This window comes from Campylobacter concisus (assembly GCF_003048605.1).
GTDB lineage: Bacteria > Campylobacterota > Campylobacteria > Campylobacterales > Campylobacteraceae > Campylobacter_A > Campylobacter_A concisus_BM.
Genome location: NZ_PIRX01000005.1, coordinates 115,344 through 173,014, shown reverse-complemented (window position 1 = coordinate 173,014; position 57,671 = coordinate 115,344). Strand labels below are relative to the sequence as shown.

General features: G+C 36.8%; 55 protein-coding genes (1 of these 55 only partly in view). 28 read left to right on the top strand and 27 right to left on the bottom strand.

Annotated features, from left to right (window positions below):
• The 6 genes from ccoG to CVS86_RS05585 all read left to right on the top strand — a co-directional run.
• A protein-coding gene (gene ccoG / locus CVS86_RS05610; RefSeq protein WP_103597905.1) for a cytochrome c oxidase accessory protein CcoG crosses the window boundary here: on the top strand, positions 1-649 show its 3' portion. 677 nt of this gene lie to the left of the window's left edge; the window shows 649 of its 1,326 coding nt (coding positions 678-1,326); the start codon falls outside the window, past its left edge; the stop codon is at positions 647-649.
• 4 nt (positions 650-653) lie between these two features.
• Positions 654-1,307 carry a TetR/AcrR family transcriptional regulator gene (locus tag CVS86_RS05605; RefSeq protein ID WP_234399234.1) on the top strand — a complete coding sequence of 218 codons (654 nt, stop codon included), beginning with the start codon at positions 654-656 and terminating at the stop codon, positions 1,305-1,307.
• Positions 1,308-1,414: 107 nt separating this feature from the next.
• Positions 1,415-2,575, top strand: a complete 1,161-nt coding sequence (locus CVS86_RS05600; protein ID WP_012001106.1) for an efflux RND transporter periplasmic adaptor subunit — start codon at positions 1,415-1,417, stop codon at positions 2,573-2,575.
• A 10-nt stretch (positions 2,576-2,585) separates the two neighbouring features.
• Positions 2,586-5,711, top strand: a complete 3,126-nt coding sequence (locus CVS86_RS05595; protein ID WP_107791246.1) for an efflux RND transporter permease subunit — start codon at positions 2,586-2,588, stop codon at positions 5,709-5,711.
• On the top strand, positions 5,701-7,083 hold the full coding sequence (locus tag CVS86_RS05590) for an efflux transporter outer membrane subunit (protein ID WP_103608373.1): 1,383 nt from the start codon (positions 5,701-5,703) through the stop codon (positions 7,081-7,083). The genes CVS86_RS05595 and CVS86_RS05590 overlap by 11 nt, the downstream gene beginning before the upstream one ends.
• A 21-nt stretch (positions 7,084-7,104) precedes the next feature.
• Positions 7,105-7,332 carry a hypothetical protein gene (locus tag CVS86_RS05585; protein WP_004318043.1) on the top strand — a complete coding sequence of 76 codons (228 nt, stop codon included), beginning with the start codon at positions 7,105-7,107 and terminating at the stop codon, positions 7,330-7,332.
• A 129-nt stretch (positions 7,333-7,461) separates the two neighbouring features.
• Here the strand turns inward: CVS86_RS05585 and aqpZ are convergent, their stop codons facing one another.
• The 25 genes from aqpZ to CVS86_RS05460 form a co-directional block, all read right to left on the bottom strand.
• Entirely contained in the window at positions 7,462-8,169 is a 708-nt protein-coding gene (gene aqpZ, locus CVS86_RS05580) for an aquaporin Z (protein ID WP_107791245.1), read from the bottom strand.
• A gap of 242 nt (positions 8,170-8,411) precedes the next feature.
• A complete protein-coding gene (locus tag CVS86_RS05575; protein ID WP_199906524.1) occupies positions 8,412-11,261 on the bottom strand; it encodes a type VI secretion system Vgr family protein in 2,850 nt (949 codons plus the stop codon).
• Entirely contained in the window at positions 11,261-11,806 is a 546-nt protein-coding gene (locus CVS86_RS05570; protein ID WP_223227844.1) for a hypothetical protein, read from the bottom strand. The genes CVS86_RS05575 and CVS86_RS05570 overlap by 1 nt, the downstream gene beginning before the upstream one ends.
• The gene (locus tag CVS86_RS05565; RefSeq protein ID WP_103617780.1) at positions 11,803-12,369 is read right to left on the bottom strand and encodes a hypothetical protein; all 567 of its coding nucleotides are present in this window, start codon (positions 12,367-12,369) and stop codon (positions 11,803-11,805) included. Before CVS86_RS05565 ends, CVS86_RS05570 begins: the two co-directional genes overlap by 4 nt.
• Positions 12,366-12,914 carry a hypothetical protein gene (locus CVS86_RS05560; RefSeq protein ID WP_223227843.1) on the bottom strand — a complete coding sequence of 183 codons (549 nt, stop codon included), beginning with the start codon at positions 12,912-12,914 and terminating at the stop codon, positions 12,366-12,368. Before CVS86_RS05560 ends, CVS86_RS05565 begins: the two co-directional genes overlap by 4 nt.
• On the bottom strand, positions 12,911-13,402 hold the full coding sequence (locus tag CVS86_RS05555; protein ID WP_234399233.1) for a hypothetical protein: 492 nt from the start codon (positions 13,400-13,402) through the stop codon (positions 12,911-12,913). Before CVS86_RS05555 ends, CVS86_RS05560 begins: the two co-directional genes overlap by 4 nt.
• A gap of 178 nt (positions 13,403-13,580) precedes the next feature.
• The gene (locus tag CVS86_RS05550) at positions 13,581-14,102 is read right to left on the bottom strand and encodes an Hcp family type VI secretion system effector (RefSeq protein ID WP_012001093.1); all 522 of its coding nucleotides are present in this window, start codon (positions 14,100-14,102) and stop codon (positions 13,581-13,583) included.
• A gap of 64 nt (positions 14,103-14,166) precedes the next feature.
• The gene (locus CVS86_RS05545; protein ID WP_103569546.1) at positions 14,167-15,084 is read right to left on the bottom strand and encodes a hypothetical protein; all 918 of its coding nucleotides are present in this window, start codon (positions 15,082-15,084) and stop codon (positions 14,167-14,169) included.
• 9 nt (positions 15,085-15,093) lie between these two features.
• A complete protein-coding gene (gene tssM / locus CVS86_RS05540; RefSeq protein ID WP_107791242.1) occupies positions 15,094-18,582 on the bottom strand; it encodes a type VI secretion system membrane subunit TssM in 3,489 nt (1,162 codons plus the stop codon).
• Positions 18,583-18,659: 77 nt separating this feature from the next.
• Positions 18,660-19,556 (bottom strand): type VI secretion system baseplate subunit TssG, encoded by an 897-nt coding sequence (locus CVS86_RS05535; RefSeq protein ID WP_103558246.1) that lies wholly within the window; start codon positions 19,554-19,556, stop codon positions 18,660-18,662.
• Positions 19,553-21,271, bottom strand: coding sequence for a type VI secretion system baseplate subunit TssF (tssF, locus tag CVS86_RS05530; RefSeq protein WP_107791241.1), 1,719 nt, complete (start codon positions 21,269-21,271; stop codon positions 19,553-19,555). Before tssF ends, CVS86_RS05535 begins: the two co-directional genes overlap by 4 nt.
• Positions 21,271-21,660 carry a hypothetical protein gene (locus tag CVS86_RS05525; RefSeq protein WP_012001091.1) on the bottom strand — a complete coding sequence of 130 codons (390 nt, stop codon included), beginning with the start codon at positions 21,658-21,660 and terminating at the stop codon, positions 21,271-21,273. The genes tssF and CVS86_RS05525 overlap by 1 nt, the downstream gene beginning before the upstream one ends.
• 8 nt (positions 21,661-21,668) lie before the next feature.
• The gene (gene tssC / locus CVS86_RS05520) at positions 21,669-23,117 is read right to left on the bottom strand and encodes a type VI secretion system contractile sheath large subunit (RefSeq protein ID WP_021086376.1); all 1,449 of its coding nucleotides are present in this window, start codon (positions 23,115-23,117) and stop codon (positions 21,669-21,671) included.
• Between the two features lie 2 nt (positions 23,118-23,119).
• Complete coding sequence (gene tssB / locus CVS86_RS05515; RefSeq protein WP_012001089.1) at positions 23,120-23,605, bottom strand: type VI secretion system contractile sheath small subunit; 486 nt, start codon at positions 23,603-23,605, stop codon at positions 23,120-23,122.
• An 80-nt stretch (positions 23,606-23,685) separates the two neighbouring features.
• Positions 23,686-24,969, bottom strand: coding sequence for a type VI secretion system domain-containing protein (locus CVS86_RS05510; protein WP_107791240.1), 1,284 nt, complete (start codon positions 24,967-24,969; stop codon positions 23,686-23,688).
• Positions 24,970-25,734, bottom strand: a complete 765-nt coding sequence (icmH, locus tag CVS86_RS05505) for a type IVB secretion system protein IcmH/DotU (protein WP_021086306.1) — start codon at positions 25,732-25,734, stop codon at positions 24,970-24,972.
• A 9-nt stretch (positions 25,735-25,743) separates the two neighbouring features.
• Entirely contained in the window at positions 25,744-27,138 is a 1,395-nt protein-coding gene (tssK, locus tag CVS86_RS05500; protein ID WP_021086322.1) for a type VI secretion system baseplate subunit TssK, read from the bottom strand.
• A 1-nt stretch (position 27,139) separates the two neighbouring features.
• Positions 27,140-27,607 carry a type VI secretion system lipoprotein TssJ gene (gene tssJ, locus CVS86_RS05495; protein ID WP_021089458.1) on the bottom strand — a complete coding sequence of 156 codons (468 nt, stop codon included), beginning with the start codon at positions 27,605-27,607 and terminating at the stop codon, positions 27,140-27,142.
• A 115-nt stretch (positions 27,608-27,722) separates the two neighbouring features.
• Positions 27,723-29,072, bottom strand: coding sequence for a thioredoxin reductase (locus tag CVS86_RS05490; protein WP_107791239.1), 1,350 nt, complete (start codon positions 29,070-29,072; stop codon positions 27,723-27,725).
• 3 nt (positions 29,073-29,075) lie between these two features.
• Positions 29,076-32,849, bottom strand: coding sequence for a hypothetical protein (locus CVS86_RS09905; RefSeq protein ID WP_199906523.1), 3,774 nt, complete (start codon positions 32,847-32,849; stop codon positions 29,076-29,078).
• Between the two features lie 24 nt (positions 32,850-32,873).
• Entirely contained in the window at positions 32,874-36,461 is a 3,588-nt protein-coding gene (locus tag CVS86_RS05480; protein WP_107791238.1) for a DUF2974 domain-containing protein, read from the bottom strand.
• Complete coding sequence (locus tag CVS86_RS05475) at positions 36,461-37,090, bottom strand: tRNA 2-selenouridine synthase (protein WP_107791237.1); 630 nt, start codon at positions 37,088-37,090, stop codon at positions 36,461-36,463. Before CVS86_RS05475 ends, CVS86_RS05480 begins: the two co-directional genes overlap by 1 nt.
• 98 nt (positions 37,091-37,188) lie before the next feature.
• Positions 37,189-37,326: a diadenosine tetraphosphate hydrolase gene (locus tag CVS86_RS05470; RefSeq protein WP_107791236.1), complete on the bottom strand. Its 138-nt coding sequence runs from the start codon at positions 37,324-37,326 to the stop codon at positions 37,189-37,191.
• Positions 37,327-37,401: 75 nt separating this feature from the next.
• A complete protein-coding gene (locus CVS86_RS05465; RefSeq protein WP_234399232.1) occupies positions 37,402-37,962 on the bottom strand; it encodes a tRNA 2-selenouridine synthase in 561 nt (186 codons plus the stop codon).
• Between the two features lie 243 nt (positions 37,963-38,205).
• Positions 38,206-38,829 carry a tRNA 2-selenouridine synthase gene (locus CVS86_RS05460; protein WP_107791235.1) on the bottom strand — a complete coding sequence of 208 codons (624 nt, stop codon included), beginning with the start codon at positions 38,827-38,829 and terminating at the stop codon, positions 38,206-38,208.
• Positions 38,830-39,145: 316 nt separating this feature from the next.
• Here CVS86_RS05460 and CVS86_RS05455 point away from each other — a divergent pair, with 316 nt between their 5' ends.
• Both CVS86_RS05455 and CVS86_RS05450 read left to right on the top strand, forming a co-directional pair.
• Positions 39,146-40,336, top strand: a complete 1,191-nt coding sequence (locus CVS86_RS05455) for a NifS family cysteine desulfurase (RefSeq protein WP_107791234.1) — start codon at positions 39,146-39,148, stop codon at positions 40,334-40,336.
• Between the two features lie 16 nt (positions 40,337-40,352).
• Entirely contained in the window at positions 40,353-41,345 is a 993-nt protein-coding gene (locus CVS86_RS05450; RefSeq protein ID WP_004318029.1) for an iron-sulfur cluster assembly scaffold protein NifU, read from the top strand.
• Positions 41,346-41,433: 88 nt separating this feature from the next.
• On the opposite strand, the gene miaA is transcribed toward CVS86_RS05450, so the two are convergent.
• Positions 41,434-42,309 carry a tRNA (adenosine(37)-N6)-dimethylallyltransferase MiaA gene (miaA, locus tag CVS86_RS05445; protein WP_107791233.1) on the bottom strand — a complete coding sequence of 292 codons (876 nt, stop codon included), beginning with the start codon at positions 42,307-42,309 and terminating at the stop codon, positions 41,434-41,436.
• 2 nt (positions 42,310-42,311) lie between these two features.
• Entirely contained in the window at positions 42,312-43,526 is a 1,215-nt protein-coding gene (locus CVS86_RS05440) for an FAD-dependent oxidoreductase (protein WP_107791232.1), read from the bottom strand.
• A gap of 102 nt (positions 43,527-43,628) precedes the next feature.
• Between CVS86_RS05440 and mqnP the strand changes: the two genes are divergently transcribed.
• From mqnP to CVS86_RS05340, 20 genes are all read left to right on the top strand, one after another.
• Positions 43,629-44,489: a menaquinone biosynthesis prenyltransferase MqnP gene (mqnP, locus tag CVS86_RS05435; RefSeq protein WP_413784222.1), complete on the top strand. Its 861-nt coding sequence runs from the start codon at positions 43,629-43,631 to the stop codon at positions 44,487-44,489.
• On the top strand, positions 44,486-45,007 hold the full coding sequence (locus CVS86_RS05430; RefSeq protein ID WP_103594415.1) for a hypothetical protein: 522 nt from the start codon (positions 44,486-44,488) through the stop codon (positions 45,005-45,007). The genes mqnP and CVS86_RS05430 overlap by 4 nt, the downstream gene beginning before the upstream one ends.
• Before the next feature lie 9 nt (positions 45,008-45,016).
• A complete protein-coding gene (locus CVS86_RS05425; protein ID WP_107791230.1) occupies positions 45,017-45,523 on the top strand; it encodes a DUF6115 domain-containing protein in 507 nt (168 codons plus the stop codon).
• Positions 45,524-45,658: 135 nt separating this feature from the next.
• Positions 45,659-46,627: a GTP 3',8-cyclase MoaA gene (gene moaA, locus CVS86_RS05420; protein ID WP_107791229.1), complete on the top strand. Its 969-nt coding sequence runs from the start codon at positions 45,659-45,661 to the stop codon at positions 46,625-46,627.
• Positions 46,627-47,382, top strand: coding sequence for a 7-carboxy-7-deazaguanine synthase QueE (locus CVS86_RS05415; protein WP_107791228.1), 756 nt, complete (start codon positions 46,627-46,629; stop codon positions 47,380-47,382). Before moaA ends, CVS86_RS05415 begins: the two co-directional genes overlap by 1 nt.
• Positions 47,382-47,963: a 6-pyruvoyl trahydropterin synthase family protein gene (locus tag CVS86_RS05410; protein ID WP_107791263.1), complete on the top strand. Its 582-nt coding sequence runs from the start codon at positions 47,382-47,384 to the stop codon at positions 47,961-47,963. Before CVS86_RS05415 ends, CVS86_RS05410 begins: the two co-directional genes overlap by 1 nt.
• On the top strand, positions 47,963-48,166 hold the full coding sequence (locus CVS86_RS05405) for a hypothetical protein (protein WP_103599403.1): 204 nt from the start codon (positions 47,963-47,965) through the stop codon (positions 48,164-48,166). Before CVS86_RS05410 ends, CVS86_RS05405 begins: the two co-directional genes overlap by 1 nt.
• Entirely contained in the window at positions 48,163-48,564 is a 402-nt protein-coding gene (locus CVS86_RS05400; protein WP_107791227.1) for a hypothetical protein, read from the top strand. Before CVS86_RS05405 ends, CVS86_RS05400 begins: the two co-directional genes overlap by 4 nt.
• Positions 48,565-49,221 (top strand): 16S rRNA (uracil(1498)-N(3))-methyltransferase, encoded by a 657-nt coding sequence (locus CVS86_RS05395; RefSeq protein ID WP_103613630.1) that lies wholly within the window; start codon positions 48,565-48,567, stop codon positions 49,219-49,221.
• 81 nt (positions 49,222-49,302) lie between these two features.
• A complete protein-coding gene (gene rpmE / locus CVS86_RS05390; protein WP_009295018.1) occupies positions 49,303-49,503 on the top strand; it encodes a 50S ribosomal protein L31 in 201 nt (66 codons plus the stop codon).
• A gap of 3 nt (positions 49,504-49,506) precedes the next feature.
• Positions 49,507-50,322 (top strand): 16S rRNA (cytidine(1402)-2'-O)-methyltransferase, encoded by an 816-nt coding sequence (rsmI, locus tag CVS86_RS05385; RefSeq protein ID WP_107791226.1) that lies wholly within the window; start codon positions 49,507-49,509, stop codon positions 50,320-50,322.
• 100 nt (positions 50,323-50,422) lie between these two features.
• The gene (gene rlmB / locus CVS86_RS05380; RefSeq protein WP_107791225.1) at positions 50,423-51,103 is read left to right on the top strand and encodes a 23S rRNA (guanosine(2251)-2'-O)-methyltransferase RlmB; all 681 of its coding nucleotides are present in this window, start codon (positions 50,423-50,425) and stop codon (positions 51,101-51,103) included.
• A complete protein-coding gene (locus CVS86_RS05375; protein ID WP_107791224.1) occupies positions 51,096-52,037 on the top strand; it encodes a phosphatidylglycerophosphate synthase in 942 nt (313 codons plus the stop codon). The genes rlmB and CVS86_RS05375 overlap by 8 nt, the downstream gene beginning before the upstream one ends.
• Entirely contained in the window at positions 52,031-52,813 is a 783-nt protein-coding gene (locus CVS86_RS05370) for a hypothetical protein (protein WP_107791223.1), read from the top strand. The genes CVS86_RS05375 and CVS86_RS05370 overlap by 7 nt, the downstream gene beginning before the upstream one ends.
• A gap of 9 nt (positions 52,814-52,822) precedes the next feature.
• The gene (locus tag CVS86_RS05365; protein WP_004318025.1) at positions 52,823-54,031 is read left to right on the top strand and encodes an LL-diaminopimelate aminotransferase; all 1,209 of its coding nucleotides are present in this window, start codon (positions 52,823-52,825) and stop codon (positions 54,029-54,031) included.
• Positions 54,028-55,290 (top strand): homoserine dehydrogenase, encoded by a 1,263-nt coding sequence (locus tag CVS86_RS05360; RefSeq protein WP_107791222.1) that lies wholly within the window; start codon positions 54,028-54,030, stop codon positions 55,288-55,290. The genes CVS86_RS05365 and CVS86_RS05360 overlap by 4 nt, the downstream gene beginning before the upstream one ends.
• Position 55,291: 1 nt before the next feature.
• Positions 55,292-55,633 carry a YraN family protein gene (locus tag CVS86_RS05355; RefSeq protein ID WP_004317970.1) on the top strand — a complete coding sequence of 114 codons (342 nt, stop codon included), beginning with the start codon at positions 55,292-55,294 and terminating at the stop codon, positions 55,631-55,633.
• A gap of 73 nt (positions 55,634-55,706) precedes the next feature.
• Entirely contained in the window at positions 55,707-56,021 is a 315-nt protein-coding gene (gene trxA, locus CVS86_RS05350) for a thioredoxin (RefSeq protein ID WP_021092602.1), read from the top strand.
• Positions 56,021-56,467: a hypothetical protein gene (locus tag CVS86_RS05345; RefSeq protein WP_004318021.1), complete on the top strand. Its 447-nt coding sequence runs from the start codon at positions 56,021-56,023 to the stop codon at positions 56,465-56,467. The genes trxA and CVS86_RS05345 overlap by 1 nt, the downstream gene beginning before the upstream one ends.
• 9 nt (positions 56,468-56,476) lie before the next feature.
• Positions 56,477-57,415 (top strand): NAD(P)/FAD-dependent oxidoreductase, encoded by a 939-nt coding sequence (locus CVS86_RS05340; RefSeq protein ID WP_009295038.1) that lies wholly within the window; start codon positions 56,477-56,479, stop codon positions 57,413-57,415.
• The last annotated feature ends 256 nt before the right edge of the window (positions 57,416-57,671 follow it).

The window sequence follows — 57,671 nt, the reverse complement described above, 5'->3', positions numbered from 1 at the left end:
GGAGAAATTTAAAAAGCCAAAAGAAGATGGCGCGCTTTGCACTGGTTGCGAGGCCTGCGTAAGGATATGCCCAACACATATAGATATAAGAAAAGGTATGCAGCTTGAATGTATAAACTGCCTTGAGTGTAGCGACGCGTGCGCTAAAGTGATGGGACATTTTAACGAAAGCTCGCTCATCGAGTGGAGAAGCATAAATTCTCAAAATGAAAATAAAAAGGTGAAAATTTTTAGATTTAGAACGGTTGCTTATCTTGTCATTTTGTGCGTAGTTTTGGTAGCTGCAGCGCTGATGAGCGGTAAAAAAGAGAGCATGCTTTTAAATATAAATAGGACAAGCGAGCTTTACAAGGTTTTAGATCAAGGTGAGGTTGAAAATTCTTATGTATTTTTAGTGCAAAATACCCAAAGCAAGGATCATAAATTTTACTTTGAGATAGATGATAAAAGCATAGAAATTTCTCGTCCAAATAAGCCGTTTATGCTAAAAGCTGGCGCAAAACAAAAGGTCATCGTCACGCTAAAATCAAAAAATGAAAACACGAGCGAAAAAGATCTTTTAAAACATATAAATATAAGAGCTTACGCCACTGACGAGCCAACTATCAGCGTGCAAAGAGCCAGCACTTTTATCTATCCAAAAAGATGATAAAATGGCGAAAAATTTAGTGGGAAGTAAAATGGCGATCTCAGAAAAAGGCAAAAAACGATACGAACTCATCGTAAAAACGGCGCTTGAGCTATTTTTAAAAAATGGCTACGAAAAAACGAGCCTTAGCGATATCGTGGCGATAAGCGGCGGCTCGCTTGCTAGCATTTACACATTTTTCGAGAACAAAGAGGGGCTTTTTAAGGCGATCATCGAGCAAGAGATAGATGACTTTATAAAAGAGATCGATGAAAAAATAGACCTTAAAATTTCTCATAGTTTAGAGGAGTTTTTAACCAAATTTGCAACCATCATCTTCTCCATCGTCTGCACCAAGAAAAATATCTCACTTGGCAGGATAATGATGAGTGAGGGTTCTAAAAATGGCGGCAAGCTTGGCAGGGCATTTTTAGATCAAATTTTAAATAAGATCGACCTTGTACTTATAAATTTCTTTGAAAGAGATGAGGTAAAAGCCGAGCTTAATCCAAAATTTCCAGTCAAATTTGCCGCAAAGTGCTTTATGAAAAATGTAATTGGTCTTTATTACGTCGACTCGCTTATGATAAACAAAGAGCCAAAACTAAGCAAAAAAGAGCGTGAAGAGCACGTTGCTTTGTGCGTGGAGCTATTTTTAAATGGCATTATTAAGAAGTAGAATTGACTTTTAATTTATTTTTGGTTATATTCATGGCATTTAAAATTTTGTAATGAAAATTACAAAACTAAATTTGGGATTAAAATTTAAAATTAAGAGAGGTTTTTATGTTGAAATTTAAAAGTTTTCTTATGCTTTCAGCTGCCGTTTTTTTGCTTTCTGGCTGCTTTGAAAGTGGCGACAAAAAGGCCGCTGCAGGACGCCAAATGCCAACATCTCATGTTGATATATTTGTTGCACAAAAAGCGGATGTGCCTATTAGCTTTGACTACACAGCCACAGTTACTAGCAACCAAGATGTCATCATCTATCCAAAGGTTGGCGGCACGATCATAAAGCAGTTTTTTAAGCCAGGCGATAAGGTAAAAGCTGGAGAGAAGCTATTTCTCATAGATCCAGAGAAATATCAAGCTAGCTACGACTCACTTGACGCAGCTGTTGGCGTGGCAAATGCAAATTTAAAAAATGCCGAGACTGAGTTTAAAAGAATTTCTGCTCTATATAAGAAAAATGCAGTCTCTCAAAAAGACTACGACGCAGCCGTTGCAGCTTACGATATCGCAAATGCAAATTTAGTAAGCGCAAAAGCAAATTTAAAAAGTGCAAAAATAGATCTAGGCTACACAAGCATAGTAGCTCCATTTGACGGTGTAGTGGGCGATAATAAAGTCGATGTTGGCTCACTTGTAGTAGCAAGCCAAACACAGCTTGTAAGACTAACTAAGATAAATCCGATCGAGGCTGACTTTTACATCGCAGATGTGGATAATCTAAGTAGAAAAGCAAATTTAGATAGTGGCGCTTGGCAGCAACTAAATAGCGAGGCTGTTTTAAATTTAAACAATGAAGATTTCACTGGCAAAGTGACATTTATAGATAATGTCGTAAATACCGCAACTGGCAGCGTTTTGGCAAAGGCTAGCTTTGATAATAGTGAGGGTAAAATTTTGCCAGGTGCGTTTGGTCATATAAAGATGAGCGGATTTGTGCAAAAAAATGCCTTTAACATCCCACAAGTTGCCCTTCAACAAAGTGCTACAAACACTTATGTTTTAGTCGTAAAAGATGGCAAAGTAGGCCAAAAAAATGTAAAAACAGGATATCAAACAAAAGATATGATCGTTGTGACTGAGGGTCTTGAGGAGGGCGATAAGATAATAGTTAGTAACTTCCTTAAAATCGGAGTTGGCGCACCAGTTGAAACTGATAAAGACCTAAGTGCAGAATTTATAAACGGCAAAGATGCAAACGCTACAAGTAGCAAGTAAAGGCAGATAGATGTTTTCAAGATTTTTCATAAACCGCCCGATATTTGCAACTGTTATATCTATCATCATAGTTATAGCAGGTTTTATGGGTATCAAGGGGCTTCCTATAGAGGAGTATCCAAGTCTTACTCCGCCTACTGTCTCTGTGAGTGCGACATATAGCGGTGCTGACGCGCAGACGATCGCTGACTCAGTCGCAAGTGCCATTGAAGATCAGATAAATGGTGTTGAAAATATGCTTTATATGCAAAGCACTTCAAGCTCTGCAGGTACTATGAATATAAGCGTATATTTTAAGATCGGCTCATCGTCAAAACAAGCTACGATAGACGTAAATAACCGCGTCCAAGCTGCCCTTTCAAGGCTACCTCAAGAGGTGCAAAACATGGGTGTAACGGTGCGCGAAAGAAGTGGCTCGATCCTTCAAGTAGTTGGCTTTTCAAACCCAAATATGGACCTAGTGGAGCTATATAACTATGTAAATTTAAACATCGCCGACGAGATCAAAAGAGTAAATGGTATCGGCGATACGGTGCTAATTGGCAACAAAGAGTACTCAATGAGAATTTGGCTAAAGCCAGACAAGCTTGCTCAGTTTAAACTAACTCCAAGCGACGTCATCTCTCAAGTAAGAATTCAAAACTCACAATACGCCGCTGGCAAGATCGGCGAGCAGCCATCAAAGGGTGAAAATCCTTATGTTTATTCGGTAGTTTCTGAAGGACGTTTTAAAGATCCAAAGCAGTTTGGCGAAATTTTGATAAAAAGTGATGACGGCACAGTCGTCAAGCTAAAAGAGGTCGCCACAGTCGAGCTTGGAGCTGCTAGCTACGCATCTGAAGCTATGCTAAATGGCAAGCCAGCAGTGCCACTTTTGCTATTTTTGCAAAACGACGCAAACGCACTTGCAACTGCTGAAGCGGTCAAAGCAAAGCTTGAAGAGCTAAAGAAAACCTACCCAGTTGGCTTAGAGCACACGATAGCTTACAATCCAACTGAATTTATCACCGTTTCAATAGACGAAGTTATAAAAACTTTCGTAGAAGCGATGGTGCTAGTTCTTATCGTAATGTACTTCTTCTTAAAGAGCTTTAGAGCTACCATCATACCGATGCTAGCCGTGCCAGTCTCTATCATAGGCACATTTGGCGGACTTTATGTGATGGGCTTTAGTATAAATTTGATCACACTTTTTGCCCTGATCCTAGCTATCGGTATCGTCGTGGATGACGCGATCATCGTTATAGAAAACGTCGAGAGAATTTTGCACGAAGATAAAGAGATAAGCGTAAAAGACGCGACATTTAAGGCGATGGAGGAGGTGCAAGCTCCGGTTATCTCTATCGTGCTCGTGCTTTGCGCAGTTTTCGTGCCAGTTTCATTTATGGAGGGCTTTGTTGGCGTTATACAAAAGCAGTTTGCGCTAACACTTGTTGTCGCCGTTTGTATCTCAGGCTTTGTCGCTCTTACGCTTACGCCAGCGCTTTGTGCGGTTATGCTTAAAAAGCAAGAGAACAAGCCATTTTGGATCGTTCAGAAATTTAACGACTTTTTTGACTTTAGCACTAAGCTCTTTACAGCTGGTGTGGCAAAAATTTTAAAACACGTCATCATTAGCTTTATAGTAATTGGCATAATGGGATTTGCAACGTATGGCTTGTTTCAAAAGGTGCCAAAAGGGCTTGTGCCTTCAGAAGACAAGGGCGCTTTGATGGTTATCACCTCGCTTCCACCTTCAACAAATATGCTAAAGACTAAAGAAGAGGTAAAATCTATTAGTAACGCCATTTTGAGCAATCCAAATGTCGAATTTACTATGGGCGTTGCAGGTTATGATATGCTAGCTAGCTCACTTAGAGAAAACTCAGCCATTAGCTTTATCAAGCTAAAAGACTGGAGCGAGAGAAAAGGTGCAACAGACGGCGCAGATGCCTTAGTTGGTCAGTTTAACGGCATGCTTTGGGGCTCTAAAAACTCAATGACCTTTGTCGTAAACGTGCCACCTATCATGGGTCTATCAATGACTGGCGGCTTTGAGATGTATCTACAAAACAAAAGTGGCAAGAGCTACAACGAGATAGAAGCAGACGCTAGAAAGGTAACTGCAGCTGCAAACGCAAGACCTGAGCTAACTGGCGTGAGAACGACGCTTGAGACAAACTACCGCCAGTTTAAGATAACAGTTGATAAAGAGAAAGCAAAGCTATTTGGCGTAAGTGAGAGCGAAATTTTTAGCACGATAGCGGCTACTTTTGGCTCTTACTACATAAATGACTTCAACCTTGCTGGTAAATCTTACCGCGTATATGCAAGGGCGAGCGATAACTTTAGAAACAACCCTGAGGATCTAAGAAAAATTTTCGTCCGTTCAAAAGATGGCGGCATGATGCCACTAAATTCAGTAGCGACGCTCACAAGATCGATCGGACCTGATATCGTTGATAGATTTAACCTCTTTCCAGCGGCTAAGATCATGGGCGATCCAAAACCTGGCTATACATCAGGTGATGCGATAAGAGCGATCCAAGAGGTCGTAAATGACACGCTAAGTAGCGACGACTACGCTATAAGCTGGGCTGGAACGGCATATCAAGAGGTAAATTCTCAAGGAACAGGCACGGTTGCCTTTATCTTTGGTATGGTATTTGTCTTTTTGATCCTTGCTGCTCAGTACGAAAGATGGCTCATCCCACTTGCAGTCATCACTGCCGTGCCGTTTGCAGTATTTGGCTCGTTGCTAGCTGTTTGGATAAGAGGGCTGACAAACGATATCTACTTTGAGATCGGACTCTTGCTACTCATCGGCCTAGCGGCCAAAAACGCCATTTTGATCGTAGAATTTGCTATGCAAGAGCGCGAGAGTGGAAAGAGCATATTTGAATCAGCTGTAAATGCGGCCAAACTTCGCTTTAGACCTATCGTAATGACCTCGATCGCATTTACTCTAGGCGTTTTCCCAATGGCTATAAGCACAGGCGCAGGCGCTGCATCTCGTCACTCACTAGGAACTGGCGTAGTTGGCGGCATGATCGCATCAACAACGATAGCGATATTTTTCGTGCCTATGTTTTACTATTTGCTTGAAAATTTAAATGAAAAATACTGGAAAAAGGGAGCAAAAAAAGATGAGAAATAAGGCGTTTATACTTATAACAGCGGCGTTTTTGGCTGGTTGCTCGTTTCGCCCAGATATGCCAAATGTGGATACAAATTTCACCTCAACATACACTTTCGAGACAAGCGATGTAAGAGATCTTTGGTGGAAGGAATTTAAAGATGAAAATTTAAATGCACTAGTCGAAAGTGCACTTGAGAAAAATACAAATTTACGCATTGCATATTTAAATTTACAAAAAGCAAAGGCGAGTCTTGGTGTTGCTGAGGCTAGCTTGCTCCCTGGGGTAAATTTAAATGTAAGTTATACCAAAGCAAAGACCAGTGGTGAAACTTACACTGGACAACCTCAAACACGCTATAGAAGCTCTAGCATAAATTTAGGACTAAACTACGAGATAGATCTCTGGGGTAGAGTAAGAAATAGCGTGCTTGCAGCTAATGAAAATTTAAATGCGAGCAAATTTGACTATGATAGCGCTAGACTAAGCCTTAGCTCAAGTGTGGCAAAAAGCTACTTTGCTCTAGTGTCACTAAACATGCAAGAAGCGGTGCTAAAAGAGACACTAAAGACCTACGAAGATACGTTAGCACTTCGCAAAACGCAGCTTGATCTTGGTGGCATAAATGAGATGACCTATCTGCAAAGTAAGGCTGAGGTTGAAAGGGCAAAAACTAGCCTAACTTCAGTGCTAAACTCAAAGTCACAAGCGCTTACTTCGCTAGCCATCCTAACTGGCAAGAGCAATGATGAAATTTTAAAAGGAGCCGTTGCTAGTGCGCAAAATTTACCAAGCTCACCTGAGATAAAGGCTGGCATCAGCTCAGATGTTTTGCTTAGAAGAAGTGACGTGGCAAAGGCACTAGCAGATCTAAAAGCTACAAATGCCCTTGTGGGCGTAGCAAAGGCTGATTATTTTCCTACAATCTCACTTACTGGACTTTTGGGCTTTACAAGTATTGATTTTGAAAATATATTTGTAGGAAATGCCAATACTTGGAATATAGGTGGCTCTTTAGCGCAAAAAATATTTGACTACGGCAGGACAAAAAACAACGTCCGTGTTGCTGAGACAAACGAGCAAATCGCAGCTATCACTTACGAAGCGACTGTTAGATCGGCCCTTGGCGAGGTTAGAGATGCCCTTATCTCAAGGCAAAATGCAAAGCTCTCTTTGGATCAGGTAAAAAATTTGCTACAATCGCAGCAAAAAATTTATTCGCTTGCTAAAGATCAGTATAACGCTGGCTATATCGGTCACTTAGAACTTCTTGATGCGGAGAGAAATTTGCTTCAAGCAAAGCTTCAAGATGTCTCTGCAAAGCTTGATGAGGTAGATAGTGCGGTCGAAGTTTATAGGGCACTTGGCGGCGGATTTAAGGTAGATAAATAAACTCAAAAAGGAGAAAAGTTGATGACTAAGATTTTAAATTTTTTATTTTCTTGGGGATTTTTTGTTTTTGCTATCGCTCTTGGCGTAGCATTATGGTTTGCGATAAATTACGTGGATACCATTAGGCTTGAGTCAAGCTTTTATGATATCGGCGAGATATTTATGATGGCAGCTGTATTTGGTATCGTTTTTTACCTTATCGCAGCGATATTTGTTATACCTATTAGGGCTATGACAAAAAAAGCCTAAATCCTCTTTTCATCTAAGAATTAAATTTCTTAGATGCCCCCTCAAAATACATTATAAATTTCTTTTTTACTTATTTAAATTTGAAAGAGTAGAAAGGGCGAAGATCGCCCCTTGAAGTATAAAATTTGATTATTTTGCGCTTTTGCAGCCGCATGTGCAGCCTAAAATCCTATAAATGATAGCTCCTATGATCGCTCCAACGATAGGCGCAACCCAGAAAAGCCAAAGCTGCTCTAGTGCCCAAGTGCCTTGAAATATCGCAACGCCAGTTGAGCGAGCTGGATTAACCGATGTGTTTGTGATAGGTATCGAGATAAGGTGGATCAGCGTCAAACCAAGGCCAATAGCAATCGGTGCAAAGCCCTTTGGAGCACGCTCATCAGTAGCACCTAGGATGATGATAAGGAAAAACGCAGTTAGAACTATCTCTGCAACTAGTGCTGAGACTAGACTGTAGCCATTTGGTGAGTGCTCGCCGTATCCGTTGCTAGCAAAACCGCTTGCAGCAGCGTCAAATCCAGCCTTGCCTGAAGCGATAAGATATAGCACAGCAGCAGCTGCGATCGCTCCGATAACTTGTGCGATGATGTAAGGCACTATATCTTTTTTATCAAATCTTCCACCAACTAGCAAACCAACTGAGACAGCAGGGTTGAAGTGTCCGCCACTGATGTGACCAACTGCGTAAGCCATCGTAAGAACTGTAAGACCAAAAGCAAACGCAACACCTATAAATCCGATACCAAGCTCTGGAAAAGCTGCTGCAAATATCGCACTACCGCAACCTCCAAAAACTAACCAAAATGTGCCAAAAAACTCGGCTAAATATCTCTTCATTTTCTCCCTTTTAGGTAAATTAAAAGGGGCGATTTTAGCAGAAACGTGTGACATTACAAAATATTGTAAAGATAGAGTTTTATGTAAATTTGATTGTAGTTTTGGGTTAAAATTTTAGTGTTTATAACAATCATAAATACTATTAAAATTTTGATAGTTTTTATATAAGCTCTATGTAAAAGCTAAATCGTTTTTAATAAATTTGTAAAAACCCGCCGATTACTGACGGGTTTTTATGCATTTTACAACGCCTTGATATCTCCGCCGATGACTCTTAGTCCCATGCTATCAAATATCGCTTTTATGCCGCCAACTTCTATCACGACACTTGCGCCATTTATGGTTACTTTGGTGCTGCCTACTTGGTGGATGATCTCATTTTTAGCATTGACCTCGTATGTCGTCTCGATCTCGCTAAACTTTGAGTCTGCCATCTCGGTGTGCTGCGCGGCTGTTTTTGTTGTGAAATTTGACTTAGCATTTATGTCGATGTAGTTATTTGCCTGAAGCACGATGTGCTCGTTACTAAACTCATTTATGCCCTTTTGAGAATTTAACTTGTAACTACCATCTATGTTTTGCTCTTTGGTACCTTTTATCTCTTTAGTCTCATCGTTGTGTATGGTTGTGTTGAGGTTTGATTTTATCTCGACAAATTTGTCATTGCCGACAAACTCATGTCTATCTTGACCGACTCTAGTTGTATCATCAACAGCTACATTTAACGTATTTGAGACGCCTACTACCGTATCTTTTGAAAGTCCAACCGTCGTTAGATATTCACCGCCGACATTTACGTTTTTAGCAAGATCTATCGTTTGGATGTGTGCTTTTTTGACCCTTTCGGTGTAGCTACCATGCACTTGAGAGCTTTTGTCGTTTAGTATCGTTTGAGAAAAATCGTTATTTACTAGCTCGTCGTAGTCTTTCTCGGCTTTTACATAAATTTGCTCTTTGTTTTTTAAGTTTGACAAAGTGATCTCGTTTATGCCAGTCTCATTTGCACCGATCGTTTTTGAGCTAAGCGATGTTTGATGGTAGTTGTTATCTACATTTACTAGTGGCATATTTGAGGCATTATAGAGGCTACCGCTTACCACTGGATTGTCTATGTCGTTTTGCAAAAATGAGATGATCACCTCATCGCCGACCCTAGGTATCGCAAAGAAGCCAGAGCTGTTGCTTGCGATAGGTGTGATCACTCTTAGATAGGCACTTTTATGATAGCTTGCGTTTATGGTGTCGTCTTTATCTATCTGCTCTTGTGTGCTAAAGGCGTTTAGTCTTACCTTTACTCTGCCGTAACTATCCGTATGGATGGTGTTTGTTTGGCTATTTAGCCCATCTTGTCCCACAACAAGGCCTAGAGTGATGTCAGGCGCTTTTGGCTTTTGTTTATAGCTTGGTACAAATTTCACGCTGCTTGGGATGATGCTTAACTCATTTGTATATGAGCTTATAAATTTTTTATCTTTTAAAGGGACATTGTCACCTAAATTTAGAGTATTTTCCAAAACGCTTTCGTCTATATAAGTGTGTTTTATAGCTATTATTTTAAACTCATACTCGCCGCTACTTTGATCTATGGCGACTGAGATATTGTCGTTTAAATTTAGAGCAAAGACATTTGAGCTAGCGACAAATTCTTTCAAAAGCATATCGCTTCTTAGCTTTTTAAGATAGGTGCTGACCTCAAGCAACCTCGTATCACTAAATGAATACTCATCTAAATTTATATGCTTATCATAGATATTTACTTGCTCGTCAAATATCTTTTCGTTTTTGCTCTCTAGCACGTTTGGATAGGCAGTGTTTTGAAATGAGTGGGTGAAGCTGTTTGCTTTTAGAGTTTCGCTCTTTGTGATTTTATTTATGTGTTCGCTTGCAAGATTGTTATTTAAATTTACATTAAAGCTTACTTTTCTAGCCTCTTTACCTTTGCTCGGTTCGCTTTGCGTTAGGCCTTCAGCTTGGTTGCTATATGCTAGGATAAAGGTATCATGAAAGTAAATTTTCTCATTATCTTCATAAAAATATATGCCACTATCATGGCAAAGTCTTGTTATAAAAGCTAGGTCACTTTCGTTGTACTGCGCTATAAATTCTTTTTTATTGTAGCTATTTTTGATATTTGAGAAGTCTAGCTCTTTAGTTAGCCTTTGCTTGTTAAAAGACAAAATTTCTTTTACTACTTCAAGCACGCTTTGATCTGTGTAAATTCTATTTGCTCTATTTATACTTAGTCTATATAGCGAAGATGTGAGTTTAAATTTGAAGAAATATTTTTTGTCTATATTTGTGCTGCTGTCATCATCAACGCCTAGATACTCGACATCGCTTACTATGCCGCTAAAGTAGATATAGTCGCTGCCATTATTGCTTGGGATGATACTCTTGTTTGTAGAAGATGGTCTTTTTATACTTAGCTTCATGCCTTTATCAAGGTATCTATATATGCCAGTTTGAGCGTTATCATTATATATGCTCTCTAAATTTTCATAAAGCGGATTTTTGACTAAATTTATATAGGCAAAGCACTCTATGCTAAATATATCTTCTAAACTCTCATTTATATCAGCTCTTGTGACTATAAATTTATCGTTTGCTATTTGAAGAGTAGAGAAGGCATCGTTAGATACGCCGTAGTCTACAAAGCCGTCTGTTGCCACTGAGTTGCCAGATGCTAGCATGACTGGCTTAGTTAGTGATGATGTTGGTGATGTTATGTTTTTGTCCATTTGTTGCTCTTTCAATCTTTTTTCGTTTTCTTCTTCTTGTAATCTTTTTTCAAATTCTTTAATATCAGCATCGGTAATTTTATATACCGATTTTGTTTCCTCTAATATTCCTTTATCTTTAATTTCCTTGTAAATTCTAAATTTTCTTTCTTCATCATTATCAACTCCTGTTTTAGCCACTTCTGTTACAACATCAAAAATTTTTCCTACTATTGGTGGTTTAGGATAAAAACTATTGAAATCATCCATAACTTTTTTAGCTTTATTTGCTGTAGTTTCATCGTCAATTTCTATTGGATTAGAAATTTTATCTTTTATATCTAGTTTCTTCTTGCTTATATTAAATAAATCCATTATTTATTCTCTCTTTTTAACAATTCTAATAAATCTTTTTCATCATTTACAAGCATTAATACTTTCTGTAAAAGGATATAGCCTTTTGGATCTTGTCCATGTTCTAGGAGTTTTTTTATTAGCTTAAATTTCTCTTCTTTAAATTCTTTATATTTTTGAGTTTTTATAAATTCTAGTAGCTCAGGACTTGGCGACTGCCCTTCTAGCTTAACGCCATTTTCTTCAAAAAAAAGCAAAAAGTCTAATCCTATTGAGCCAGCTAACCACGCATTAGGTACCGCACCTTTTTCTAAAAGTTTGTCAATGCTTTTTGGTTTATTTGCACTATAAGCAAATTCTAGCAAGCTAGCTTTCATCGTTAAATTTGGTAAATTTATACCAGCATTAGCATCACATCCGAGATCATCTATGTAGTATTTTATATACTTAGCCGTTTCAACATCACTTAAATTTTTATTATAAATAAGTCCAAACATATCCGTGCAATTTGCTTCGTGTGAATATAAAGATGTTATGAGAAATATGATTATTGCTAATTGTCTCATTGTGCTAGTTCCTTTTTATTCCCATTATTTAATAAATTCTCTAAATCTTTTTCATCATTTATATATTCTAATGTCTCAAGCAAATATTTAAATAGATCCAATTTAGCTCCATTATCTAATATTTTTTTGATTAAAGTCATTTTTTCTTCTTTATATCTTTTATATTGCTCTGTTTCTAGAAATTCTAAAGACTTTAAAGTATTCGGTGTTTTCTTAGACACTGAAATGCCATTTTTTGCCAAATAAATTATATAATCTGAAATTATTTCACCGATTAATTCTCTTGTTATAGTAGGTTTTTTAGACAAAATATAATCAAAAGTTTTTGGCTTATCAACTACATAAGAAAGATACAATAAATCAATCCAAGTGGATGTCAGTTTTGTTGATTTTACACCGATATCTGGGCTACATTTAAAATCTTCTATATATGTTTTCATATACATTGCTGTTTTTTCATCGCTTATATCTTTGTTTGCTACAATGTTTAATGAATTTACGCATCCAAGATAATGTAAATTGATGATTGCTATATTAATAATAAATGAAATCAATATGCTCATTTATTATCCTTTTTATATTGCTCTAGCAACCTATCTAAATCTTTTTCATCTCCTACTATCTTTAATATAACTCTCAAATAACCATAATAATAAGGATCTTGCCCATGATCTAATAGTTTTTTAATTAATTTAAATTTCTCTTCTTTAAATTCTTTATATTTCGGTGTTTTTATAAATTCTAATAGCTCAGGGCTTGCTTTTTTGTCTTTTATGCCATCGCTATTTTCTCTAAAAAAGACTAGGAATTCTGTTGCTATAATTGCAGTTAGCCATTTATCTGGCGTAATATCTTTATTCAAAAGTAAGTCAAACGTTTTAGTCTTATTATTTTCATAAGCAACATCTAGTAAATTGGAGCCATCATTAGCGAAACTTGGGACTATATTAGCATCACACCCAAGCTCATCTATGTAATATTCTATACATTTAGCAGTATTTTCATCGGTTGTATTTTTATCAAATATCACAGCAAACATATTTAAACAATTTGCTTCATGTGAATATAAAGATGTTATGAGAAATATGATTATTGCTAATTGCCTCATTGTGCTAATTCCCTTTTAGATCTATCATTTAATAAATTCTCTAAATCTTTTTCATCATTTATAATTTTCAGAATAATCTTTAAAACTTTATAATCTTTCGGATCTTGACCATGTTCTAAAAGCTTTCTGATTAGCTTAAATTTCTCTTCTTTAAATTCTTTATATTTTTGAGTTTTTATAAATTCTAGTAGCTCAGGGCTTACTTTTTTGTTGTCTATACCGACACCATTTTCTCTAAAGAAAAATGCAAAGCTCATACCTATAGACGTTGCTAAGCTTGCATTAGCGGCTGTACCTTTTGCCAAAAGAGTATCAAAAGTTTTTGTTTTATTTGTATCATAAGCATACTCTAATAAATTTGGTCTTATTGAAAGATCTGGAATTTCAATAGTCATATTAGCATCGCATCCAAGATCATCTATGTAGTATTTTATATACTTAGCCGTTTCAATATCGCTTAAATTTTTATTATAAATGAGTCCAAACATATCCGTACAGTTTGCTTCGTGTGAATATAAAGATGTTATGAGAAATATGATCATAGCTAAGTGTTTCATATCGCATTTCACATATCATGGTGTTTTAAAAGATAATGATAAAAAGGGCTCATTTGTGTCCTTCCAACGAGAAGATTGATATCCCTAGGGAGGATCCCTAGGTTATTTTTTAAGCTTTTTTAGTAGCTTCTCTCCAGTCATCGCTTCCGCTTGTACCTGCAGCTACGTGCTCCCAAACTATCTTTCTATAGTTCATTGAAACTTTAAAAAGCTCAGTTTTGTCGCTATTTAGCTTATCTTGAGCATTTGGGCTTACTAGAGTGATATCTGTTATAGTTGCATCTTCTAGTTTTGTAGTAAAGAAGTGCTCAGCGCCACCGCTAGTTGATGTTCTATACCAGTGGATCTCAACCTCTGGAAGTCTCTCACCTTGAGTTAATGCGTTGTAAAGAAGTGGAACAGCTTTGTTTAAAGATGTTGTAAAGCTAAATGGCTTATGTACTCTTTGTCCTGATGGTTGGCCACTTTGTGGATCTACTGGAACAGTTACAATGTGAGAAACCTCTTGTGCCATGATCTCATCTTCGTGACCTGATTGATAGCGATTACCGATACTAGCTTCTGTTGAAGCACCACTTGAGATAAGTCCTTGAGTAGAACCTTTCACCTTAATATACACTGGTTGTGACATATTTACTCCTATTAAAAAATTTGGTTATTTTAACTTTTATTAACTTTCTATTTTATTAAAAACATTACTTTTTTAACATATAGCTTTCAAGTGCTTTATGCAATAAATAATTAAACGCCTCTTTATCTTCTCTGGTGCTTTTTGTTACAGCACCAGAGAGATACTTGAAAAATGAATTATTCTCGACTATATCGTACATTTGACTATATAGCTCTTTGCATATAAGCTTAAGCAAAACAGCATTAACAAGCGTCGTGTTGTCGCTTAGAGGCAGCGTTTTTATAATAGTTTCCATATCTTTTGTATTTAACGTCCTGCTCTGCTCGCTTATAGGGCTCATGTTTGGCTGCACTTTTATGCTCTCAACCAAATTCATCAAAAGCTCATCCATACTCTTTGCTGTTAGCATCCTTTGACTATTTATATCTTCTTCATCGAAATTTTGAGCGCTCTCATTTAAATTTAAAGGCACATCATTAACATTCTCATTTAAAGTGATATCTTTTTCTTCATCTATGAGAGAATTTATCTTTGGCTCTTCTTTAAAATCAACATTTGAGATTTTTCCAACTGGCTCAAATTCTTTATTATCAAGCTCATCAAAGTTTTTGGTATTTTCTATGATCTTGTGAGCTTTACCGACATATTCGTCTATCCTAGAAGGATCTATAAATATAAATTTAAGCTCGCCTATCCTAAAAATATCTCCTGGATTTATCACGCTTTCATAATCATCAGGCAACTTCGAATAAGAATCGCTATAAAATATCTCGCATCCTTCGTATCCGCAAATGGTAAAAACACCCTCTTCAAAGCCTATATGAGCGTGCTTTGAAGCTATAGAGCCACTTGTATCGCTGCACGGAAATTTAACCGTATCTAGCGAGCCTATGTCTCCGCCGTTTTCATCAAAAATGACATACTGCGCCAAAAAGCTCGAAGCTTTATCGAAATTTTGTATAACCGCTGCTATCTCTTGCATATCTTTTCCTTAATAAAGCATCTTTCTTGGTAAATCAATAGTTGGTATGATATTCATAAGCTCCAAAAGCTCTCCACCATTTGGAGTAACTTCAAAGCCAAAATATGACTCTTTTTTACCATCAAAGTTAAGCGTGCTAACGCCAATGCTACTGAAATTTGAAGCCTTTAAGAGCTTGTACCAGCCCCACTCACCATCAAAGCTGATCTCTTTTTTGTCGCTACCTGCATTTGAAACTGCATTAAATTTAAACTGTGTTGAGATATCAAAGCTTTTACTTGAGACAAGTAAATTTGATGGGATAGTATGATCATACGCCAAAGAGTTATTTCCGTAGCCTATATTTATGTGGCTGAAATTTGCCGATAGATCAACTGCTTTTAAGTTATAGTTTAGTTTTAGCTCATCATTTGAGTCAAGCATCAAATTTGAAATTCTATCGATATAAGCGATATTTTCAAGGAAACTTTTATTAAATCTTAGCTCTTTTGCATATTTTGGTCTTACTTTGTAGCCACTGCCAGTTTTACTTAAAATTTGTTTTAGATATTTATCATAAAAGCTATTCCAAGTTCCGTCCTTGCCAAAAAATCTCTTAAATTCTTCGATGCTAACGGCCTTTGCTGAGTTTTCATTAAATGGATAATAAGGTTTTATAAGACTTTCAAAGTCATCAAGAACATCATCTTTATAAGCTGTTGCTAAAAGCGATGAAGCTCCATTTTCTACCTGTTTCCAAGCAAGCTTTGATAGCTTTTGATAGTACTCATTTAGCTCATCTGGAAGCTTTTTAGCGTCATTATTTAGCACGATAAATGGATCGTTTTCATTTTTTATGCCATTTATCGCATAAACGATCTTATCGTCACTGCTTTGAAGCATCTCAAAGTTATAGTCGCTAACTTTTTTATATACATTTGTGACATCATTACTGATAAGATCTAGCGATCCGTCAGAATTTAGTGCATGGTAGTTTGTAAATTTAGTGCTAAAGTCTGTAAATACACGTTTTATCTCGCTTGAAGCAAACCCTAGAGAGTATATGTATTTTAGTAAATTTTCATCATTTAAATTTGTATTTTGATTAGTTAATTTTATAAGAGAATTTAGTGGGTTTTCTCTTTTTGACAAAATTTCAAGCTCATCAATGACCTCTTTTTTGGTAGCAAATTCATTTGGCTCAATAGCTCTTAAAATTTGGTTCCATTTATCAGCATAGTTTTGCAAGTAAAGCTCTACAACTGCGATGCTTAGCTCTTTTTTCTCATTTGAGCTGATATCTTTTAAAGATGAGTTGGTATCCATCAGCCATGACTCGATACCCGCGGTCTCATCGATATTTGAGCTAAGTTTTGCCAAGAAGTCTCTTAAATTTTCTTTTGTATAAATTCTATTAAATGGATTAAATGCCTCTTTTTCTTGAACTACCTGGTTTAAATTTTCAACCTCTTTTTTGATGTCGTAGAATGATTTTTCATCTTTAAATGATATAAACTCAAGTATCGAGTAGAGCCTTTTTGCTCTTTGAACAGGTGTTAGCTTGGTATTTGCTGCACTTTGGGCGCTCTGATCTGCTGAAATGCTTAAATTTTTAGCATTTAAAATAGCTTCAATGTGTGCTAAAAACTCATCCTTGGCAACGCCATATTTTTCAAATTTATCCCAGTTTGCAGCTATCCAAATTTTAAATAGATCTACATTTGTATAGTTTTTATCAAAAAGTGAATCATACATATAAAAGGCTTTTATAAGCTTATCTGGGTCGCTCTCTGTTTTTAAGATATTTTCCATCTCAGTTAAAACTGTATTTTTGAAAAAATCGGCGCTAAGGTCGTAATAAAGCGCTTTAACAGGCGTAAAACCTTTATAAGAGGTATCAAGAGTGATGTACTCAAATTTAGTATCACCACTAAAGATCCTTGGATAGTCGTTTAGACTTTGTTTTAGTAGATTTAAAAGCTCGATCTTTTGTGTAGCGGTAAGGTCTTTATACTTTTTATTATCAAGATAGTTAGAAATTTTATCTACGTTGTTAGCCGCAGTTTGCTCTTTTGTATTTTTGATATTTAAAATATAACTAGAGCCAAAATAAACTCCCACACAAAGTGCAGTCACCAAGGCGAAATTTACAAATTTAATAAATCTATTTTGAGCGCCAAATTTAGTTACATTTGCTTTAAAAGCAATCTCTTTTAAAAATGATTTTACAAAATAGCTTTGTTTGCTGTAATTATTTACCGCTCTAAGAAGTGGTTTTTTGATGCTGTATTTATCACAAATTGTATTTGTAAGGTAGTTTATAGGGATATTTTCTTGATATGCGCTTACAAAATAAACTCCGTTTATAACAGAGGTATTTTTAAGAGCATTTTGTGAGCTTAGCTTTGTAACAAAGTCTTTTACCAGCACAAAGAAATTTTCAAGCTGTTTTAAGAACAAATATGAGCGTTTTTTATCTTCTAGCATGTGTGAGATCGAGTTTTTGCTCATTAGGTGTTTAAATAGTGAGTCGCTTAAGCCCTTAAGCTCTGTCTCAAGTGTTTGGGCGGTGAAATTTGAGTCTAAATTTATACCAAGTGCTTTATTTGCCACGTCTTCATTAAATAATTTGAAATAATCACCCATACCATCTATAAGGTCAAGCTTGCTAAAGACCACATAGATAGGAAATTTAATGCCAAGGTGCTTCTCGCAGTCGTTTATCCTCTTTACCATATATCTGATAAGCTCATCAAAATACTCTTGAGTGCCTTCTAGAAATTTTTTAGTATCGATGATAAGCACAGCACCACTTAGTCTTGAGTTAAAGTCATTTCTCTTTAAAAAGTGTAAGAACTCGTTCCAAACGCCTTTTTTAAGTAGATAGTCCCTATTTTTCTCCACATCATCTTCAGGAAGCTCTTCTGTCGCAGTTGGCTGATAGAGACTCTCTTGCGCAAAGTGAATGCCCTCAGTATCTAATAGTGCTCCAAATTTTGATACATAAAGGTTAAAATTTGTCGTACTTTGGTGTATCTTTTTATATGTATCCAGGCTATCAGATAGAGGAAATTCGATATTTGAGTAGTTTATAAAAGCACTTTTACCAGCGCCCTCGTTGCCTATTATCATTATTAATGGCAATTTTTTAAAATTTATATCTTTTTTCCAAGTCGTTTTGGCGTCTTTTAGCGAAAGTAAGAAATTTCTCTTTGCTTTGCCAAAACTATCCAATGACTCTTTTTTGATCTCTTTTAGTTTGTCGTTTTTCTCATCTTTGCGTGATGCAAAATAGTTCATCAGCGGTCTAAGCAAGACAAAAAACAATATAACTGCCCAAAAAGCAACTAGCACGCTAACTCGTGAGCTAACGCTAGCAAAGCTGTATATATCGTTAAATGCTACAAGCGGGGCATAGAGCCAAAACAAAACGCTAATAGCGATAGAAGTTACTAAAACAACACTGTGTTTAAACCTAAAAAATGTGAAAAACCTGCGTAAGTAGTCGAAGAATGCCATAGCTGCAAATCCTTTTACAAATAAATATATTTCTTTTATGTAATTATATCAGATTTTTTTGATTTTGGAGTTAAATTTTATGAACAAAGTCTAAATTTTATAAAATTTGACATTTTTTTATCATTTTTAAGCCTTGAACCAAAACCGATTTGGCTACTTGTATATTTTGATCCGAGCTTAAACTGCATCTTATGAGAGTAATTTATCTTTAAATATAAATCAGAAACAAATTCATCATTAGTAAAATAAGAAAGAGTCTCTTGTAGCTCTTTAAATTTATCTTTTTTTGGGAAGAAATTTACAGCCTCTTCGTACTCTATGCCATTTATAAAGACTGCGATCTTAGTTTGTTTTTCAAAAAGCTTTTTGCCAAGGATGAAATTTTTACCAAGTGTCCTATTTTTATGGCCTAAAGAGTTTAAATTTGATGGTGCTATGAAAATTTGATTTGGTAAATTTTCAAGTATAAAAAGCTTATCTTTTAGCCCAAAGTGGCTCTGAAGCGCAAATTCAACCTCTTTTTTTGGCCTTCTTTGGCTAACTGCAAGTGGCGAAAATGGCAGAAATTTCTTTGCCAGCTGCTTTTCTTTTATATTAAGCATATCAAGCAAGATCTTTGAAATTTTATCATCAAGCTCATCTTCAAAAGATCTTGCGTAGTTTTTTAGACTAATGCTGTCAAAAAATAGCCAAAGTAAGTAGTTGTCAAAAAAATCAAAAAATAGCTCATAGCTATTGTCATTAGTCTTTGAAATTTTCTCTAAAATGTAGCTTGTTAGGTGCGAGCCGCTTCCTAAAAGACCCATAAAATTTACAATTATCTTTGTAAGCTCCTGCTCATCTAAGCTCTCAAGCTCTTTGATCGGGTAGGCAAAACTCGAGCTATTTTTTAAAAATATCTCGCTCCTATCCCTATCTTTTAGGATGTTTTTTATCAGCTTAAAAAAAGAAGCTTGGCTTATCTCTTCGCTCATACTAGCTCTTTCGTGCCGCTTAAAAACCCATAATCAAATAAAATTTTGCTCTTTACACACTTTATCTTAAGCTCGCAAAATGAGTTAATAGAAGCAAATTTTGATAAAAACTTAGCCAAATTTATACCTAAAACATAGACATTTCCAAGGCTTTCAAACTCGCTCTCATCTATATAAAATATACAAAGCACTCCTCTTTTTGCAAAGCCTCCATCGACCCTGTGGATCTGTTTTGTTTTTATCTCATAAAGTGAGCTAGAAAATTTCTTCAAAAACTCATCATTAGGCAGCATAAATGCATTAAGCAGTGCCAAAAAAGAGCCCTTATTTAGTATGCTTTGATAGCTAAATGACAAGATACTAACTAGCCTCCAGAGTAAATTTCCATCTACATTTACACGTTTTACGCTAGTTGGGATGGTTAAATTTTTGGTTACTACGCCTTGGTGATTTTGGATTTTGTTTATCTCGCCTAGTTTTAGATTGGTTGGTAGGTCGCCGTTACAGCAAAGCGTCTCGATGCTCACGGTCTGCTCTTTAGCGTCATTTTTAAAAAATGAAATTTCTTTGTAAGAGTTTAGTTTCATATCTATTTTGTTGCTTACAAAGTAATAGTCCTTTGATCTTTGACTATTTAAAAACTCAAATCTCTCAAAGCTTTTGTAGTTTTTAAGTATCCTTTTTTCATTATTACTGCTGTGGGCGACGACCTTTGTGATAGAGACTATCTCGTAAGCATTTATGTTTGAGCGGTCGATGAAAATTCTATACTCGCTTCGTTTGTTGTTATTTTGTATAGGCTCAGCGCCTTTGGCAAACAAATTTATCGCTGGTGTGGCAAAGAGAGAGAAGTACTCTAGCCTTGGCACATAGCCATTTGGCATATCTTTTGAAAAGACAAATTTGATGTTAAAGCTTTTTGCGTCAAATCTCTTTAAAAAACCAAGTCCATTTATACGGATGAAATTTAGTTTAGATGAAAAATATGAAAGCTCTTTTATAAGCTCAAACGCCTCAAAACCAAACTCATCGCTCTTTATCAAAGCTTCATCAAATTCATCTAAGCTAAGCTTATCAGCTCCAAGTTTTATCTCCTCATCGCTATCTTCAAAGCTTACGACTATAAATTTCAAGTAGTTTTTTAGCCACATCAAAAGAGTTGAAGAGAAGTATATGTTATCGCCAAGATATAAATTTAAAAAGTTGGTATCAAGCTCTTTGGTGCTAAGCTCATCTTTGGTGATAGATATGTTTAAATTTAAAAGATAGTCGCTTTTGTTGTTTGACATGAAAGCTTTTGATATCTTTAAAGGAAGCAAATTTACGTCATATATCGTCTGGAATTTACAAGCCACGCCGTTTATTGGCTTTGACTCTATGATGCTGCCTTTTGGTATAAATTCTTTTTTTTCTGAAAAGTCATCTCTTAGAGCAAATTCTTGCATGCAAACTGAGGGAAAAGGATTTGTGTAGCTTGGCATTAAGATATTTATCAAAGACTCGGCTATTAAGGGGATATTTTCATCTAGCTCTTGTCTAATCCTTGATGTCAAAATAGCCATATTTTCTATGATACTCTCAACATCAGGATCTTTGCTCTTAGTATCTAAAAATGGTGCAACTTTTGGGAAATTCTTTATAAAAAGAGCTCTTGTTTCATCAAGATACGCCATCTCTTTTTGAAAATAAGCTAAATTATTTTCATTATAATCCATTATAAAATCTCACAATATCTATTGTTTTTAAAAATAACCTTTAGCAAATACTCTTTGAAATTGTCGTTTTTATGCTTATAGTTTATGTTAAAGATGATGCGCCAAGGCTTTAGCGAGTCATCATAGCCGATAGAAGTTATCTCTATTCTATTTTCGTTTGAGGTGATTAGTTCATATATCGCCATGCCAAGTCTATGGCCAAGCTCGTTTATCTCGACCCCAACCGACCAAAGATCGATGATACTATCATTTAAACGGCCGTAGTTTCCAAGCCTTGAGTTTAAGATAGTATCGATATGATCTTTGATGTCGCTGTCTAGGTCTTTGAAGTAGGGACGAAATTTTGACTCATCACTAAATTCATATAAAATTTTATCTATCAGCGACATGCTTAAATTTACTCTTTATCCAGCTTACCAACCAAAGAAAGCTCGAAATTTGCCCCCATAAATTTAAAGTGAGGTCTAGCTAGAAGCTCTATCTTATACCAGCCTGGCTCGCCAGCTATATCGCTAACGATGACTTTTGCGCTTCTAAATGGTCTTCTACTTCTTACATCAGCTGGTGGATTTTCCTGATCTGAGATGTACTGTCTTAGCCACTCATTTAAGCCACGTTCAACGTCACTGCGCTCTTTCCAAGTACCGATCTCTTCTCTTTGAAGTACTTTTAGATAGTGAGCCAAACGAGAGATTAAAAAAACATATGGAAGCTGTGTGCCAAGTCTGAAATTTGTCTCAGCAGCTTTGCCTTCTGGAGTATTTGGGAAAACTTTAGGTTTTAGCACAGAGTTTGCAGAGAAAAATGCTGCGTTGTTGCTATCACGTCTTAGCGTAAGTGTGATAAAGCCATTTTCTGCAAGCTCAAATTCTCTTCTATCTGTTATCAAAACTTCGGTTGGAATTTTTGTCTGAACGCTTCCGTAGTTTTCATAAGTGTAAGTTGGTAGGTCTTTTACAGCGCCACCACCTTTTGGTCCGATGATGTTTCCGCACCATCTATAGTCCGCAAAACTCTCTGTAAGTCTTGTAGCAAACGCATAAGCGCCATTGCCCCAAAGCATATCATCGTGCTTATCAACGCTTTCGCGGTAGTTAAAGCTTTTTATAGGGTTATCTTCTGGGATATATGGAGATCTAGTAAGAAATCTATTTACCATACAACCTGTATATTTTGCATCTTCGTTCTCTCTAAAAGTTCTCCATCTTGTGTATTGAGGACCTTCAAGTAGGCTCTTTAGATCTTTTATGTTTTCAAGCTCGCCAAAGTTATCAAGTCCAAAGAATTTAGAAGATAGCGAAGTTAGAAGCGGAGAGTGGCTCATCGCTGCGATTGATGACATTTTGTTTAAGAAAGTCATGTCTTGATTTGACTTATCTAGCTCATAGTCAGCAACTATCGCGCCAACTGGCTCACCACCAAATTGACCATACTCAGCTGAGTAAATTTGCTTATAAAGCGTGCTTTGAGTTATATCTAGGTTGTTTTCAAAGTCGTCTAAAATTTCTTCTTTTGTTGCGTCTAAAAGGTCGATCTTTACGTTTTCGTTGAAATTTGTTCTCTCGACTAAAAATCTAATGCCACGCCATGTAGATTCTAACTCTTGGAAAGATTTGTTGTGTAAAATTTCATCCATCTGAGCTGATAAAAGCGTGTCTATATGAGCTATCATCTCATCAAGTGCAAGCTTATTTATCTTCTCTTCAGCATTGTTTGTTGTGATGATATTTGAGATAAACTCGGCAACTCCTTGTTTTACTACGCTATAACTTTCATCATCTTTTGTATATTTGCTCCTTTGCATTATGCTTTCAATAATAGGAGTTTTTACTTTAGTTTCAGACATTTTTATTCCTTATCTTTTTCGTCTTTAAGCTCTAAAAGAAGCTGTTTTCTACTATCTTCATCCTTAATAGCCTCTAAAACCGCTTTTCTAAAATCAGGCATATTGCCCATAGGTCCTTTTAACGCAACTAAAGCTTTTCTAAGCTGCAATAGCTTTTTTAGCTCAGGGACTTGGTTGATGATATTGTCTGGATTGAAGTCTTGAATGCTTTCAAAATTTAGATCGATATTTAGATCTTCGCTACCAGAATTTAGTCTATTTTTCACTGAAAATTCAGTATGAATGTCTAAACTTTTCATAACTTGATCGAAATTTATCTTATTTATAGAGACAACTTCGCGATCTTCAAGTGGAGTTTGGTTTTCACCAGTTAAATTTGAAACTACCATCAGCTTTAATGGAAGCTCGACATCTGCTTCTTGGTTGTTTGTTTTGGTTCTATAAACAATGTTTATACGTTCTTTTGGTGGGATTGAATTCTCTGCCATAATAACATCCTTTTTTTGAGTAAATGATTTAAGAATTATAATTAAATAAAATTAAAGAAGTTTTAAAAAAACATATTTTATCACAAAAATGTTTTTGCCTTTATATAAATATCTGACAAATAATCCTTAAGCTCAGTGTTTTCTATAAATTTAACTATTTGCGAATATACAACTTTTGCATTGTTATCCATGCCTTGGCTTGTAAAAATTTTGGAAAGCTCTAACAAAAAGCTAAGCTCACTTTGCGAATTTGTTGTATATTTGCTTCTATCAAGGGCTTTTACCAGCTCTTCAAAGCTCATATCTTTTTTCATTTCGTCACTAGAGATAAAATTTGCACTCTCTTTTTTACTAAAAAATTTAGCACTCTCTTCGCTAAAAAATGCCTCTTCACTTTGAAATTTAAGCTTTTTCATATCTGGGAATTTTTCTATAAAATTTAAAGTCATACTAGAAACTAGCTCGCTTTGCTCGCTTAGTCCAGATGATCTTAAAAATTCACAAAATATCCTAACGCCATCTATCCAAAATGGATTAAGAGCTAAATTTCTTATAAATTTCTCTAAATTACCAAGGTTTGCTTCTTTCATATTTTTAAAAAGTAAGATCAAATTTTCATCAGGATAGCGTATCTGCGTCACTTGCTCACTGCTAACTGGCAAAGCCTTGATCCTGCCCCACATCGCCTCAAAAATAAGCGAGTAAGCGGTCAAATTTTTTATGTCATTTTTTAAAAGCGAGATGGATAAATTTACAAAATACTCCCTAAACTCTCTATCGCTAAATGTGCTAATATCACTGCCACTAAAAGAGACACTTTGTGAGTAGCTTGGTTCTGCCTTTTGCGGCTGCTGTTTTGGCTCCTCTACTTTTTGAGTTTGCTCGCTTTTTTCTTCTATATAAAGTGTGTCAAAGTGCGTGCTAAGCTCGCGTGAGAGCTCAGGTACAAGCTCATTAAAAGCTCTTGCGTCCGCTTCGTCTAAATTTATACCGTCCCTATGAGCTTGCGTAAAAAGCTCTATCGTTTGGGCAAATATCTTTTTTTTAGCAGGCACTTGCTTTTCATTTTTGGCTAATAAATTTGGCTCTTGTTTTAGAGTAGTTAGAAAAAATGAAAAGGCCTCAATTAGGGTTTTAAAGCTATCTTTTTGGTTTAAATTTACAGCAGAGATCGCTAAGAAATTTAAAAGCTTTACATCGAGGCTAAATTCGCTTAATGCCTTTAAGGACGAGCTATAAACAAAGTCCCATTTTATCGTATCATGCGTCAAAGTCTTATACTTTGACATCTCGTCTATAAGGCTGATGTAGAGTTCGTTTTCTGAAAAGTTTTCACTAAATTTGTTGAAAAACTTATCTTGCACTTACTTTTTGTCCATAAAATTTTCTATTTTATTGTTTAGAACGCTGTCGTTTTTAACGTTGTTTTGATCCATCGAGTAGGTGCTATATAAAAACGCAGCCGCGATAGCTGCAAGCGCTATAAGGATAAAATAAAATTTCAAATGTCTTAGTGAAAATATCTCAAAAAAGCTTCTCTTTTTAGTTTTTAAATAGCTCTTTTCAAATACATTTTCATCAGCCTTTATAAGTGGCGAAACGGCTGAGGCTATATTTTCACAAAGGTATGAAATTTTCTCGTTGCAATCTTCCTGCGCTTCGTATTTACCCTTGTATCCAAGCACTAAGCAAGCGTAGATAAACTCTAAAAAGTCCTTGTTTTTGCCAACGTTTTCAAACCATTTATCCATGATGCCAAAGAATTTGTTGCCACCTAAATTTTCGTTGAAAAATCTTGTTGTTAAGGTGTTGTTCGCCCAAAAACTGTTCATAAAAATTTCATTTTTAAGCAAGCTCTCATCGATGAAAACGCAAAGGCAATATCTAAGCCTAATGATGTCATCCTCTTCATAAATGCCTAAATTTGAGATCTTTGAAGTGGTGCTTAATATATCATTTATCAGCTTTTCACGTAAATTTTGCATCTCACTTTGTGAAAAATTTTGTAGTTTTGATACTCTGTTTGCCAAAAGAAGCAGTGGTAGCACGTGATCTAGGGCAGGATTTGCGCCAAGTCCTAGAAGCTTTGTCTGGCTTAAAACTGAAATGTCATTTTGATTTTCACTCATTTTTTGTCCTTATAATAAAGCCCACATCTTAATGTCAGCGTTTGATAAATTTGCTGTTATATAGACGCTAATAACGCTTTGATTTGCGAAGCTTTTGAAAATTTCATCTTTTTTATCGATCTTGTAGTAGATATAGTCATTTAGCTTTGGCAGTGTGCTAGGTATAGCTGAAATTTGCTCTACATTTATGCCGCGAAGCTGCGATGATACGATACTTTTGATGTTTGATTGGGTGTGGATTTTGCACTGCTCTTTGAAATTTTTAAGCAGGTACTCATTTTTTGTATCGCTATGGATAGCAAAGTAAATTTCTGAGTTTTCTATGATGCTTGGGTTATCAAAGACGCAGTCAAAAAAGCCGTGATTGTTTTTAACAATCTGTGCCATGACGTATTTTGGTGACAAGATATGCGAGAACAAAAGCCTAAGATTGTTTATTAACGGTACGAAAGTTTGACTTAAGTTGTTGTGATCATAAGCTATAAATTCGCTAAAACTATCATCGTGACTTAGAGCTAGCAGATCAGCTTGAAAATCAACTAGCTTTTCATATAGATACTCTGGATGAATTTTGTCTCTTTTGAAAAGATATGAGAATATCAAGTGCCATTTTTTCAGCATATTTAGCGTCAAATATGTTGAAATATCAAGCCTATTTTTCGCCTGATCTATACCGCCTAAAAGCCCAGTGTAGCTCTCTTGATGCTGCTTTGTAGCAAAGCTAAACTCATCTATAAAGCTAGTGATGAAAGAATTTTTACTGATATCGATGCAGGTTGGGATAAATTTCTCATCAAGCGTTATTTGCTTGTTTAGGTCGATGTTTTTTATCCTGCAAATAGGCACGCTAAGCTCATAAGGCGTCTTTGAGCCAAGCACTCCTAGAGCCGATCTTTGGCTTGCTAGGATCAAATTTTCTTTATCCTGCGTAAAAGCAGATGAAAGCTCAAAGTCGTCTTTGTCATCTAGCTCGTTCAAGATATCGTTGCTAGCTTCATCATGCACTCTTGAGCTAATGAGCGCTTGTTTAGCTGTAAATTTTAGGTTTGGCAGGTTGTTTTGCAAGCTAACATCAACAAGCCCTGAGCTAACTGGTAGCTTTAGAACTATGACAGCAGAATTTAGCTCGCTAGGGCTTATCTCAAGTGGCTCTGGTAGGTCATCTTGATCTGGGGCGTTAAATATCGTACCATCTTGCGAGATACAAGAAATTTTATTTAGCCCTATCTTGCCTTGAAGCAAAAGCTCGCTTGAGATCTCAAGCTCCAAAACTCCATACAAATTTGATAAAGACGAGACGGTTTTTAGGTTTAAATTTCTCTCAAAATACCTCTCTTGCTGCTCGAAATGAACCTTATCAACGTTCATCCCGTTGTACCAGACAACTTTTAGTTTATCAGACATTTTATTTGCTTGCTTGGATCTTAGAGCTGCTAGCGTCTATGGTATTTACGCCATTTTTAGTTATCTCAAAAACTATATTTTTCTCTTTTGCTTCTTTTGTTGACTTGTAAGCTTTGATATTTGTCTTGCTTTGATCAGCATAAAGCACCAAAATACCCACGTATGGCACTTCGTCTGGATCGACATTTGTAAAAGCGTATCTGTTTGTGTTTGGCTGAATTTGCGTTTTTATCGAGTCTATCTTGTCTTGACCAAGTATGTCGCCATTTTTCTCAGCTAGATCAACTATGCTAGCTTGCTGAAATTTTGCCACATCTCTTAGCTTATAAGCGATGATAGTCACCGGCACGTTGTCACCGTGGTAGTTTAAGTTTGAATTTGGAGTGTTGCTTATGATAAGATCTTTTGCACATCCTGCAATAAATAGCATAAAAATTAAAGAACAAAGAAATTTAAACGTTTTCTTCATGGTTTCCTTTACCTCACGTTAATAATATTATTTTTATGTAATTCTATCTAAAGTTATTTTAGAAGAAACTTATTTTAAAATCAATGTTCTTAAATAAAACTTTAATGAGCGTTAATCAATCCTTTGTATTATGCTCTTTAGCATAGCTTAAGATCTTTTGCCTAAGATCTTCTGGGAAGCTATCTCTATACATTACTGGTGTTAGAGGGTTTAGCTTTTTATCTAATTTACCAGCCTCATATAGTCTTGTTAGCTCTTCTGGTGTGTTGTAGTATGGTGCATTAGGATATCCCTCTGGTGGGGTTAGGGACATTATTTTAGCTTCTAGGAGGGTGGAGTCGATGTAGAGAGATAGCCTTCTTTCATCCCACTCTGCAGGGAAACCTCCTTTAAAATCCTCTTTATTGTCATCTAAAACTTTCTTTATAAAGTTATCAAATTCATTTCTTGTGGTCTCATTTGCATCTAGGTCTCTAGGGTCTAGTAGTTCACCCTTTTTTTCCACTATTTCTTTTAGACCAGCATAAAAACCACCATTTGGTATAACTACTAAATTGTCCCTATTAAAATCCATCACGAAATAGTTCCCTACTATCTCATCAAGATAAGGTATCATTCCGTATTCATCTAGTGGAGGGTTTTTATATAGTTTACGAATTTTTTCGTAGGTGTCTAAATTTTTATTTACTCCCATCCCATAAGTGTAGTATTTAAAAGAGTCTGCCAGATAGTTTAATGCTTCTACTTCTCCTAGCTGTGCTGCTAGAAATGCTTTTTGAAAATCTCTTGCTTTAAATCCTGCTGAACCGCCAGTACCAAATGCTGATGGATTACCCAATACTCCAGCACATAAATTCCACTCTCCTATAAAGAGTTCTGATTTAAGTGTATTTTTATTTCTATCTACTTCATCATAAATTTCAGCATACTCTGGCTTTGTTAGTTTGCCATTACTATCCACTCTACCTATGGCATCATCTGGTATATCTATCATGGTGCATTTTAGATTGCTTCTTTTTACTAGATAGATATATCTATCTCTCTTATCTTTTAAACTTTCATAGTATGCTTTTTCTGTTTTAGTCCATGGAGCTATCTTAGTAGAGCTTGGTTTATAGCTAATATCTAGCCATGGTTTAAAAGATAGATAGTCTGTTTGACCTAGAGAATTTGGTTTAGGGTTATAGTATAGAGGTTTATAGTTTTTATATGGGGATGAGTCTAGGATGGAGCGGGCTTCAAGGAGCATTTGAGATTTTTCTTTTAGATAAGCTTCATCATTTGCAATATTTTTTGAAACAATTAAATTTGTCTTCTTATCGATCTCAATTATATTTCCATTTGGCGCTATAACCGTATATGTATTATCCATTAAATTTTCTTTACTCATTAAATTTCCTTTGTTTATTATTAATAGTGATCCAGCTACTAAGATAGCTATGATGATAAATATGATCTTTTTCATCTCTTATCCTATATATAGACCATCTTCCATTACTATGGTAGTGGCTAGACGACCGATTAGGCGTGGTGGGATTATAGCCTTAGAAATATTAAATTTACCGTTACTATAGTTATCTTTACACCCCACATACATACCCTTGACATTATTGTTTCCTATAACATCTAGTGCTTTTAGTAGTCTTCTTGATTTATTATCTACCTCTGAGCCAAAGGTGTTTAAATTTCCATTTTTAAAGTCTTCTAGTATCTCCATAGCTTCGTTGTATTTGTCTATTGGAATACCAAAAGTTGCATTGGCACTTTTGTTTTCAGCTACAGACTCTTTATACATCTCATAAATTTTCTCTCTTTGTTTTATATCTATTGAGTTTGATGGACTTATTGTTAGCAATGTTTTAACTCCTTGTAGCATAAGCTCTTTTGGTGAATATGCTAGCTTCTTGTTTCTTTTGTTTAGATTATTAAAGAACTCTTCATCAGTTTTATTATCTGTTCTTAGTTCATCCAGACATAGATAAGATATCATAGTATCTAGACTTATATCTTTAGATAGATTAGAGTCTAGTTTGTTTGTAGTGGTGTTTATATCATAGTAGAAGAAGTTATGATAGTCTAGTCCTCCACTAGATAGTCTTCCTCCTATGATGGTTCTTTTTAGGTCTATATTTATAAAAGATGAGTATATCTCTATAGGATAGTAGGTATATTCACCTGTTTCATTTGAATAAGGTTCATAAGATATATTCTTAACAGCATAAGCGTCATTAAATTTATTTGTGAAATACTTATGAAGTATTAGTTCATAAGATCTTTTTTGTTGTTCGTAAGATGAAGTATAAGCACTATCTAGAAAAAAATTAAAGCCAGCTTTTGCGAGATTGGATATTACTGCTTTTCCTGCATTTTTTGCAAATTCTATACCTATCCTTAAAGTTATAAGTTTTCTTGTAGTGCCTTTATACTCTTGTGTAAATTTTTCTTTATTTGGATGTTGAGCTTTGTCTTCTGCTTTTTGTCCAAAATAAGAAAAAAGGTAGTCATTGCTTTTTAGCTTTTGCATCTTAAAAAATTCACGACTTTTATGAAGATTAAGATTTTTTTTATCATTTTTGCCGATGAATATTAAATAAGGTTTTTCTTTTATTAGCGTGGCCAATCTAAGCTCTCCACCAGTTGCCATAAATATGCCTTTAACGACATTAAGAGGATTAGCGTCTTTTCCTACGTAAAACATTGTCCTTATAACACTTTTCCATACAGTTTCACCGCATTTATCTATAAAAAAGCCATAAAATGGAAATATATCATATAATATATCGTTCATTATAGACTTTAATGAAAAATCTATCACATCCTTGTACTCATCATCATTTATCAGCTTTATATATCTTTTAAATTTCTCATCCTCTATACTGCTCGTATCTATAGTATTAGGATTACCAAGTGCCTCTTTAAGCTCTTTATATTCTTCGTCACTTAAAGAAAACTCTTTTTTGAATTTACTTGCAAATTCCTCATTACTAATATCATGTGTATCTATGGTTGTTGGCTCTTCGAGTATCTTTTTTAACTCACTATATGTATCATCATCTAATATATGATCATCATCCGCCACATGGCTTTTTTCTATTTTTTCCACTATCTCTTCTATACAGATTGTATCCTTTTGCCTTGCTTTTGCCTCTTTTTCTTTTTTAAAGAAACATATAGGAACTTTTGTTTTATCTTCTTTTAGATAATAGGTATTTTTAGATAAAACTAGAAGCGTTTCGCCGTATAAATTTATGGCTTCACCCTCAAGATAAGGCTCTTGTTTAATTATGGAATTATCAAATATTTGTCTTAATATAAAATATCCCATCGTCAATAAAAATACTTTTGTAGCTGGATAATAGTATTCTGTTTCTATCTCAATTGCATCATTAGACTCCTCTGATAGTAGTTGCATCATACCTCTATCATCGATTGGTATTGAGGTTGGTTTACCCAGAGCATAAACAATGCGATCTCGTTCCGTATTCGAATTCAAATTTAAAAAGAAGGTTTTGAATTCCTCTATATTTGCCTTTAAAAATTCTTTCTCATTTTTGATTATCTCTTCCATGTCTTTAGCATTTTTAAAGTGCTTATCTATATGACTTAAATAGTCGACAGCTTGTGTAAATTCAAAGAATCTATCTGTGTTTCCAAAGATTTCTTTACCCATTGACGTGTTAAATATGGAATTCTTTGAAATGTTGTTTTTAAATTTCATTATCTTCTCTTTGCTAATCCTTGTAAATGGGCTTAAGCTTAACAGATATAGATCTTCATCGTTTTTGGCGTCTATTTGTATAGAGTACTGACTATAGTCTTTTGTGCCATTTAGTTGTTTAGGATCAGTCACCTTCTTATCATCCGCTCTATTTAGACTATCTACTATCTTGTAGTTTAATACGTTTTGCAAAAGATGCTCATTTAACTTTGCATTTTCTCTTATTGGGGCATTTGAGATGACAAGATAGTTTTTAGAGATACCGCTACTATTATTTGTATTGTGAGTGTTGTCTTTCGTGGTTAAGGATTTGTCTCTTAAAAGATTTGCAAATTTTAAAGAGTTAAAAAATGGATATTGCATATAGACAAAATTTGCTCTATTTGCGATCACGCACTCTTCTATCCTTTTAAGTAAGCTCTCTTCAGTATTATCCTTATCGTTTTTGCATATTGATATATTATTCTTTTTGTCTATATTTTCATATTTGCTTATCCTTGCATCAAATAGACTTTTTTCATCACCTTCTAATGAAAAATCAGAACAAATTCCAATGTACTCATCATAGTTACTTTTTGTCTTAGTGGCTGTTATATCAAACCCTGAAAAGTCTATAAATGCTCCACTCTTTTGATCGTCGTTTGTAAAAACTAAGATATTATTAAACGACACTGTATTTAATAGCCCTAGAGTAAAGCCAAACTTAGTAGCTAGCAAACTCATAACTGGACCAGAAAAAGTATAAAATCCTCTTTTTTGAAGAAATTCACTTACATTTTTTATAGCAGAAAGAGCATCTGGCACGGCAAGCAGCAGCTTTAGTGGTTTAAAGGTGGACTTCAAATCAGTTATATCGACAAGGCTAAAAAGAAATTTAAATATCTCTTTTGCCATGTAAAGCTTGCCATCATTTGAAGCTTTTTTAAGATTTTCTTTGATCTCTGTAAAGCCGCCCTTGATTGCTTCTATACTCTCTTTTTCCTTATCAAAATTTTCATGGTTTAGTATTATGGTGACTTTTTCTATTAGTGCGTTTTGTAGCTTATCCAACAATGAGTTAATTTGTTGATCTAATTTTTTATAGTTGCTCACTAGCTCACTAGATGCTTCTTCGAAATTTTTAACTTTATCATCTTTATCTCTAAATGAATTTGCTAAGTTTGCTAGCTCTTTAGTAAATTCTTCTATAATATCCTTTTCTTGACTAAGCACCTCTAAATTTATATTACTGTTTGCGACTTTTATTTCATCAGTTCTTTCAAAACCACGCTCATTTTTAAATAAACTAAACTTATCAAAGTACTTATAAGTCTTTATGCTAACGTTTTTGCCCGCTTTTTTTTGATCATATAGCTTGGTAAATATCTTATTATATAAGGCATCTCCGTTTAGTATGTTTGTATTATAGAAATGATTTAAGTCACGACAATAAAAAGTTATATTTTTGTATGTCTCACCATTAACACCAAACTCGAAAAGCAATTCCTCTATGCTTCTAATAATTTTCGTATTATCTAATCTCAAGAACGATCCTTCACTTTAAATTTATCAACTAACAAGCATTGTAAAGCTAGTTGTGTTTATGTCGTTTTCATATCCACTATCTAGCCCTTTAGCTATCTCAAGCTCTATACTTTTAGCGCCAGTTGGAGTTAAAAATACATTCGTATAAGTTTGCTTGTTTTTATCTGTGCTAGAGCTGTTAAACTCGTCTAAACTAGCATAAAATCCCACACCACTTTCAGGATTATTTGCCTTTTTATAGTTCTCTTTATCAAGTGCGCTAAAATTCTTTGGAGCAACAAATACCAAATTTAGCTTATCCGCTCCATATCTTAGTTTAAATTCTTTGATATCATAACGCTTATCGTCATAATTATCCGCCAAAAGAGCCTTTAAATTCTTATCCTCTACGTCTCTTCCCTCATCTAAGTTGAGCTTGATCTTTTTAAAACCATTTTTATCTTCAAATTTTTTATCAAATAGATAGTACGTAGCCACCAAAAGGTTATCACTCTGAGAAGCAAAAGCCTTTACATGCAGCCTTATGACTGGCTTGTTTAAATTTGGATTTAGCACCGCTGCATTATTGTTTTCAGATGCAGGGCTACCTACACTATGAGCTAGCTTTATCCTATTTTCTTTTTTTATGCACCTTAGCGGTGAGCTGGTGTTGCTTAGGCACGCTGGCACTAGATCTTGCATAACAGCATAGTGGTTATTCATACTTTTTAGACTAAGAGCCGCTCTTGGTACGTATGCCACCTTGGTGCAAGGGTTTTTAGCTGAGCAGCCAACTATCGGTGAGTTTATAAAGTCAACATCAAGTATCACACCTTGATCATCTGACCTTATGCTTTTGCCCGCTCTACTTTTTAAGATCACATGGCCACCATGTGGGCAAACTACCACGTCATCTTCTATTATTGGATTAGCAAAGGCAGTGCCCCCAGCACTTACCGCGCTACTTCTCTTTTCTAAATTTAGTCTCTCACTTGCCTTTTCAAGCGACTCCTTGGTCTCTTTGTTTGTTGGCTTTAGGTCTATATTTAGGCTTTTGTTTAGTAAAGAGTAGTTTAGCACACAAGCTCGTTGGTTTTTATAATCGATAGTTAGTCTTCCCTTGTCTTTATCCTCATCTCTTGGCTGGTGAGCAAAGGATACAGCGTTTGAGCTTTCCTCCTCCGCGCTCTCTTCATTTTTAAAGTATAGTGGATAGTCTGATTGTTCTGTGGCGGTGTTTAGAAGCATAGAGCCTAGATATACCCTTTGCTCCATACTTTTACTATCTAGTTTAAATATATCATTTAAGACCGCCGCGTCTATGATGCTTTTATCTTCAGCACTTACACTAAGAGTGTTTTCTTTTTTATGAAAGATATCCCCAAAGCTCTCATTTGCAAGAGCTCTTATACCCTCAGTTGCTAGTTTGTTATTGCGTGCTATATCGTTATTGCTTAAAGTTGATGGTTTATGCGCTATAACTATCGCTTCATCGCTAGAGCTTGCCTCATTAGAGCTAACACTAGCTAAGAAATTCTCGTTTTCTACAAGTTTTTTGTAGTCGGCATATTTTAGGCTTATTATGCTTTTTAGTATCTCTATCCTATCTTTTACGTACGTAGTAGCAAGCTTCATATCCACCTTGTCGTCACACAGGGTTGTTATGCTCTTATAGATATTTTTGTTATAAGCGAAGTATTTGCCTAGTTCGTCTTTTTCTATCTTCTTATCAAAGACAAATAAATTTAAAGCACATATCGCCACTAGCATATCTATATCACCAGCTCTAGCACTACTTACTATCTGCGAGGCATTTAGCTTCTCTATATCCTCAGCATCCAAAAGCTTAACTAAGTGAGCCTCTTTATCGCTATTTTTATCTATATTTTTGCCTAAATTTTCGATGATATATCCAACCATATCTTGTTTAAATTTATCATCGCTAAATTTCCCTTGCTCATAAAAGAGGTTTAGATAAGCATAGAAGATATATAAAGGTGTATCAAGCATCGAGGTGTTGCTTATGCTATCTATATCCACATCTAAATTTAGCTTCATCCTTATACATCTTAGTTTAAATTTAAGCGACTGGATATACTCGTTTAGGTAGTCTAGGGCGCCTACGATATCTTTACCCTCTATCTTGCTTGCGTTTTCTTTATGCTCTAAGAGATAGCACATCAAGTATAGTATCATTACACTTTCTTTTAAAAAGTGCGACCTAACTAATATATTGATCAAGTGTCTATTATCAGTGTTTTTATACTCTATCTCATTAGCCATACCAACACCTAGCTTAAACCCAAGATCAGATATAACAGAAAGTGTAGGCTCCCACATTACATGCCAGTCTTTTGTGTAACTATCCTCATTTTTGCTGATGCTTTGCTTTACACTTTCTATATGATGTATCTCTATGCCTAGATCATCACCCTTGCTAGCTCTTTTTATATTTAGGCTTGTATCTTTGTTTGAAAGAGTCTTGCAAGCCTCATCGTTTTTCTCAACTGCATTTACGCACTCTTTCACCGTGCTCTTGTCATCCTTAAAACCAAGCATGCCTTTTATCTTATTAAAAGCAGAATTTACTAGCTTTCCTAAAAAGCCATCTGGATCAATAAGTCTTGCTACATACTTTGCCCCTCTAACTATGCCCTTAGCTATAAGACTAAGAAACCTTACCACCCAAGTAAAAGCTGAGCCTATTATCCCACCATAAATTCCTGGAGCATTATAAGTATAAAGCTCTTTTACTCCGCTATCTTTAAATGTAACAGCATATATCTGTGCTAGGTGTCCGCCTAGTGAGTGACCTGAGAGGATGACCTCTTTAGGACCATGAGAGGCTTGCTCTTGGTTTAAATTTAAAGAGCTCTCATCCCCACCATCCACACTATTTAAATTTAAACTATGAGAATTTATAGCTTCAACCATACTTGATTGGAGTGATTTTAGTGCAGATATCTGCATAATAGCCCTAGAGGTAATAGCCATAAAACCATCATCTAAAAAGTCGTTTCCCTTCATCTCCGTCCCTCTAAAACCTATGATATAGTTTGACTTGGCAGTGTCATAAAACACTGACGAGCTAAAGCCTGATTTTTGGTTTGGTATATGTTTTACTAGCTCGTAGCGATTGACAAAGAGCTTTGTGCGAGGGGAGAGGTCTTTTTGGGTGTAAAAAATTCTTGGAGGTTTAGTTTTAGACGTTTTTATAAAATTCTTTACATCGTTTGATAGTTCAACAATTTCTTCTTTTTCATCCCCTTCTTCCATTGGTTTTTTGACTATCTTTTCAGCCATAAATCTTGCTTCTATTGCTAAAGCGTAAGCGGTAGGATCGCCAGCTTTTTTTATAGTATTTCCGTCTTTATCTTGAATATCGCCGTCTAATATATCTCCTTTTTTTATATTATCTTTATATCTCCAAACAGGCTTATTTTTTTCTTCTTTTCTGTATGAATTTACAATGTTTTCAGGGACCTTTCCTTTACCAAACTTATCATTTAGATCATCTAGCCCATTTCTTTCATTCTCAAAGATATTATGTAAAAGAGCATAAGAAGCATCAGCTATATCTATATAGTCTTTAAAGCAGTTTATTAGTTCTTTGCTTGATTTTTTAGGTTGCATTATTTATCCTTGCTTGCTCTTTCAAATTTGCCATTAGTTAGTATAAATTTATTATCACCACTTATATTCACATATCTATTTTTTTTAAAACTAAAGCCCATACCTTCATCGCCATATAAACCATAATCTGTCTTAGTAACGTAATAATCAACTGTCATATCTATAACTTCGATATTGTCATCTTTGCCTATGCAAAAGTAACCTAGATCAAAACCTGGTTTTGATTTATTGTAATTATCTATACCTATGAAATTTATAACCTTTTCTTTATATTCTGCTGGAATTTTTAATTTTTTGCCAGTTTGATTTTCATAGTCTGTTGAATTTTCATAGTATTTCTTGCCATTTGACAAAGTTTGTGGAAATTTCTCATCAACTACTTTTGTATTAACAGCATATAGTCCACCACCTAAATCTTTTCCTCTTGTATTTTTTCTTAGCTCTTTTCTCTCAGCTTCTCTTTTCTCTATCTCTTTTTCAAATTTCTCATTAAACACATAAACTCCACCATATTTACTAGCTAAATTCTCTAGCTCAGAGTTACTTATCTTATTGCTTGCTTGATTTGCAGAGCAGGCTATTAAAAATATGCTTGTTAGTAGTAGAAGTGTAATTGCAACAAATTTCATCCTATATCCTTTTAGAAATTTTATTTTGCTTATTTTATTGTCTTTGAAATTATAATATTATTAATTTATTATGTTTTATTTGTAGATTGTTAAATTTTTTATTGATTGAAGCTATTGTTTAGTTTATTTCTTTCATTCTCAAAAACATTATGTAAAAGAGCATAAGAAGCATCAGCGATATCTATATAGTCTTTAAAGCAGTTTATTAGTTCTTTACTGGTCTTATTTGATTTCATAATAGATCCTTTTTTATTTTTCTGCTTTTATAAATTTGCCATTAGTTAGTATAAATTTATTATCGCCACTTATATTCACATATCTATTTTTTTAAAACTAAAGCCCATACCTTCATCGCCATATAAACCATAATCTGTCTTAGTAACGTAATAATCAACTGTCATATCTATAACTTCTATATTGTCATCTTTATCTATACAAAAGTAACCTAGATCAAAACCTGGCTTTGATTTATTGTAATTATCTATACCTATGAAATTTATAACCTTTTCTTTATATTCTGCTGGAATTTTTAATTTTTTGCCAGTTTGATTTTCATAGTCTGTTGAATTTTCATAGTATTTTTTGCCGTTTGAGAGGGTTTGTGGATACTTTACATCAAATCCTTTTAAATTCTTTCTCATCTCAGCATCCGTTTTTGAAGCATTCACTATTGCTAACTCTGCTTCTCGCCTTATCTTTTCTTTAGTAGTTATCTCTTTTTCAAATTTCTCATTAAATACATAAACTCCACCATATTTACTAGCTAAATTCTCTAGTTCAGAGTTACTTATCTTATTGCTTGCTTGATTTGCAGAGCAGGCTATTAAAAATATGCTTGTTAGTAGTAGAAGTATAATTGCAACAAATTTCATCCTATGTCCTTTTAGAAAATTTATTTTGCTTATTTTATTGTCTTTGAAATTATAATATTATTAATTTATTATGTTTTATTTGTAGATTGTTAAATTTTTTTATTAATTGAGGCTGTTTTTATCTATATTATTGTCTAGCCCATTTCTTTCGACTTCAGTGAAGCATTGCATAACTTGCATCAGCAATATCAATGTAGTCTTTAAAACAATTTATTAGCTCTTTGTTTGATTTTTTAGTTTGCATTACTTATCCTTGCTTGCTCTTTCAAATTTACCATTTATTATGTGAAATTCACTTCTGCTTGTCCTAGTGACAAAGTTTTGTTTGCTAAGTTTAACGCCACGTCCTTCATCACCAAATAAGCCATATTTTGTTTTTACGTATGTGTAAGAAGCTCTTACTGTTATAGGTATAGCTATCCCATTGTCTTCATATAGATAAAACATTAATAACTCTGGTTTTTGCTTATTAAAATCATCTCCTATAAATTCTTTGATTTTGTTTATATAAACTTCAGGAATTTCAGCTTTTTTGCCAGTTTCTCGTTCATAGTCTATCCAGCGTGTATAGTATTTCTTGCCATTTGACAAAGTTTGTGGAAATTTCTCATCAACTACTTTTGTATTAACAGCATATAGTCCACCACCTAAATCTTTTCCTCTTGTATTTTTTCTTAGCTCTTTTCTCTCAGCTTCTCTTTTCTCTATCTCTTTTTCAAATTTCTCATTAAACACATAAACTCCACCATATTTACTAGCTAAATTCTCTAGCTCAGAGTTACTTATCTTATTGCTTGCTTGATTTGCAGAGCAGGCTATTAAAAATATGCTTGTTAGTAGTAGAAGTATAATGCCTATAAATTTCATCCTATATCCTTTTAGAAATTTTATTTTGCTTATTTTATTGTCGATATATTTACGTTACGATTAATTACCTCACTTTTGAATATTAATCCTTAAGAAAAAGAATTAATATTAAGAGTAAAATAGGCTCTTTTAGGCGAAATTTCGCAAATGGCGTATCTGACAAATATTGATAAAGAATTTCAATATTTTTTACTATCAAAATGAGCCAAATATTGAAAAAACTAAAGCATTTTTTTAAACTTGCTTTTAACTTTTTTGTTATAATATCCCATCAAAAATAAAAGGGATATTTTTTATCCGAATTAAGGTTTTAAATTTGAGAGTATATTTAGACAATAACGCAACAACGATGGTTGATCCAGAAGCTTTTGAACTTATGAAGCCGTTTTTTTGTGAAAAGTACGGCAATCCAAACTCACTTCACAAATTTGGCTCAGAGACCCACCCAGCGCTAAGAACAGCGCTAGATCAGCTCTACGCTGGACTAAATGCAAAAGATAGCGATGACATCGTCGTTACCTCATGCGCAACCGAGAGCAACAACTGGGTTGTAAAAGGCATCTACTTTGACAAAATCGCAACTGGCGAGAAAAAACGCATCATCACAACCGCAGTCGAGCATCCAGCCATTTTGGCAACTTGTAAATTCCTAGAAAAATATGGCGTGGATCTTACAGTTTTAGACGTAAATAGCGACGGCATCGTCACTCCAGATCAGCTAAGAGCCGTCATGGACGAAAACGTCGCGCTTGTCGCCATAATGAGCGCAAACAACGAAACTGGCATGATCTTTCCTATAAAAGAGCTTGCTAAAGTTGCCCACGAATACGGCACTTTATTTCACACTGACGCCGTGCAAGCAGTTGGCAAGATAAAGATAGACGTTCAAGATTTAGACGTTGATTTTTTAAGCTTTTCAGCGCATAAATTTCACGGACCAAAGGGCGTTGGAGCGTTATTTATAAAAAATAGCATGCCACTAAGCAGCTTGCTTCACGGCGGCGAGCACATGGGCGGACGCAGAAGCGGCACACTTGATGTACCAGGCATCGTTGGCATGGGCAAGGCGCTTGAACTAGCAAATAAATTTATGGACTACGAGCACTCACACGTTCGTCGTTTGCGTGACAAACTTGAAGACGCGCTGCTACAAATTCCTGACGTTAGTATAGTTGGCACAAAAGATCAGCGCGTGCCAAACACCATCCTAGCATCTATCAAAGGTGTCGAGGGCGAGGCGATGCTTTGGGATCTAAATAGAGCTGGCATAGCGGCCTCTACTGGCTCTGCCTGTGCGAGCGAAACGCTTGAGAGCAATCCTATCATGGAGGCGATCGGCGCTGACAAAGAGCTAGCTCACACCGCACTTAGACTCTCTCTTTCAAGGTTTAACACAGAAGAAGAGATCGACTATGCGATCGAGCAGATAACAAAGGCTGTAAATAGGCTAAGAGGCATCTCAAGCACATTTGCATACGCCCCAGAGTGGCATAAGAGTGGATTATAAAATTTAAAGGAAAAACATGGCAAAAAATAACTTAATCGGCGGCTCTATCTGGGATGAATACTCAAAGGTAGTGCAAGATAGGATGAATAATCCTAAATTCATGGGCGAACTAACCGAAGAGGACGCCAAAAAAGCAAACGCAAAACTTATCATCGCTGACTTTGGCGCAGAGAGCTGCGGCGACGCGGTAAGGCTTTATTGGCTCGTTGATGAGAAAACTGACAAGATAATAGACGCTAAATTTAAAAGCTTTGGCTGTGGCACGGCGATAGCTAGCTCTGATACGATGGCTGAGCTTTGCATCGGCAAAACGGTCGATGAAGCGGTCAAGATAACAAATTTAGATGTCGAAAGAGCTATGCGTGACAACCCAGACACCCCAGCCGTCCCACCTCAAAAGATGCACTGCTCGGTTATGGCGTATGATGTCATCAAGGCAGCTGCTGCAAGCTACAAGGGCATAGACCCAGAGCACTTTGAAGATGAGATCATCGTTTGCGAGTGCGCTAGAGTGAGCCTTGGCACGATCAAAGAGGTGATAAGGCTAAACGACCTTCACACGGTTGAAGAGATCACGCAATACACCAAAGCAGGCGCATTTTGCAAATCATGCGTTAGACCTGGTGGACACGAGAAAAAAGACTACTACCTTGTTGATATCTTGCGCGATACTAGGGCTGAGATGGAGCAAGAGAGGCTAGAAGCTCAGGCAAATGCTCAAGCAAATAACACGCTTAGCGACGTTAGCTTTGAGAGCATGACGATGGTTGGCCAGCTAAAAGCGATCGAGTCGATCATCGATAAAGAGATCCGCCCGATGCTTATGATGGATGGCGGAAATTTAGAGATCATAGACATCAGAAACGATAACGGCGAAAATATCGATGTTTATATCCGCTATCTTGGCGCTTGCTCAGGCTGTTCAAGCGGCTCGACTGGCACGCTTTATGCGATAGAAAATGTCTTACAAGAGAGCCTAAGCCCAAAGATCAGGGTTATGCCTATATAAATTTATCGAACGGCTTCTTTTGGAGCTGTTCGCCTCTGCTAAATTTAAATTTACAACCCAAACAATTTAAATTTAACCAAGCTCAAATTTAGCCTTTTAAAAATTTCAAAACTTCACTTCTAGTCTGCGCCAAATCGCCCACAAATTTCTTCTCAAACTGCGAGCGGTTAAAGGTTCTCTGACGCTTAGCAAGCTGGGCTGTGTGCGTGGCGATAAGCGTTTCTAGCTCACTTTTTGAAATTTCACCCTCCAAAAACTGCTTGCACTCCTTTAGACCTATTGATTTTAATGGCTTTGGCTCGCTTTTATACTTGTCAAATAAAAACTTCGCCTCATCTATCAAGCCCTCATCTAGCATATTTTTCATCCGCTTTGCGATGCGAGCTCTAAGCTCATCTTTGTCCCACAAAATTTCAAATATCGCAAGCTCTTTTATGACGCTCTCTTTGGTATTTTGCTTTAGCCAAACGCTTGGAATTTGGCCGCTAAATTTATAAATTTGATACCATTTTTCGAGGCGATAAGAGTCATTTTGGCTAAATTTGCCTGCGAACTCAGGGTCGTTTTGTAAAGCTAGCTCGTAAATTTCCTCGTTGCTTAAATTTAGCTCGCATTTTGGCACATCTGGCGCAAGACCGCTTAGCATCGCCTTTAGATAAAAGCCACTTCCGCCTGTGATGATGAGCAAGCACTCTTGCGAGCGCGCAAATTCCTTTGCATTTTTGTAAATTTCAAAAAACGCCCCAACGCTAAATTCCTCATCAGGGTAAATTTCATCCACCCCAAAGTGCCTCACAGCCCCTAGCTGCCAGGGCTTTGGCTTTGCGCTGGCGATATCTATCTCTTTATAAAGTGCTAGCGAATCAAGGCTTAAGATGACGCCCCCAAATTCCTTTGCCAGCTCAAAGGCTAGATCGCTCTTACCGCTTGCCGTGGTGCCAATTAGTGCTAGCTCGCCAAACAAGCTTAGCCCTCGTAAAGTGAGCTAAAAAGTAAAATTTCATCGCTATCTTCGTTACTTTTACCCTCTTTTATAAGATCAGCCAAAACGCCTGCAAAGTGCGGTGCAAAGCTTAGTTCATTTAGCCCATACGCTTGGTTATAGAGTAAATTTTGATATGTCTCATCTCGTCCGATCGCTGGCTTGTCGTTTGAGCTAAGAAGCACGAAATTTGCCCTAAAACTAGGCTCTTTTAGCTCGCTTATGCCAAGGTGCGTCTTTAGCTCATTTAAAAATGCGTTGATCCTTTCTGTTTTTACGAGCGTATCGATCGCGCCCACTTGTAAATTTGTAATGATCGTGACGCCATTTTTGGTTGGATAAATTTTGGCAAACATATCATTCAAAATGATCGGTTTTTTAGGGATTTGACCCTCGCTTAGCGCGAGATCTATCGTGTAAAATTTAGCCAAAATGGCGCTTAAATTTGTCCCAAGCTTACTTGAAAGCTCCAAATTTCTGCTTACCACGACAAAGCTATCAGCTTCGTACTCGCCAGCTGCACCAACAGCCTTTTGCACGGCTTGCCCCTGTGTTTTTAGCTCATAAATTTCATCATTTATAAACTGCGCTCCGAGTTCATTTAGCTCATCAACAAGCGCCTTCTTTAGCTCAGCCGCGTCTATACTCGCGTTTTTAGCTAAATTTAGCGCCCCTTTTATATTTTTATTTATCAGGCCAAAATTTGCTAGCTCACTATCCACGCTTAAAATTTCTTGCTCGCTATCAGCGACCCTTGTCTCATCAAGCCTCTTTTTAAAGCTCTCATCCTCGCTAAAAACGAGATAAACGCCACTATCATCAAAATTTATCTGCGGATATTTTTCGTTTAGCTCTCTTAAAATTTCAAAGCTCTTTTGCCCAAATTTCTTAAACAAAATTCTCATCTTTTTATCGTGAGCCTTTGTTGATTTAAGCGTAAAATTCGCCATCCAAGCTCTAAAGTTTTCATTTAAGCAAAGCGCTATATCAAGCTCGCTTTTTTTACTAACAAGCCCCAAAAATGAGCTAGATATCGCTCCATCTCTTGCAAGCGCTGGGGTGTTAAATGGGGTTAAAATTCCACTCTCAAACTCATCTTTTTGGCTACTAATAACTAAAATTTCCTCGCCCTTTTTAGCTAGCTCAAGCGCCGTAAATAACGCACTAAAACCATCTCCGATAATCGATATTTTACTCATCATAACCCTTCATTTTAAATTACTCTTGCAATGATAATATAAATTTAGATTTAAAGCAAAATGGTGTAAAATCAGACACTTTTTAAAAAGATGGAAATTTATATGATCAAAAAGCTAAAAGATATCGCAGAACTCATCGTTTTTAAGCACTCGGTCTTTGCCCTGCCATTTATCTTTGTGGCGATGATAGTTGCGAGCAAGATAGAAAATGGCTCAGCTTGGTTTGGCTTTAAACTGCTTATTTTAGGCACTATTTGCGCGGTTAGCGCTAGAAATTTCGCCATGGCATTTAACAGATACCAAGACGAGGACATCGACAAGCTAAACCCACGCACCGCAAGCCGTCCAAGCGTAGATGGACGCATCGGCAAGGGCAATATGCAGCTTTTCATCGTAGCAAACGCGCTTATCTTTATCATCTGCGCTTATTTTGTAAATTCGCTCGCATTTTGGCTAAGCTTCCCTATCCTTGCCGTGCTTGGCGGATACTCGCTGTTTAAGCGATTTAGCGAGTTAGCGCACTTGGTGCTAGGCCTTAGTCTTGGACTTGCCCCCATCGCTGGCGTGGTCGCAGTGAGCGCTACTATACCGCTTTGGAGCGTGCTACTTTGCCTTGGTGTGACATTTTGGGTGGCTGGATTTGACCTGCTCTACTCGCTTCAAGATATTAAATTTGACCAAGAAAATAAGCTCTTTAGCATACCAGCCATTTATGGCGACAAAGCGACACTATTTTTATCAGCCATTTTTCACGCCTTAGCTTTTATACTTTGGCTACTTTTTGCTTGGGCGGCTGAGCTTGGAGCGATGGCATTTTTTGGCATTGTGGTAAGTGGCGTGATATTATTTTTCGAGCATAGGATCGTAAGGCGCGACTTTAGTAAGATAGACAGGGCGTTTTTCACGCTAAATGGCTACTTGGGAATTTTATTTTTCATCTTTGTTTGGATAAGTGTATTATGAGCGAAGTAAGGCTTTTTAAAGCGCCTCTTAGCATGGTTTATGAGTGCGACAAAAGTGGGGATGAGAAATTTTTAAGAGAATTTAACTCTATCTTGCCAGGCGACGAAGATGCGCTTGGAGCGTGGCTAAAGCGTGCAAAATCACGCGGCGAGACCAAAGAGAGCGACCAAGTCTTGCTAACGCTTGTCATCGAGCTTCATAGAAAGATCGACGCGCTTAGTGATTATATAAAAAATGAGCACAAGCAATACTTGCCACTAAAAGAGAGCGCAGATATCGATGAGATCGGCTTTACACATATAAAAATAAGCGAAGATAAATTTAAAAAAGATGAAATTTACTACGCAAGGATCGCGATGCCTATCTTTCCAAAGAGAAATTTGAGCCTTTACCTAAGGGCGCAGGATGAGAGGCTAGCAAAGATAGAGAACATGCACGAAGAGGACGAGGCTGACTGGAACGCTTACGTGACGGCTAGAGAGCGTGTGATGATAAGAGAGCTTAGAGCGAATTCGTAAAGGAAAAATATGGAAATTTACATTTTTTTAGGTTTTGGTATCGTTTTAGCGATAATAATAGCTTTGATATTTATAAAAGATAGCGAGACAAATAAGAAATTTACAAGATATGAGCGTGCCATAGAGAGCGCCATACAAGAAAACTATAATCTCAAAAAACAGCTAGCCGCACTGGCGAGCTTTAAGCCTGATGACGACGAGCAGCTAAAAGATGTAAAAGATGAGCTAAAAGAGCAGATAAACGAGCAGATCAATGAAAAGATCGTGCCGATAATCCGCGCTATAAAGAGTATCGAGCGAGTTATAGACGACTTTGCAACAGAGCAAAAAGATAGGATGTTTAACCTTGAGGAGCGAACAAGGGATATCAATAAAATCGCCCCAAGCGTTATAAATGAAGAAGAGCAAATTCTAAAGATGTTTAAGGACGGAAAGAGCGCAGCCATGATCGCAAAAGACCTTCACGTGGGTATGGGGCGAGTTGAGTTTGTGCTGAAATTTCACAAACTAGCCTAAATTTTACAGGCTTTTTAAAAAGACAAAACTACTCTTAAACTACAAAAATTGGCTTAAATTTTTATTTAGATTTAAATCTTTTAACATATAATTGAAAATTAAAAAAGCTCTAACCAAGCTTAAAAAAGGTGCTTTATGCTAATAGATAAATATGGTCGGGTTGTTGATTATTTAAGAATTTCTGTGACGCAGCGTTGCAATTTTAGATGTAGATATTGCATGCCTACGACGCCATTTAGTTGGACACCAAAAGAGAATTTACTGACATTTGAGGAGCTATTTTTATTTGTAAAAGTAGCTATCGACGAAGGCGTGACAAAGATCAGGATCACAGGCGGCGAGCCACTCGTGCGTAAGGACCTTGACGTCTTTATAAAGATGATAAGCGATTATAAGCCAGACATCGATCTAGCGCTTACGACAAATGGCTTTATGCTGCCACACTTTGCCAAAAGGCTAAAGGACGCTGGCCTAAAGCGCATAAATATGTCGCTTGATACGCTAAATGAGCAAAAGGCTAAATTTATCGCTCAAAAGAGCGTCTTACACGAGGTTTTAGCTGGCTTTGAGGCAGCACTTGATGTTGGATTAAAGGTGAAGATAAACACGGTCGCGCTAAAAGGCTTTAACGACGATGAGCTAGTAAATTTGCTTGAGTTTGCCAAATTTAGAAATTCTCAGATCAGATTTATCGAATATATGGAAAACTCACACGCCAAAGAGGATCTAAAAGGGCTAAAAAGCGATGAAATTTTAAAGATCATCTCGCAAAAATATAATGTCACAAAAGATGAAAAATTGCCAAACGCACCTGCGTCTATTTATAGGCTTGATGACGGCTATAAATTTGGCATCATTGACCCCCACAAACACGACTTTTGCGAGAGTTGCAACCGCATCAGACTAAGTGCTGAGGGGCTTTTGATACCTTGCCTTTACTTTGAAGATGCGCTAAGTATCAAAAAAGCGGTCGCAAATGGCGACATCGTCGCAGCAAGTGAGATCTTAAGGCAAGTGCTAGCTAACAAGCCAAAAGAGAACAAATGGGCTCTAGGAGCTGAAAATGAAACCTCTTCAAGGGCTTTTTACCAAACTGGTGGTTGATGAGCAAAGAGCTAGAATTAGTTGAGGCATTTTTAAGCATCCAAGGCGAAGGCGCTTATCAGGGCAGGCTCGCTGTGTTTTTACGCTTTTTGGGCTGCAACCTAAACTGCTCTGGCTTTGGCGTAAAGACAAGGTCTTTAAAAACAGGCGAAGAGCTTTTGGGATGCGATAGCATAAGAGCCGTTTTTAAGGGACATTTTCACCACAAAACATATAGCGCAGATGAAATTTTAAGCCTAGTTGATGGGCTTTGTAAAGGCTTAGAGCAAAAGCCGATCATCGTTTTAACAGGTGGCGAGCCACTCATCTGGCATCAAAATGAAAATTTCATAAATTTGGTAAGAAATTTGCTTATAAATTACGAGGTGCATTTTGAGACAAATGGCACGATCTTGGTTGATTTTGCTAAATTTGAAATTTATAAAAACTGCCATTTTGCACTTGGCGTTAAGCTAGCAAATAGCGGAGTTAGCGAGCAAAAACGCATAAATTTAGATGCTATTTTAGCTATCAAAAATAACGCAAAAAGTAGCTTTTTAAAATTTGTCCTCTCGCGCTTTGACAAAAGCGAGCTGGAGGAAATTTTAGATATAAAAAATAGAGCAAATTTGCCAGTCTGGTGCATGGCAATGGGCGCAAATAAAGACGAGCTAAGCAAAAATGCTCTAAAAACAGCACAATTTGCCATAAAGCATGGATTTAACTACTCAGAGCGTATCCACATCAGGCTTTGGGGCGACAAAGAGGGTGTTTGATGATTATTAGAAAACTTTTTAGATTTGAAAATGCGCATATCGTGAGGTTTTGTAGCTCAAAACGCTGCAGGACGAGCATCCATGGCCACAGCTACGTAGCAGAAATTTTACTTAGCTCAAATTTCTTAGACAACGCTGGCATGGTCTATGACTTTGGGCTGATGAAGCAAAACATAAAGACAATCATCGATAGCTTTGATCACGCCACGACCATATTTTCAGGCGATAGTGACGAATACAAAAACGACCTTAAAAAGCACTCTGCAAGGTGGATAGAGATCCCACTAAATCCCAGTGCAGAGCAGTTTTGCCGTATATTTTTTGTAATGATCGAGCGGATACTTGAGCTTAGCGTGATGAACAACGGCGAGCGCGAAGTAAAGCTTCACAGCGTCATCGTGCACGAGACCGATACTGGCTATGCGCAGTGCTTTAAAGAGGACGCGACAAACCCACAAATGGGCAAGATAAGGCTTAGCGATATCAAATTTTCTGAGGCGATTATAGATGAGTGGGAAGATAAAAATTTGTTTGAAAAGATGATAAATAAGATAAAAATAGAAAATCCAAAGGACGTTTAATGAAAAAATTTATAACCTCTTTTTTGCTTATAGCTAGCGTATTTTTGGGATGTGGAGATAAAGAAGAGGCCAAAAGTGACGTTAGTGAGCCAGTCCCCAGTGATGTTACGATAGCTCAGCCTGATGCGAATGTAACTATCGACGAACAGCTGCCACCTGAGCCAGTCGTCGAAGAAAACGAGCCTCCTAAAGAGAAGAAATGAACGAACACTTAAGCTCACTCTACGCTTATACTTTGCCATTTCACGTGACATTTTTTTATGAGCTACTTGCTTTAGCGGCGCTTTATCTAGCGCTTACTCAGTTTGGAGTGGAGAGTAAAAACTACGTGCTTCGTATAAGGTATTTCTTGCCTATTTATCATATGTTGCTTAGCTTTTTGGTGCTAACTGGGCTTATTTTGTGGGCATATTATAGTTACGAACCAAAATTTAACGCCATAAAAATGCTTCTTATCTTGATAGCTTTGATCGCACTTAGCGCAGTTGGATACAAAAGACTAAAGAGATATGCCGTTGCTGGCGAGCTAGAGAAATTTAAAAAATTTGCCCTTATTAAAGGCATTTGCGACATTATTTTGATCATCATAGCAGGGATTTAGATGAAATTTTTATATGATAAAAACGCTGGCGAAGAGCGCTTAAAAATAGTAAATGAGGCATTTTTGCACCTAAAAGCAAGAAGGGTTGAGGCTGGAGAGCGCATAAGTGTTAGAAATTTACGCGACGATAAAGAGTATATCTACGAGATAGATGAGATAGAGCGCAGAAGTGCAAATTTAAGCCTTGTCTTTGCTAGCCTAAACTGCGAGCATAAATTTGACTTTACCATCGCTTGGGCGGTCGTTGATCCAAAGACTATCGAAAAGGCGCTGCCATTTTTAAATGAGCTTGGCGTTGGCAAGATCGCCTTTGTCTATACTAAATTTTCTCAGGCAAATTTCAAGATCGACCTTGAAAAACTAAACTACATAAACGCACTTTCATGTGAGCAGTGCGGGAGAACGTCGCTAATGGAGTTTGAAATTTACAAAAATTTAGACGAGCTAATGAACGTTTATAAAAATGTCTCGGCTATAAATTTTGGCGGTAAAAATTTAAATGAAAAAAGAGATGATGAAATTTTGATAATCGGTCCAGAGGGCGGATTTAGCGAGGATGAGACGGCTAAATTTAAAAATATCTACGGACTAAATACAAAAAATATCTTAAGATCGCAGACCGCAGTCATATCTGTGGCGGCAAAATTTCTTGCTTGATTTATTTGATTTTTAGATTAGTTTTTATATAATCAGCAACTTTTAAGGTAACAAATAGCCCAAAATAATAAAGGAAAGATGATGAAAAAAGAGATCCATCCAGAGTATGTAGATTGCACCGTAACTTGCGCGTGTGGCAACACTTTTAAGACAAAGTCAAACAAAAGCGAAATCAGAATTGACATTTGCGACAAGTGCCACCCATTTTTCACAGGCAGCGAAAAGATAGTCGATAGCGCTGGCCGTGTTGAGAAATTTAAGAAAAAATACGCTCAAAAATAAGCCTTGCTCTACTTTATTCCTACTCCAATAGGAAATTTAGAAGATATCTCGCTTCGTGCGATCAAAATTTTGCGTGAATGCGAGATAGCTATCTGTGAAGATACAAGAGTTTGCAAAAGCCTTGTAAATCTGCTAAACGAACGCTTTGACGCAAATATAAATATCTCAAATTTTATCCCGCTTCACACCCACAACGAAGATGAATTTTTCGCAAATTTAAGTGATGAAATTTGGAGTAAAAATATAGCTTATATGAGCGATGCTGGCATGCCAGGCATAAGCGATCCAGGCGTTAGTCTAGTAAGATACGCTCAAAAAAATGATATCAAATACGAAATTTTAAGCGGAGCAAACGCTGCACTTTTAAGCGTAGTCGCCAGCGGACTTTGTGATAAAGAGTTTGTTTTTTTAGGCTTTTTACCAAATACCGGTAGAGAGAGGGCTTTAGCTATACAAAATGCTTTAAATTTAGCCTATCCAGCCGTGATCTATGAAAGCCCAAAACGCATATTAAGCTTAGTGCAAAGCATTGCAAATTTAGAACCAGAGAGAGAAATTTTTGCCATAAAAGAGGCCACCAAAAAATTTGAGACTAAATTTAAAAATACAGCCAAAAATTTAGCCCAAATTTTAGAAAAAGCAAATTTAAACGGCGAGTGGGCGGTGGTCATCTCAAAAAGTGCTAACATAGTCACTCAAAATATCACAAAAGATGAGATCATTGCGCTTGACATCGCCCCAAAAGCAAAGGCAAAACTGCTTAGCAAAATAACTGGCAAGGACGTCAAAAAGATCTACGACGAGCTCATAAAAGCATAAATTTAAAAGCTCAGATTTCTCCAAAAAGTTTCAAAAATTCACTCAAATTTAGAAGCGAAATAAGTTAAATTTTACTTGACTTTAGCTACCATAAGCAACCATGATAATATACGGAAAACAGCTATTTTTACATATTTTGAACAAGCGCCCACAGATCCTAGAAGAGATCTATCTCTCAAAAGAGTGTGATAAAAAACTCTTCTCTAAAATTTGTGGCACTGGCAAGAAGATCATCCGCGTGGATAATCAAAAGGCGCAGTCGATGGCGCATGGCGGCAATCATCAAGGCTTCTTGGCAAGCGTTAGCGAGTTTGAGTTTTCAGACTTTAGTGAGCTAAAAAAGCTAAATTTCATCGCAGTGCTTTATGGCATAAGTGACGTCGGAAATATCGGCGCTATCGCTAGAAGTGCTTATGCTCTAGGCTGCGAAGGGTTAGTTGTCGTTTCAAAAAGTGTAAATATGCAAGGTGTTTTAAGGTCAAGTAGCGGTGCTGCTTACGAGATACCAATAGCGATCTTTGAAGACGGACTTAGCCTGCTAAACGAGCTAAAACAGTGTGGTTTTAAGCTCTACGCGACGGCAAGCAACGGCAAAAATATAAAAGAGATGAAATTTGCTGGCAAAAGGGCTTTGGTGATGGGCTCAGAGGGCGAAGGTATACCGCAAAAAGCTCTAGCAAAGTGCGATGAGTGCGTCGGTATCAAGCTAAAAGACGGCTGGGACTCCCTAAATGTAAGTGCAGCTTTTGCGATAATTTGTGATAGGATGATAGATGAATGAATTAGAAAATTTAAAAGAGATAGGCATAAAGGAAATTTCGCGCAAGACGCACATTGAACCCACTTTTTTACAATACATTTTTGACAAAAATTTTGAAAAATTATCACGCTTAAACATGAGAGGCTACGCCAAAATTTTGCAGCGTGAGTATGGCGTCGATCTTAGCGAACTTCTGGCTGAATACGACGCTTTCATGCAAGAAAACATGCCTGATGAGAGCAAAAAAACAAAAGTTAGCCCAAAAATTTCTTCTTACACACCTGAAGATGTCTCAATCCAAAGGCAAAGTAGCGGTGGTGGGGCTGGATTTTTCTTCTGGATCATCATTTTAGCTATCATCGCTGGCGGCGCCTACTACTTTGACGCTTACAAATACGTCCAAAATTTCATAGCAAGCTTAAATGAAGACAACACAAGCGTGAGCTACTCGCAATCAAGCATCGTCAATGAAGTGAAGAAAAATATAATCGACACAAACGTAACGATCTCTCAAAACACTCCAAAGATCGACACAAACGCTTCAAGCGTGAAAATTTCAGCTCCAGCTGAGCAAAACGTTACCGTAAGTCCTGCTAGCGTTGATCAAAATGCCCTAAAACCTAGTATGGCAGCCCAGCCAGCTCCAAAAGTAGAGCAAAACGTGACAAAACCGCTAAATGAAGCGATTATCACACCAAAACAACGCGTTTGGATAGGCATCATCAATCTTGAAAATGGTCAAAAAACATCAAGCGACACAAGCAAAAGCGTCAATATAAATTTAGACCAAAGACAACTAGTCGTTTGCGGAAATGGCAACATCGAGCTTAAGATCGGCGATAAAGTGACAAAGTATAACCCAAGCCGTCCAGCTAGATTTTTAGTAGAAAATGGCGATATGAAATTTTTAACTTATGACGAGTTTGTCGAGATGAATAAGGGCAAATCTTGGTAAAAAAACTAGCCATATTTCTTCTTTTTAGCGTTTTTTCATACGCTTTTGATCTAAATAGCAGCGCAAATGCACTAAGCAGCGGAAAAGATCTGCAAATTTCTTTAGAAAATTTAGACACTAACGGCTCGCTAAACGTTGGCGAGCTAGTCTCAAGGCTAAAGCAAAGCTCAAACTACGATGCTCTCTCATTTAGCTCAAATAGCTTAAATTTAAAATTTATAAGCACGCAAAAAGTCCCTTCAGCACTATTTGTAAAATCGATAAATTTAGCTCTTGAAGATGCAAATATAAGCGTGGCAAGGGTAAATTCTCTAAAAAATGGCAATGAAATTTCTTATGGGATTTTAGCCCTAAAAAGTGGTGGCATAGATCCAAATTTACTAAATTTCACGCTTAGTAAAAGCGGCTTTAAGATCATGGGATTTGATAGGCTTGATGGAAATTTAGCGCTTTATCTGGATGCTAAAAATATGAGCCTAAATGCGTCAAAAGTAAATTTTAACGAAGAGACCCCACTTGTAAAGAGTGGTGGCGTCTATATCGTCGACGTGGCAGGTGCAAGCAGCCTAAATATCATCTCAAATGAGCCAAACAAATGGGTGCCACTTGTTAGAATTTATGATAAAAATTTAAACCAAATCGATCTAAAAAGAGAAAACGAGATAAAAACTAACTACACCATAAATTTAGCTAACGACGCAAAATACGCGTTAATTAGCGACAATAGCGACATAACTAACATTAAAAACGAGATAATTATCAAGCTTATAAAATAGGAGCAAACAGTGTTTGATGAGATAAGATTTAATACAATTGAGCGTTTGCCAAACTACGTTTTTGCCGAAGTAAATGCTATAAAAATGGCAGCACGCAGAGCTGGCGAGGACATCATCGACTTTTCTATGGGCAACCCAGAGGGCAGAACGCCGCAGCACATCGTCGATAAACTATGCGAAAGCGCGCAAAAAGACAAGACCCACGGCTACTCAGCCAGTGCTGGAATTTATAAGCTCCGCCTTGCCATTTGCAACTGGTATAAGCGCAAATACGGCGTAAATTTAGACCCAGAAACTGAAGCAGTCGCCACAATGGGCAGCAAAGAGGGCTTTGTGCATCTTGCTCAAGCCGTGATAAACCCAGGCGATGTGGCTATCGTGCCTGATCCTGCATATCCGATACACACACAGGCCTTTTTATTTGCTGGCGGAAGTGTCGCAAAGATGCCGCTTCACTACAACGATAAATTTGAGCTAGATGAGAATAAATTTTTTGAAAATTTGATCCAGACGATACATGCAAGCTCGCCAAAACCAAAATATGTGGTTGTAAATTTCCCTCACAATCCAACAACTGTGACCGTACAAAAGAGCTTTTACGAGCGCCTTGTAAGCATCGCAAAGCAAGAGAGATTTTACATCATCTCAGATATCGCCTACGCTGATCTTACATTTGATGGCTACAAAACTCCAAGCATCTTTGAAGTAGAAGGCGCAAAAGATGTCGCAGTCGAGTGCTACACCCTTTCAAAAAGCTACAACATGGCTGGCTGGAGAGTTGGCTTTATGTGCGGAAACAAAAGGCTTTGCGCTGCACTTAAAAAGATAAAATCATGGGTTGATTACGGCATGTTTACGCCGATACAAGTCTCAGCCACGGTCGCGCTTGACGGCGATCAAAGCTGCGTTGAAGAGATACGCCAAATTTATGAAAAAAGAAGAGATGTGATGATAGAGGCCTTTGCTCAGGCTGGCTGGGAGCTTAAAAAGCCAAATGCCAGCATGTTTATCTGGGCAAAACTTCCACCAAAGGTTAGCCACTTGGGTAGTCTTGAATTTTCAAAGCAGCTTCTTACAAAAGCCTCTGTCGCCGTTAGTCCGGGCATTGGTTTTGGCGAGGGCGGAAACGACTATGTGCGCCTAGCTCTTATCGAAAACGAAAATAGAATAAGGCAAGCAGCAAGAAATATAAAAAAATATTTGAAAGAATTTGAATGAATGTAGCGATATTAGGCGTTGGAACCGTTGGCGAGTCGGTTGCAAAAATTTTACTAAAAAACAAAAAGCTAATCGCAGCAAGATGTGGCGAAGAGATAGTGCCGGTCATCGGTGTGGTTAGAAATTTAAATAAAAAAAGAGACGCTGGCATCCCTTTGACCGATGATATAAATAGCGTCATAAACCGCGATGATATCGACGTTTTTGTCGAGCTTATGGGCGGTGTTGAAGAGCCTTTTAGAGTGGTGAGCGAAATTTTAAAGCGCAAAAAAGCGGTCGTCACTGCAAACAAAGCGCTTCTTGCCTATCATAGATACGCTTTACAAAATTTAGCCAAAAACATGCCATTTGGCTTTGAAGCAAGCGTAGCTGGTGGCATACCGATCATTAGAGCCTTAAGAGAGGGGCTTAGCGCCAACCACATCTTAAGTATAAATGGCATACTAAATGGCACAAGCAACTACATCCTAACCTCGATGATGAATGAAGGCTCAAATTTCAAAGACGCACTTAAAAAGGCACAAGAGCTTGGATACGCTGAGGCCGATCCTACCTTTGACGTGGGCGGCTTTGACACAGCTCACAAGCTTCTCATCCTTGCTAGCATCGCTTATGGCGTGCACGGCGATCCAGAGGATATTTTGATCGAGGGGATACAAGGCATCACGCCAGAGGATATATTTTTCGCAAAAGATTTTGAATACTCAATAAAACTTCTAGCCATCGCCAAAAAAAGCGAGGGTAAGGTCGAACTACGCGTGCATCCAGCGCTTGTGCCACAAAATAAAATGATAGCAAAGGCAAGCGGCGTAACAAATGCGATAAGCGTCGTTGGCGAGGTCGTTGGCGAGACTATGTACTATGGGCCTGGAGCTGGCGGCGACGCGACAGCAAGCGCGGTAATTAGCGATCTCATCGACATTGCAAGAGATAGCAAGTCGCCGATGCTTGGATACAAAGCGCCATTTGAGCTAAACACCTTAGAGCTTCTTGATCGCGACAGGATAAAGACGAAGTATTACTTTAGACTAAAAGTCGAAGACAAAATGGGCGTGCTAGCAAAGATAACAAATTTAATGAGCGAAAACAACCTTTCAATCGACAGCTTGCTACAAAAGCCAAAAGATGAGAGCGAGTATGCCGTGCTATTTTTCACGACGCACACGAGCTTAGAGGCTGATGCGAAGCGAACGATGGAGCTTTTAAAAGAGCAAGAGTATATAAAAGAAGAGCCATTTATGATGAGGATCGAGGAGTAGCTTGGGGCTAAAAGAATACCTCTTTGGTAAGAGCTCCGAAGATAGGGCTTGCGAGTTTTTGCGTAAGCTTGGTTTTGTCATTTTAGAGAGAAATTTTCACTCTAAATTTGGCGAGATCGACATCATCGCACTAAGTAGCGATAAAATTTTGCATTTTATTGAAGTAAAAGCAACTAGCGGAGGGTACGAAGCGGAGTATAGGCTAAACAAGGCAAAATATATGAAAATTTTAAAAACAATAAATTTTTATATGATGAAAAATGAGCCAAACAGAGACTATCAGCTTGATCTGCTGGTTGTAAAAAATGAAAATTTTGAGCTGATAGAAAATATTAGTTTATAATAAAATTTATTATTTATCTAAAATTTAAATTTGATTTTGTATAATTGCCACATCTTGAAAATAAGGAGAACAAATGGGAAAATACATCGAACTCACAAAAGAAAATTTTGATGTAACAAAAGAAGGCGTTGCTCTAGTAGATTTCTGGGCTCCATGGTGCGGACCTTGCCGTATGCTAGCTCCAGTGATCGAAGAGCTTGCTGAAGACTTCGAGGGCAAAGCGAAAATTTGCAAGGTAAACACTGATGAAGTGCAAGATCTTGCGGTTGAGTTTGGCATCAGATCGATCCCAACATTGCTATTTTTCAAAAATGGCGAGTTAGTTGAGCAAATGGTCGGTGCGCAGTCAAAACAAGCCCTAACTGACAAACTAAATTCGCTTCTTTAATGAGCGAAAAAAGAAGAGGAAGTCTGCTTCCTCTTACCTATATATTTGGTTCATTTTTTGGTGCAGCTATGATAGCGGCTGCATTTGCGTATAGCAACTATCGTTTTTCACAATATAAATTTGTTGATTTTGCGAAGCTAGTTTTTTACGAAAAAAGCGAAATTTTCACTCCAAAAGAGCCAAAATACACGCTTTTAATCTTCAGTTCAAATCAATCAAAATTAGACGAAATTTTACCAACCAAAAATGAAACAGTTGTGGCAATCGATATCTTTCAAAAAAGATATGAGTCAAACTCAACACTAAAATACATAAGCTCAGATATAAATACAGTCCTAGAGCTTATGCGAAATTTAAGCATCACGAAGCTTCCTAGCAGTGTTGAGATAGTTCATCAAAGGGGCGAAATTTACAAACAAAATTCGTCCATAAATGTTTTAGAATAAAGGAAATTTATGCTTGATTTAGCGATCATCGGAGGCGGTCCAGCAGGACTAAGCGCCGGACTTTACGCCACTAGAGGCGGACTAAAAAATGTTGTAATGTTTGAAAAAGGTGAGCCTGGCGGTCAGATCACCTCTAGCTCAGAGATAGAAAACTACCCAGGTCAAAAAGCCCCTGGCGAGAGTGGCTTTGACTTTATGAGCACTTGGTGGAAGCAGTGTAGTGCATTTGGACTAGTTCATAAGTGGGCAAACGTCGTTGGCGTTAGAAAAAATAGTGATGGAAGCTTTGAAATTTTGCTTGAAGGCGGTAAGAGCGAGCAGGCAAAGGCTGTCATCGTAGCTACTGGCTCAACCCCAAGACGCGCTGGCTTTAAAGGTGAGGACGAGTTCTTTGGCAAAGGCGTTAGCACGTGCGCAACATGCGATGGCTTCTTTTACAAAAACAAAGAGGTAGCCGTTCTTGGCGGTGGCGACACAGCTGTTGAAGAGGCACTTTATCTAGCAAATATCTGCTCAAAAGTTTATCTTGTGCATAGACGTGACGAGTTTAGAGCAGCGCCAACAACCGTTGAAAAAGCTAGAAAAAATGAGAAGATCGAGTTTATAACAAGTGCGACTGTAAAAGAGGCGCTTGGCGATAAGATGGGTCTAACAAAGATCGTGCTTGATACCAAAAATGGCGAGCGCGTGCTTGATGTGCCGGGCATTTTCACCTTTGTCGGACTAAATGTAAATAACGAAATTTTAAAAGATGAAAACGGCAAATTTATCTGCGAAATGGCTGATGGCGGACAGGTTAAGACAAACCTTAAGATGCAAACTAGCCTAAAAGGGCTCTTTGTAGCAGGCGACATCAGAGAGGACGCTCCAAAGCAAGTCATCGTGGCTGCAGGCGATGGCGCTGTGGCTGCACTTAGCGCTATGAGCTACATAGAAAGCTTACATTAATACTCAAATTTAGCCAAATTTTTGGCTAAATTTCTCTTTCAAAAATAGACCTTTTAGCAAAAAATTTACATTTTAAAAATGCTTGGTTTTTAGGCTTATCAGAATATTTTTCAAAAATTGCATTAATAAAACAACTCTAGGGCAGAACGTAACCCCTTTTGCATAAAATAGGCAAAAAGTGCGCTCTAATATAATTAATACCCATTTTTCTGATCGCAGTAATTGCCACAATGATAATTTTTAATTAAATTTTTGC

What these genes read in the sequence shown, in the direction of transcription:
- CVS86_RS05395 (WP_103613630.1), top strand. Translation starts at nt 48,565, where the DNA reads ATGAAATTTTTATATGATAAAAACGCTGGCGAAGAGCGCTTAAAAATA.
- CVS86_RS05590 (WP_103608373.1), top strand. Translation starts at nt 5,701, where the DNA reads ATGAGAAATAAGGCGTTTATACTTATAACAGCGGCGTTTTTGGCTGGT.
- tssJ (WP_021089458.1), bottom strand. Translation starts at nt 27,607, where the DNA reads ATGAAGAAAACGTTTAAATTTCTTTGTTCTTTAATTTTTATGCTATTT.
- CVS86_RS05605 (WP_234399234.1), top strand. Translation starts at nt 654, where the DNA reads ATGGCGAAAAATTTAGTGGGAAGTAAAATGGCGATCTCAGAAAAAGGC.
- CVS86_RS05490 (WP_107791239.1), bottom strand. Translation starts at nt 29,072, where the DNA reads ATGAAAAAGATCATATTTATCATCATAGCTATCTTAGTAGCTGGATCA.
- CVS86_RS05475 (WP_107791237.1), bottom strand. Translation starts at nt 37,090, where the DNA reads ATGAAATTTGTTGCAATTACACTTCTACTACTAACAAGCATATTTTTA.
- CVS86_RS05345 (WP_004318021.1), top strand. Translation starts at nt 56,021, where the DNA reads ATGAGCGAAAAAAGAAGAGGAAGTCTGCTTCCTCTTACCTATATATTT.
- CVS86_RS05360 (WP_107791222.1), top strand. Translation starts at nt 54,028, where the DNA reads ATGAATGTAGCGATATTAGGCGTTGGAACCGTTGGCGAGTCGGTTGCA.
- CVS86_RS05565 (WP_103617780.1), bottom strand. Translation starts at nt 12,369, where the DNA reads ATGAGCATATTGATTTCATTTATTATTAATATAGCAATCATCAATTTA.
- CVS86_RS05465 (WP_234399232.1), bottom strand. Translation starts at nt 37,962, where the DNA reads ATGAAATTTGTTGCAATTATACTTCTACTACTAACAAGCATATTTTTA.
- CVS86_RS05525 (WP_012001091.1), bottom strand. Translation starts at nt 21,660, where the DNA reads ATGTCGCTGATAGATAAAATTTTATATGAATTTAGTGATGAGTCAAAA.
- aqpZ (WP_107791245.1), bottom strand. Translation starts at nt 8,169, where the DNA reads ATGAAGAGATATTTAGCCGAGTTTTTTGGCACATTTTGGTTAGTTTTT.
- CVS86_RS05440 (WP_107791232.1), bottom strand. Translation starts at nt 43,526, where the DNA reads ATGAGTAAAATATCGATTATCGGAGATGGTTTTAGTGCGTTATTTACG.
- CVS86_RS05425 (WP_107791230.1), top strand. Translation starts at nt 45,017, where the DNA reads ATGGAAATTTACATTTTTTTAGGTTTTGGTATCGTTTTAGCGATAATA.
- CVS86_RS05585 (WP_004318043.1), top strand. Translation starts at nt 7,105, where the DNA reads ATGACTAAGATTTTAAATTTTTTATTTTCTTGGGGATTTTTTGTTTTT.
- tssB (WP_012001089.1), bottom strand. Translation starts at nt 23,605, where the DNA reads ATGGCAGAGAATTCAATCCCACCAAAAGAACGTATAAACATTGTTTAT.
- mqnP (WP_413784222.1), top strand. Translation starts at nt 43,629, where the DNA reads ATGATCAAAAAGCTAAAAGATATCGCAGAACTCATCGTTTTTAAGCAC.
- CVS86_RS05550 (WP_012001093.1), bottom strand. Translation starts at nt 14,102, where the DNA reads ATGTCACAACCAGTGTATATTAAGGTGAAAGGTTCTACTCAAGGACTT.
- CVS86_RS05460 (WP_107791235.1), bottom strand. Translation starts at nt 38,829, where the DNA reads ATGAAATTTATAGGCATTATACTTCTACTACTAACAAGCATATTTTTA.
- CVS86_RS05545 (WP_103569546.1), bottom strand. Translation starts at nt 15,084, where the DNA reads ATGCAAGAGATAGCAGCGGTTATACAAAATTTCGATAAAGCTTCGAGC.
- moaA (WP_107791229.1), top strand. Translation starts at nt 45,659, where the DNA reads ATGCTAATAGATAAATATGGTCGGGTTGTTGATTATTTAAGAATTTCT.
- trxA (WP_021092602.1), top strand. Translation starts at nt 55,707, where the DNA reads ATGGGAAAATACATCGAACTCACAAAAGAAAATTTTGATGTAACAAAA.
- rlmB (WP_107791225.1), top strand. Translation starts at nt 50,423, where the DNA reads ATGATAATATACGGAAAACAGCTATTTTTACATATTTTGAACAAGCGC.
- CVS86_RS05405 (WP_103599403.1), top strand. Translation starts at nt 47,963, where the DNA reads ATGAAAAAATTTATAACCTCTTTTTTGCTTATAGCTAGCGTATTTTTG.
- CVS86_RS05415 (WP_107791228.1), top strand. Translation starts at nt 46,627, where the DNA reads ATGAGCAAAGAGCTAGAATTAGTTGAGGCATTTTTAAGCATCCAAGGC.
- CVS86_RS05575 (WP_199906524.1), bottom strand. Translation starts at nt 11,261, where the DNA reads ATGGATTTATTTAATATAAGCAAGAAGAAACTAGATATAAAAGATAAA.
- CVS86_RS05430 (WP_103594415.1), top strand. Translation starts at nt 44,486, where the DNA reads ATGAGCGAAGTAAGGCTTTTTAAAGCGCCTCTTAGCATGGTTTATGAG.
- CVS86_RS05560 (WP_223227843.1), bottom strand. Translation starts at nt 12,914, where the DNA reads ATGAGGCAATTAGCAATAATCATATTTCTCATAACATCTTTATATTCA.
- tssC (WP_021086376.1), bottom strand. Translation starts at nt 23,117, where the DNA reads ATGTCTGAAACTAAAGTAAAAACTCCTATTATTGAAAGCATAATGCAA.
- rpmE (WP_009295018.1), top strand. Translation starts at nt 49,303, where the DNA reads ATGAAAAAAGAGATCCATCCAGAGTATGTAGATTGCACCGTAACTTGC.
- CVS86_RS05600 (WP_012001106.1), top strand. Translation starts at nt 1,415, where the DNA reads ATGTTGAAATTTAAAAGTTTTCTTATGCTTTCAGCTGCCGTTTTTTTG.
- CVS86_RS05480 (WP_107791238.1), bottom strand. Translation starts at nt 36,461, where the DNA reads ATGCAACCTAAAAAATCAAGCAAAGAACTAATAAACTGCTTTAAAGAC.
- CVS86_RS05400 (WP_107791227.1), top strand. Translation starts at nt 48,163, where the DNA reads ATGAACGAACACTTAAGCTCACTCTACGCTTATACTTTGCCATTTCAC.
- icmH (WP_021086306.1), bottom strand. Translation starts at nt 25,734, where the DNA reads ATGAGTGAAAATCAAAATGACATTTCAGTTTTAAGCCAGACAAAGCTT.
- CVS86_RS05570 (WP_223227844.1), bottom strand. Translation starts at nt 11,806, where the DNA reads ATGAGACAATTAGCAATAATCATATTTCTCATAACATCTTTATATTCA.
- CVS86_RS05375 (WP_107791224.1), top strand. Translation starts at nt 51,096, where the DNA reads ATGAATGAATTAGAAAATTTAAAAGAGATAGGCATAAAGGAAATTTCG.
- tssK (WP_021086322.1), bottom strand. Translation starts at nt 27,138, where the DNA reads ATGTCTGATAAACTAAAAGTTGTCTGGTACAACGGGATGAACGTTGAT.
- CVS86_RS05555 (WP_234399233.1), bottom strand. Translation starts at nt 13,402, where the DNA reads ATGTTTGGACTCATTTATAATAAAAATTTAAGCGATATTGAAACGGCT.
- CVS86_RS05470 (WP_107791236.1), bottom strand. Translation starts at nt 37,326, where the DNA reads ATGAAATCAAATAAGACCAGTAAAGAACTAATAAACTGCTTTAAAGAC.
- tssM (WP_107791242.1), bottom strand. Translation starts at nt 18,582, where the DNA reads ATGGCATTCTTCGACTACTTACGCAGGTTTTTCACATTTTTTAGGTTT.
- CVS86_RS05340 (WP_009295038.1), top strand. Translation starts at nt 56,477, where the DNA reads ATGCTTGATTTAGCGATCATCGGAGGCGGTCCAGCAGGACTAAGCGCC.
- tssF (WP_107791241.1), bottom strand. Translation starts at nt 21,271, where the DNA reads ATGGATTATAATGAAAATAATTTAGCTTATTTTCAAAAAGAGATGGCG.
- CVS86_RS05595 (WP_107791246.1), top strand. Translation starts at nt 2,586, where the DNA reads ATGTTTTCAAGATTTTTCATAAACCGCCCGATATTTGCAACTGTTATA.
- CVS86_RS05410 (WP_107791263.1), top strand. Translation starts at nt 47,382, where the DNA reads ATGATTATTAGAAAACTTTTTAGATTTGAAAATGCGCATATCGTGAGG.
- CVS86_RS05450 (WP_004318029.1), top strand. Translation starts at nt 40,353, where the DNA reads ATGGCAAAAAATAACTTAATCGGCGGCTCTATCTGGGATGAATACTCA.
- CVS86_RS05535 (WP_103558246.1), bottom strand. Translation starts at nt 19,556, where the DNA reads ATGAGCGAAGAGATAAGCCAAGCTTCTTTTTTTAAGCTGATAAAAAAC.